This window comes from Butyrivibrio sp. M55 (assembly GCF_900116865.1).
Classification (GTDB): domain Bacteria; phylum Bacillota; class Clostridia; order Lachnospirales; family Lachnospiraceae; genus Butyrivibrio.
The window spans coordinates 1-57,671 of record NZ_FPCD01000018.1; the positions used below are offsets into that span (position 1 = coordinate 1).

Genomic DNA, 57,671 nt, shown 5'->3' on the forward strand with positions numbered 1-57,671 from the left:
GTGTTACCCACGTAACACCCGTGTAACACCCATGTATATACATTAGTACATACATTTTATAGTATTTATCTTCCTTTATCACTATTTGGTGTAGAGAATGCGGTAACACCAATGTGTTACCCACGTAACACCCGTGTAACACCCATGTATATACATTAGTACATACATTTTAATAGCATTTTTATCTTTCTTTATCACTATTTGGTGAAAAAAAATGGATGTTACCTACATAACATCCATTTACTATTTACTTCTGCTCTACCTTCTGTTGTTATCCTTCTTAAGTGTATTCAAAACTTCAGATATTGCATTATCTTTTATTCTATTTTCTTCTACTGCCCCATTACTTCCTGATGCTTTATCCGGATCAACATCTATCATGTCTGAAAGTTTTACAAGTTTTTCTTTCTTCGGTTCTTCTTCAGGTTCTACGTAATTATCTACAAGGAGTTTTTCAAGCTCTGTAAAGTCATACTTTCTTTGCTCAAAATTATTAAATGTATTTCTTACTTCAACAGGATTACTATATTTTTTCATCAACGAGATAATATATCCCACCATGTTATTTACATTGTCTCTGCCTAATGCATATTTAATACGCTGCTTTACTTGTACATCTGATATATTGTTCTTTTTTGCTTCCTTAGCAATCGAAACAATATCATCTTCGTTTATATTACTTCTACCTTTAAGCTCTTCTTTGATCGTGTAATAAATTGATGAAGCAGTAATATCATCAATTTCTTTCTTACTTTCTCTTCCTACAGCATCCCAAGTAAAGATTATATGCGAAAGAGGTTTACCTCTTTTGTTTGCATATTGAGTATCATAGGTAAGATTTTTGATAGAGCAGCCACTAAGATTTATCTCATTAACAGCCGGAGCAATACAGCTTCTCATCATTTCCTTATTAGAATAACTGTCTTTTACTCCAATCTTCTTCCTAAACTCTTCAAAAGAAGATTCCTGGCCGCCTTCACCAACAACAAATTTTCCAGTACTCTTCCATTGGCGAATAAGTCTAAACATATTCTTTGTATACTTTGATTTGAAGTTTACAAACTCTTCCAGATCCAATGACGTGTATTTATGAAACTCATTAAATAGCCACATGAAATCTTTATTTACAGCAACTTCTAATGTTTCATTATCTTCATCTATTATAAATGTAGGAAACAGATCAAAACGATATGTCCTTTTTTTCCCACTCGTCTTTTCTTCAGTGATAGTACAATTTACTGCTAAGAGCTGATTTATCATGTTATTCATGTCTTTAACGAATGTAGCTTGAACATGCTTTTGTGCACCATACCCTGATTTCTCTTTTATCTCCGAAAAAGTCATTACTACTCTTTCATCGGCCTTATTCTTGACTTTCATACATAAAGTCATAAAAATATTCATAGAGGTTTTTGATAAAGTTCCTAGGTGTAGTTTATTCATATCATTTTCAAATATTACAAGATCTCCCATTTTTATCATCTCCTCTTTTTTGGTGTAAGTTTTTCGAAAGCAAAAAAACTATATTTTGTTTTTAAATTAATCACAAATACATTATATATTATTGGTGTAAGTCAGTCAATCATTAATTACACCAAATACCGCAAAAACTACACCATAAAAAATATCCATTTTCGCATTTTCTACACCAAAGGTCGCAAAAACTACACCAAAAGACCGCATTTTCTACACCAAAAGGCCGCAAAAACTACACCTAATAAGTCTATAAACCGCATGGTTGAGCGATTTTTGATAGCCCTAAAATATTAAAACTTAAAAATATATAAAATTAATGTAACAACAAAATAAAGTAATCGTTGTTTCTCAAACAAAATATATTATTTATACAAATATATTTCTTACGTGTCCTCACCGTGAGGATAGAATAAGTTTAAATTGACTTTGTGTGTACTGTATGCTATAATAATAAATGTAGTAAAAAACTCCTTGCGGTATTTTTGAGGAGGTGAAGTACCAATGTCATTTTTAGATAACATAAAAGAAGTTCCTATTACAGATTTTGCAGAACGTATTGGTTTTACCACAGTTCGAAAAGGAAATAAGTATGTTTCTCTTAAAGAGCATGATTCGGTAATGATCGATACTTATAAGAACTGCTTCTGGAGAAATTCAAAATATACAAGAGGAAGTAAAGGAGCTGCAGGATCCATAATTGATTTTGCAATGGAGTTTAATGGAGCTGCTGATCATAAAGAAGCAATGCGTCAGATTGCTCTGATGTATGGAATCCAAGGAGAACAAGAAGCCAAAGTTTCTTTTAATAAAGTAGAAAAAAAGAAGACAACTACTCTTCCACCTCTTCCACCCAAAGAAGACGTAAAGTTAGATTTTCCTGCAAAGGATAAGGACAGCGAAGATGTCTATAATTATCTTAGTGAGGAACGCTGCATAGATAAAGCAGTTCTTAGATACTTCTTTAATAAAAGAATGCTCTACCAGGATAGACATAAGAATTGTGTCTTTGTTACACAGCACTTTTGTTGTGTTCGAAGTACTGGAGAAAAGAAATTTGTTCAGGATAAACCCGGATGTGATTACAATGAATGTTTTTACTTTCAGGGAAAGAAAGATAATGATACTTTGATCGTTGCTGAATCAGTTATTGATATCATGAGCGTTATGACAGAGCTTTGTCATAAGAAAAAGATGTTCATAAATTATGATTATCTTGCGCTCTCAGGAACCGGTAAGCTCATGAGCGTAAAATATCACACGGATAAGAATCCGATATATAAGAATGTGATTTTATGCTATGACAATGATGAAGCAGGTAGAAATGCTATCGCTTCTACTAAAGAAAGTCTTAAAGATACAAATATAAAGGTGATCGTTTGTCAGGCTCCTTCTGGGAAGGACTGGAATGATTATATTGTTTTAAAAAAGATGTCCTCACGGTGAGGACATCTTTTTTAAAAATTGATTTATTGTATGGAATATTTTGTATTAAAATATGTATAAACTTAAGAGGAGAATGCGTATTAAACATGAAAGACGAAAATATGATCAGCGCACAGCATATTATATGCTTGCGAAATAAATCAAACTTAAAACAAGATGAATTGGCGGCTATCGTTTCTGAACTGATGAAAAAAGAAAAACCTTATGCTTCTACTATTGTTGCTGATTGGGAAGCAGGAAAAGAAAAACCTTCAAAAGAAGCTGCTTTAGCAATGGCTGATTTGTTTAATACTTCAGTAGCTTATATTTTAGGCAAAACAGATACTATAGATAGGGATGACGAGAAGTGTGAAGTATAATTCCCAAAATCTTGCAGGGGTTTCAGCAGGATTATGATAAAGATTGAATTGAAAATAAGTTATAATATGTTATAATACTTTCAAAGAGTGGTAGCGATACCCCTTGATTTAAGAAGTTTAATAAAAAAACCGCTTAACTTGTGAGGTTAGGAGCGGTTTTTTTATTGTTCTTTTTCTTATTTTTTAGAATATCGAACAATAGCCTTATGATATTCAACAGAAGATTGCACAGTGCAATGATCTCTGAAACAGTCATAGGCACCACGTTCCTTTCCCTATTATTTCAAGGGAAACCGCTACCACCTGAGTAAAAGTGTAGCAAATATGCATTTTAAGGTCAATGAATAAAAGTAATTAAGGTACATGGTTGTTCATCTTATATCCTCACGGTGAGGATATAAATTTAAGTAAAAAAAATGATTATATGATATAATAAGCCAATCAAGAGGTAGTAGTACCCTTGAAGTTAAGGCTAATAAAAACCGCTTCGAACTTGTCAGGGTAGGGAGTTGTTTTTATTATTTATTCTTATTCTCTATAATTTAGATAAAAAAGTCCGCAAAACTTCGCAGGTCAACGCGGTCTTTTTTATTGTCATTTTTTATATCGTCCTCACCGTGAGGACATTTTATCAATAGGAATATGTATGTATTGTGTGCTACAATAATTTTAGTGGATTTAATAACCGAATCCGCTATGTCAGTGCAACAGATTCTCCTCCGTTGCACTGGCATCCCCATTTTCTGTTTTATGATTTAAAGAGTTTTTTATGATTAAGAAGTATGAAGAAGGCGATATTCGCGCCGAATGGAAAAACAATATTGATGGTTACAAAGTAGATTATTCGGATCTTCACGGGTTTTCTCTCTTTGCTTTTTTGCAGAGCCCTTCTGAAGAAGATATTTCTAAGATGTCAAAGGATGCTGATATTGTCATATATTTTGATGACATGGATGGAGTCGGATTCTTTACATTCAATTTTGATGGAACAGGAGGAAGTGCAGCTTTTGCTCCTTCTCTTAATCTTGACTATCCAAAGTTTAATATTCCAGATGGATTTACTGGTTTTCCTTTTAATATCTATGTGATTGATTCTACAACTGGGAAGATAAAGGCATTAAGATCTATTACACTTTCCTCAGATTTTTCTAAATGGCTTTCTGATTGGTGCAGGCAAAATGAGATTCTTAATCTTTCGCTAGATCATGTAAAGGATATCTCTAAAAAGTACTTTGATTATCTTAAAAAGCACGACAAAAAAAGATCTTTTAGAATAGCGTTTAATACAACAAAGAAATGTATTGAACATGCACACGATACCGGAGGCCGTTAGTAAAAGATTATATCTTTATAAATTTACAAAAATTTTTCCAAAACCTATTGAACTATCAATGTTCCTTCATTGACAATTAAAATATTAAAAAGAAAGTGAGGGAGCTATATGTACATTACAGATTTGGAATGGTATTCAGTTCATTGCTCACCTATCCTGCACTTTGATGGTCGAGAGGTATTTTTGGCATATGTATCTTTTATGGGCGAGGATAGAATAGGCAGGTGGTGCGGAATTCAGTTTCCGGAAAAGCACCTGACTTATTGCCGGAATTTTTCAGAAGCAGACATAGAACTAATAATTGATTATCTTTCAGCTAAGGAGGATGATCTCTGGGAAGAAGCCCATTCTTTGCCACCAAGGGAAGAATGGGAGTTAGATGATATAAAAGATGATTTAATTTAAAACTTAAGCAGTAATCTGAGTTTTCAATGGCCAGATTGCTGCTTTGTTTTTTACGCCGTCCTCACGGTGAGGACGGTTTTTATTTAGCTTTGGGTATAAGTTTTAGCCACAAAATACATTTTTCTGGGCTTTTGAAGATTTCTTTTGTACCATTCCTAACCCCAGCACCGACTCACTAAATTCGCCGAGGCTCATTAAGTGATCTGGTGCAGCCCCTTCCCCGACTCCAGGGGGCAAGCAGCTAAAGCTGCTTAATTTGTTTATGAAGGAATCTACTTTTTTGTCATAGTGGTCAATTTATAAGTCAAGAGCTGCCCGGACTGCGTCCAGCGTACTGTCTCTTGACTTATAAAACGTCCATGTTCCCATCGCTATGGCGATAGGGATAAGAAAAAGATTTTCAATCCCTATCGCTTTCGCGATTGTATCATGGACTATAAATTATCTTTGATCGGACTTTTGAATTGTTATGTCAGGGGCTTTGCGCCCCCAACACCCCCGCAGGCTCCAAGGATAAGAATGATGATGCTGGCTGAATTTTATGGTATATACTAAACCCTGTTCAAAAGTGACACCTTAACTGTCTTAGTGCCGCAAATGCTAAGAACAAACAGTTTAAGTTCTCACAAGTTTAAAGGCTTCCATGTTGGAAGTCTTTTTAAGTCTTTTTAATATAGAATTAATTGACAAAGTGTGTACAATATACTATAATATTAGAGTAGGGAATATGCTTCCCTTATCTTCTGTGGGTGAGAGTAACAGAGGATTAATTATTGAAGAGAAGACGTAAAGAAAAGAACAAGAAAACTTATGATAAGATTTTAGCTGTATTTGCAGTTTTGGAGATTGCTTTTCGAATCTTAGAACATATATCAGCTATTATCAAGAATTTGATTAAGTAATTATTTAATTCTTTGCATCACAGTGGATGTGATTATAATCGTCGATGGTTTTTGCGGAACCACAAAATACACTCGCAGGGGCGAGGAAGAGGTTGCTGAAACTGTGGTGTTCCTTTACAAAATGGCTTATTTATGCTATATTAATAGTATTCAATAAGAGATCCTCGGCTGTCTTAGTACCGCAAATGCTAAGAATAAACAGTTAGACTCTCACCAGATTAAAAGGCTTCCTTTTATGGAAGCCTTTTTGGTATTAATTCAATTATGTAGGCTCTTCATAAAATGGCTTGTTTATGCTATATTCATAGATGTGCAAAAAACAGATTCCTCGGCTGTCTTAGTACCGCAAAATGCTAAGAAAATAACAGCTTAGGTTCTCACTCAAAAGAGACTTCCTTTTATTTTCTTTTTGGGAGTCTTTTTTTGTCATCAAATAATTGACAATGTGTGTACTGAGTGCTATAATTAATAATGTAAAGAGAGCCGCTGGACCGGTAGTTATATTAGCTGAAAAGCAGGAAGCGAGGATTTTGTTTTATGGAAGAACAATTATTAACTGAAATACTTAGGGAGCTTAGAGCTTCAAATGAAGCACTTTATGAAATGAAGAGGGAGCTAAAGCAAATAAAGGAAGATACAAATTTCATTTCAGATAGTGGTCTTTCTCTTTCACAGAGAACGGCAATAGCAAGTGAAACTCTTGTAGACAAGTTTACAGCTTGATACTATAGAAGTGGTAGTCATACAACTGCCACTTCTATTTTTGTTTAGATGTTGTTTTTAGAAAAGAGAACATGATGGAGGATAAACCTAATGCATAATGAGGAGATGACGGAGAAACAACTTGTTGTCAATCTGATTGAAAATTACATGAATCTTATGAGAATTAAAAATGCTGATTCCTAAAATTTTCAGTTATGCGAACTAAAAGCGAAACTGAAAATTTTAGGAATCAGCACTGAAAATCTGACTATCGAATAATAAAAAATCGCCCTTGCTACTAAAGTAGCAAGGGTTTTCTGCCTTATGGCAGAACTCCGGCTTATGCCGGAGAATAAGAAAAACGTTGAAAATTAGAGGGTGAGCTTAAATGATCCAGGGCTCTTTATGTGAGCACAGAATATTGACGTTGTGTGTACTCTGTGCTATAGTTCTTGGTATAACCATGAAATAACAATTTAAAGGCGATTTTAGAACTTTTATCATATTGACGACTATTTGTTCAAAATGGGTGTCAAAAAGCCTTAGAACGCAAAAATATGAATCTATAAAGTAATATGACTTTGAAGTGGAGGCATATAATTGTTCTGGACGTTTTCATGGGCACAATGCTTTATACGTTTGATATTGGTGATGGCGTTATGAAAAATCAAAAGAAAAATGAAATCGATACGCTGGATTTTTTCGTAGAGCGAGATATACGTGGTGAAGAAAAACAGATACCAGATGGGAAGGAAAAAAGTAAAGCAAATAAAACTGTTCTAAGTTTATTTCTAGCAGCTGTTGCAGGAATTATTTTTGAAACAATCTATTGGGCGGTTGGAGATGTTGGACTTGGTTTTCTTGATGACTGTATGGATTATCTATGGGAATATAGTGACGTAGAATTCTATGCATGGTTTTTCCTGATTTACTACATCGTGATAGCATTAGCAGGAATAATTTTGATTAGAAGTCGCAGGAAGAAATCTGGAGGGATTGTCAACTTAGGTACAATTACGATAGCAATTTTTGCAGCTATATTTGTTCATCATCTTTTTATGGCGCATGACAGCGTAGTATATTATCAGCTTCATGGAGAATTTTATCCTGAAGTATGTGATCTTGGATATGCTTATTTTGCTCTATATTTGGGAAGTGTTTATCCCTTATGGCTTTTGACAATAATCATAACTGCATTTTTTAAAAGATATGGAAAGTCATGAATAATAAAAAAGTTTTTGGATTGATGGATGGAATTATTCAGTCGCTGATATTCCAATTGTTTTAGATAAAAGGATTGTTTTGATATCAAAGGCATGTTTTGGACCAGCGGAAATTGATGAGCTAGGGATTGATGAAAATAAAAATCCATTCGAGCTTCATAATTGGTGCGAAGATGATCTATATGAAGATGGAAACTACTGCAGGAATATTTCTGTGGAAGAACTTATTGAAAAAATTGAAGATTATATTTTAGTCTTTCAAAATCAGAATCTTGATGACGGAGTTGATTCTTGTAAAAAATTAGTAACCTGGCTAAAAGCTATATTCACGTAAATGACATTCTTACTTAGCATAAATACTTGAAATGATTGAAAGGTTTTATCAGTAATATGGGTTTTGCAGTAAAGAGCGAAGAAATAATCTACGACGAAAGAATTGACGGAAGAGTTGTTTTGACTGATTCCGGCAACAGGATAAAGTTTAGTGGCCAATATTTTTGGATAAAGTGTTGCGGTTATGTTGAAGATCTGAGCGTCTATTTCTTTGTTGACTATGATGGTGAAGAGCATGTAATAAAGTGGCAAAATTGTGATTGCGGAGAAGGATGGTTTTATCTTCACTGGAAAGAAATAGAAGATGAAAAATATTCATCGCATGATGAGTGTGTTTATAAAATGATATTTACTAAGATGCCGGAAAGAAATGGAAAGATAACAACGTCTGAGAGAATCAGTTTTGAAAAAGAAACTCCTGATAATAAGAGCTTTATAAAAAAGTTGGAAAGTATAAAATGAGTAGCGAAAGTAAAAAAGGATATCTAAAAATTCTTGCCATAATTCTTATCTTTTTTATCGTTCTTTTCTTTAGAAGTCGTGTTTGCGAAAGAGTAATCGTAAACGGACAATCAATGGAACCCAATTTTAAAGATAGTGATATTTGCTGGGCAGATAAAAGATATAAATCTATCGAAAGATATGATGTGGTTGTTGCCAGAACTGATAATGAAATGATCATAAAAAGAGTGATCGGTCTTCCGGGTGATACAATCAAGATTAAAGATGGGACTGTATATATAAACGATGGAAAAATAGATGATGAGTTTGATTTTGAAACTTATCCTGATGGAACAAAAGATTATAAAAATTATGCAGAGGACAAAAATCAAGAAGTGATTTTTGTCTGTGAAGATAATCAATATTTTTTGATGGGGGATAACAGGCAACATTCTGCTGATAGTAGAATTACTGGTCCGATAGATTTAAGTGACATTGATGGTAAAATCGTTATGAGATTTTATCCGTTCAATCGAATAAAAAAATTTTAATGTAGTCCTCACGGTGAGGACATGTAAGAGGAAAGAGTTATGTTTGATTTTTTTATTGATACGTACAAAGAGCTTGTAAAAGGGGAAGATGTAGAATCTGCTAAGAAACTTAAGAAAGAAAAGGAAAAAGCTGAAAAGATTATTTATCCTAAAGATGTAAAGATTGTAACTTATGTTCTTGCAGGATTTTATATTTTGGTGGCATTAGTATCCTCGATTCTTACTATAAAATTCTATGGTTTTGGTTTTTCAGTAGTTTCATCTATTTTGCTTTCGATAATAGCAATCTTGATTATTATTTTCCTTTCAAGAAAAACAAAAAAGGGAGAGATCATATCAATAATTTTAAGTGTAGTTTTTGCACTGGGATTATATGGTTCTTTAATGCTATCTTCGTTGTTTGCACAGATGAAATAAATTGATTTATATATTCACATGAAGAGGAAAGAGCATGAAGAAATTTTGGAAGAAAAAAGAAAAAGAACAGGAAGAACCTATAAATTGGGATGAGGAACTTAAATATCTTAATGCATTAATAAAATGGTCAAATGATCCAAACAGAACTATAGAAACACATCCTGATTATATACACAGAACACCTGAAGAGGAATATGCTATTAAGCAAAGAATGCAAAAGGATAGTGATAGAGCAAAAATTAAGTTTGCAATTGAAACAACAATTATCGAAATCATATGTACGCCTCTTAGAATTGCATTTTCGATATTGACTCTTATTTCAGGTTTAGCAATTTACGCAGGTGGGTTTTCTTTTCTATATGGGTGTTTCCAAGTGTACAGTAATATTGGAAATGACATGAGTTTTATATCTGCAGTAGTGGCAGAGTGGAAATTTTTACTATTTCCTTTTATTGCTTCTTTTTCACATGTTGTCTTTATGAAATTGGAACAAATCTGTGATGCAAACAGTATGTATATATTGTGATTATATTTATCAATTTTTAAATAGATGTTGCAGCTGTTGCAAGTTAGTATTAAGGTGCTTCATCTATTTTTTGTACATATGATTATTTTAGAATATTGCATTTGGTGCTACAAATACTGGTTTGATAATGACTGAATTGAGGCGCCAAAATATAATTAAATTCATAGAATTTAATTATATAGCAAGCAGTGGGAGGTGGATAGCCACCATCCCGCTTGTTAGTGGGCGAAGCCCCCTAAAACCCCTTTTTTAAAGACGGTACGAGTTTGAGAACTATTTTAATAGTTCCTCACGGTGAGGACGGTTATGTTGGTGATTTTTTATTATTGTTTAGTTATTTCGGTTTTATGGTTTCTTTACGTGCTTATGTGTAAAATCTGGAAAAATGGTAAGAAGATATTATGTATTCCAATTGGAATTTTGATTATGACAATTCTTTTTTTGTTTGTATAAGGATATAGATATGGCTGAGAAAAAAAGACTAAGAGATAAACAGATTGTTATAAGGCTTCTTGATGAAGAATATGAAATTTTAAAAGCAAAATGTGATGAACTTGGAATTAGTTATTCCGATTATTTTAGGCAACTTATTTTGTTTGGTTCTGTAAAGCAAAGTACAAAAAAGGATTCAATAGAAGAACATAAAAAGTTTATGTATGAGATCAATCATATAGGTGGAAATATAAATCAGATTGCTCATAGAGTGAATTCAAATCGTATAGAATCAAAAAAAGATTATGAAGATCTTATGATGGAAATGAGTCACCTATATCATTCATATTCTAAGGCAGTTAAAGGAGATATAGATACATTTAATTGTGATCTTGAATGTATAAGTGATTCTATAAAAAATATTTCTGAAAAGAAACAGATAAATGATAAAGATATAGATTTTATCAAAAGGACTATAAGAGAACTTAAGATAAAATTTAATGAGTTTATGAAGGTAGGGTTTTAAATTTGGCTTATACTGAGATACACAAAATTACAGCCACATTAAATGCAGCTCTTGATTACATTTCAGGAGATAAGGTTGAAGAAATCACGAAAGAAAAGACAGAAAGAATTCTTAGTTTAGAAGGTGCAGCTATTGGAAAAAACTTGAGTGATTCTATAAAGGATTCTCTTGATTATGCTGTGGATGATAAAGAAGGAATCGTAACTTTTAAAACATATACATCGTATAATTGTTGCTTTCCTATAGACAATCAAAGCTTTGGAAGTTACATAATTGATCATTCTGCTTATTGGAGTAAGAAGAAAGAAAAAGATAAGAATCGAAAGACAACAAAAGATAATAAAGAAGTTGTTGCCTGGCATCTGATTCAAAGTTTTGAAGAAAGCATAAGATCGGAAATTGCAAATGAGATTGGCAGAAAACTAATTGAAAAGATCATTCCGGATTATCCTTGCCAGATATCTACACATACCAATACAGAACATACTCATAATCACATTATTTTTTCTGCGTGGGATGTTGATGGAAAGAAATATAATGATGATATTAAAGCAAAAAATTTGATAAGGAAAGTATCAGATGAACTATGCCAAGAATATGGGCTTCATGTTTTAGAAGATACAAAAGAAATGAAGCTTGTTAAGTATCAGGATTCAGATGGAAATCTTAGATATTACGAGCCAACTGATAGAAAAATTGAGATGATAAGACAGCGCGAAGAGGGAACTGTAACAAGGGATGATGTGAACAGTTATCGCAATACATATCAGTATGAAGATAAAGAAGCAAAAAAGGAAACTATCAGAGTAATTGTCAAAAGAGATATCGATTATCTTCTTTCACAGGTTTCATCTTTTGAATCACTTTTACAGAGATTAAAAGAGCAGGGATATCAGATCAGGGATAAAAAGAAAAACGGTGAATGGCTCACATATATTACTTATAAACCTCCTACAGCTGAACGAGGAGTAAGAGACTATACTTTGTCAGAAGATGAGTTTTATAAAAGAGAAAATATTGAAAGAATCATCCTAGCAAAGAATAAAGAGATGACTGCTACTAAGGCTGATTCTTATAAATATTTTGATGAATATGTCGTTGGAGAATGTGATCCGTTCAATGATATTAATGAGAACTATAGAGTTGAAAAAGATGATAATAATAGGCCTTATACAAAACAAAGGAGCATTGTAGAAAAGAAAGTAATAAGTGATATCAGGAAGGATTATAGAGTTAACAGAATAAGTGATTATCGATATCTTCATAAGAGTAATAATGCTCTTACTTCCAGAGAAAAGCAGATCCTTGAAAGTATTCAGTTTAAGTATAAATGTTTAAAGTTTCTTGAGCATAAAGACATTATAACTTTCACTGCAATTCAGGAAAGAATTGATAAGACTTCAGAACAGATACAGAGAATGAATTCTGCAATTGACAGCCTTCGAATGGCCATAGAAAAAGAAAGAAAGCTATTACTACTTCCTGCAGAAATAGAAAAGCTCTCTTATAAGATTGCCGAGAAAAATAACAATGATGGATACAAGTTCACTGAATATTATGAGGACGTAAATACTATAAACAAATATAAAAAGATCCTTCAGGCAAAAGGACTTGTTACTCCGGAAAAACTAAAAGAACAGGAAAAGAAAGTAAAGGCTTCTGAAGCAAAACTTCGTAATTTTGAAGCAAGAGCAGATCTTATGAATAGTGAGATGGAGACTTATAATCTTTTCAATGCATATGTTAAAGCTATTGGTTATGATGTTGAGCGTGAAATGCAAAAAGAGGTAGAAAGAATTAATGAAAATAGATCAGATGGACGAGGACTTTTATAAAGAGTTATCAAAAGATAATGTTATTAAAATGTCCGGTGGACAATATATTATTACCGGCAAAGGTGATTCGTGGAATGAAGTAAAAGATGAAATCGAGGATATATATAAATCCTGGATCAGTTCATGCGAATTACTTGGTCAGGGAGAGGAAGAATTATTATCCCGTATTGATAAATCAAAGATTATTAAAGATGTAGAAGCAGGGAAAACTGGATATTATTTTCTAGACAAAAAAGGAATTATAGGTCAGCCAATTATTATTGCACAGGATGATGAAGAACAACGAGTAAATCTATATCTTTTATTATTGTTTATTTCATCAAAGCTAAGTGAGCATACAAAGGATTACTTACTAGAGTTTATAAAGAAAGAGCAGATAGGATAATCATTGGATAAAACACTTCTTGGAAACAGGAAGTGTTCTTTTTTTGCAAAAAATATCAGATGAAAAACTTTAATAAATTTGCTTAAAATTATTGTTTTTATTGAAAGAATGCGTATAATTAGTGTTATGGTGTACCATAACACCATAACACTAAAAATTCTACGTCCTCACGGTGAGGACAATCTTTATGAGGTAGTTTTATGGCAGATTTAGGAACCGACGCAGGACACGCAACTCTCAATCTATCAACGAAAGTCTTGGAGCTTATAGGTAAGCTCATAGATAAAATCTTTGATCTTATCGTAAAAAGTAAAGAAAGAGGTTTGGTAGCGCTTGAGTATAAGCAGGCAAAAACAAAAGCAGAACAGGACGTTATTTTAAGAAGATTAAGAAGTAAAGCAGGTCTTGTAACAAAGGATCAGATGGAAAAGACGGGAAAAGAACGTATGAATGTAGGAGTTCAAATGTCTCCGGAAGATATGAAGCTTTTCTCAGATATAGCAAAACGATATGAACTTCCTTTCTATGGATTGGAGGTTCCTGGGACCGATCAAAAAGAGCTAGGTATTTTTTGCGAAGATCTTGAAAGGTTCAACTTGGCTTATAGCAGACTTTCTGATGAAAAAATCTTAAATAAGATTCAGCAGGATATTGATAATCTTGAAAGAAAGGGAGTTGAGAATCTTTCAGATGAAGAAAAGGATATGCTGAGAAATCTTAAAGAAGCAAAGCAAGCAAAGATAGATCAGATAACAAATAACTTCAATGAAGAGATGGACGAGTCAATCATGAAGGATGCCGTTCTTGATGATTTTGGAGATCTTAGAAAGATGGATATTCAGGAAGGTCTTGATAGACTCACAGGATATAACTTGTCAAAACCGGATTCTGGAGACTTTGTTTTAGCTTCTGCAACAAAGCCGGGCGACTATATTAAAGTTCATGGTTTTGATGATTCTTTTGAGAATGAAAAAGGAAAAAAGATCAATTATGTCCGGTCTCAATATGATGTTTATAAAAACGGGGAGCTTATTAAGAAGTTCGACGACAGAAGATATGTAGGAAGACCAAAAGGATATTGGGAGTCAATCAAAAGTGAAATGAGTAATATCCTTGGCAATCCTAAGTTTTTTTATAAATTTAAGACTGAGAGCATATATAAGTCTTGGGAAGAAAATGTAACCAAGCAGAATGATCAAAGAATGAACAACAATACAATTGAATCTCTTAAAGATGAGTTACAGAAAAAGGGATTTGGTTATGAAAATGGAAATGCGACATTACTTAATGATGTGACTGCTAAAGATGGAACGATTATTCCTAAAGGTCAGGCAATTGATAAAGAGTTTTTAGTAAATGTTCTTGGAAGAAGTAACGAATATACTTCATTCGAACAAAGACAGAATTTAGTGGAAGCATTTCTTATAAAGCAGTCTATGGATTCGCTTGAAAAGTCAAATGAGCTTGAGGAGAAACTCGGACTTAAGAAAGCGGAGATTGTTGTAGAAGAAGATCCGGCAAAAGTTACGCAGCTTAAATCGGAATACGATGATCTTGATAAGAAACTTAAAGCTGAAAAAGAGAACATTGATCGCATCAATGATAGAAGAACAAGGCTTATCGCATCAAGAGAAGAAAGAAATCTCTCTAATTCCAAGGAAGACCATACTCGTGACGATAGCCGTGAAGAACATATAAATGAAAATGAACAGACTTTTGCACAGCAGACTCCGGATGATTGGAAGAGTGAAATTGAAAAGAATCGTGTGGATCAGGCTGTTAAAAACAACGATATGGCTGTAAAAGGCCAAACAATGGAACATGCTGATATTGCAAAAGATATTTCAGATAAGACTAGATGATCGTCCTCACGGTGAGGACAATATGGAGGCACTAAATGAAAGTTGGATATGGATATCGATTAATACAGAATACAGTTTTTGGAAATGATCCTATTGATAATCATATAGGTGCATATGGATTTGAAACTGAAGAAGCTGCTGTAAAGGATGCCAAAAGGAGACTTCAGGAAGAGATAAAACAGAGTGCAATCTTCGTTTGGTCAATACAGTGCTATTCCTATACAAGAAATAAAGAGGGGGACATAGATGAAACCTAAAAAGGAGACCAGTATTCAATATATTCTTTATGCTGTGCTTCTTGTCATTGTTTTATACATTGCTTTTCATCTTGCTTACTGTAAGGCATATGTTGAAGTGCTTTTATCTACGGGAACTGTTAGTCCCCAAGAAGAGCTCAGTAATATTTTTAAGACTTTGGAACAAAAACTAAAAGAAGAGCCATTTGATTTTATCTGGACAGATAAATACTCGTTTAACTATCTTATGTATGGTTTTCTTGCTTGGTTCCTTACTGTTGTAGCAATAGAAAATTCCAAGAAGAATTACATTCATGGAAAAGAATATGGTACTGCAAGATGGGGAAAGCTCTCTGATATAAAAATGCTCTTTTCTGAGAATATCGCGAAAAAAGAGATTAGAGAACTTGGCCAGAGAAGGAATGTAATCCAAAGATTTTTTCTTAGAAAAAAGATAGTTAAACATTGGACTGATGAAGGAAACAGGATTCAAAAAGTCCTTTTAAAGGATGCTGAGATTCAAGAATTCAAACTCAGAGACGACGCGTCAAAGGGAGTAGATATTTCGAATTATCCCAAGCCAAAGAGTAAGGATGAGATAAGCGCAGAAGTTGCAAGTATTGTTGACGCAAACATAAAGAGAGAATGGAAGCCAGTTCTTTATGAAGAAGAATACAAAAAGCGAATAGACGATATTAATTCAAGTCCGTTATATGACAATGATGCTGAAAGGCAAAAACAACGTGATCGAGCAAAGAAAGATTTTGATGAGAAGTGTAAGAGCTTTTATTACGACAAGGATGAAGAGTTAAGAATAAAAGCAAAATATCACAATATGGATATGCTTCTTACAAAGACTGAAAAGATCTCATTCATTAACCAGCAGTCAATAAATATGAACACTCTTATTGTCGGTGGTTCCGGTATGGGTAAGACCAGAGGATATGTTATGCCAAACCTTCTTCAGGCACATTCTTCTTATGTCTTTACCGATCCCAAGGGCGAGATATTAGAAAAAGGCGGTTATTTCCTTGAACATGTACAAGGATATAAAGTCAGAGCTCTTGATCTTGTAGATAAGTCAAAAAGTGCTTGTTTTAATCCTCTAATATATCTTCACCCTGAAAGACCGGGATATGAAGAAAGAGTAATAGCTCTTGTAGAAACCATCATGATAAATACAGATGGAGGCGAAAAGAAAGATACACCGGATCCATTCTGGCCCAAAGCTGAGAGGATGTTTTTGCAGGCTCTCATTTATGCAATACCTAAAGCCTTTACTCCAAAACATCAAACATTTCAGACATTGTTAGATCTTATTGCAATGTTAGAAATTAAAGATTCAAGTAAAGAAGACTTTAATTCTGATCTTGATATCTTCTTTAGAAAATATAAAGAGAAGATGGGAGATGAGGATTTTGCATATAAAACGTATTCAGAGTTTAGAACAAAAGCTCCGGATAAGACCGGAAATTCAGTACTTATGTCTATTCTTGCAAGAATGCAGCCATTTAGAGGCTCAGAGATAGAGAGAATTTTTAGTACGGATGATATGCAGCTTGACCGGATAGGTGAAGAAAAGACAGCGATTTTTATCATTGTTCCACCTACGGACAAAACATTTTCGTTTGTGTCAGGAATGCTCTTTACTACTTTGTTCCAAGAGATACAGTATTGTGCTTCGGTTGTGCATAGACATGAAGGCCAAAGACTTCCTGTTCCTGTCAGACTTATTTTTGATGAGTTTGCCAATACCTGTGTTGTTCCAAACTTTGTTCAGCTTCTTGCATATGCACGAAGCTTTGGCGTAGGCATGACAATCATCTTACAGTCTCTTGAGCAGATTAAAAAGATATATGAGAAAGAATGGGGAGTCATCATAGATAACTGTAGTTCTATGTTATATCTTGGCGGTATTAAGCATATAGATACATTGAACTACTTTAGGGATCTTCTTGGAAAAGGTACTTTTGACAAAAAGACCACCGGAAGGACAAGAGGGCGTCAAGGTAGTAGTTCTACAAATGAAGATGTAGTTGGAAGAGGACTATTTGAGTCTGATGAACTATATGCGGAAATGAAGATTGATGAATGCATCTTATTTGTAAATGGTAGAAGACCTTTTTATTCCAAAAAGTACAAATATGAGGAACATCCAAATTATAGATTTACTTCTGATGGTAATTCAAATTACTCATATGAACATAATGCTATAAAACATGATCGTCCTCACGGTGAGGACAATAAAAATGAGAGTAAAACAGAAAAATCAAAACAGGATGCTATAAATGAAAACACTATTACAGAAATAGAGATAAAAGATCCTGGATATGATCTGAATCAGGAAGATGCAGTTAGGAGACTAACTGATAATCTAAATAAATATGATGTGATTTCAGATGATGAACTTGTTGTAGAAGATGGAGAAACTTCTGAAAAAGATCTAAATGATGCTTATGCAGAGCTGTTCTTAAAAGATGATACAGATGAAAGCAATATTACAGAAATACAGAAAAAAGATGATGGATATAGTCTGGATCAGGAAGCAGCGGCAAGGAGACTTGCAGAAAATTTTAATAAGTATGATGTGATTTCAGATGATGAGCTCATGGTTGAAGATGGAGAAACTTCTGAAGAAGATCTGAACGATGCTTATGCAGAGCTTTTCCTAAAGGATGAAAAAGAAGATTTTCTTAAAGTGACTCCTATAGATAAATTACAGGAAAAAGAAGTTACTGCATCAAAAAGAGAGATAGACATTATAAAGTCGTTAAGCTTTATGGTCCATAACATAAAAGATTTAGATTTTATTCCGGATGATGAACTTGTTGTTGAAGATGGTGAAACATCAGAATCGGATATTAATGAAGCGTATGCGAGACTGCTTGATGAAACATCGGAAGAAGATTTTGTTATGGATGATGAGGAAGACAGTCTTGAGCAGCTTCTAAAAGATCTGGAAGAAGAACTTGATCTTAAATCTATCGATGCCATAACAGAAAATGATGAAGATGATATATAAGAGTTTTTCTTTTTTACTGCTATTAGACGCTTTTAGGCGTTTGATATAGATACATATTTTTAAAATTAAAGTTCTTTGATGAAAAAGGAGAGAAAAAACATGAAAAGAGTATCAGTTAAGGAAAGAGTTGGAGAGTTTTTAAATCGTAATGCAGCTAGAATCGCTATATGTGTATTTGGCACATTTATGATTGCAGGGCAGGTATTTGCTGCTGATGCGCTTTGGACTACAATTGCAGGCCTTATTCAGACTTGGACAACAAGACTTGGAGGTGTAGTAATGTTCGTTGGTGGTATTATGTTTGGTCTTGGTTGGAAGAATGACGATGCAGATGGAAAGAGCCGCGGTATTAGTACTATGATTGCGGGTGGAATTGTTATAGCAGTCGCTGCACTTACTTCTCAGTTCTTTGCATAAAAGCGTTTTTTCAGAAAGATAAGAGGTAATAAATGGAAATTGCAAAAGATTGGTTAAAAAGCCTTCTTTCTGATGCATTTACAAGTTTTGACACTTTAGTTCAAAATGCCATTGATGTTTTAACAGGTGGTGGAGAGTTCTTTAAGGAATTTATTGTATGGCATAGAGTTATAAGTATGTCTCAAGCATTGAAGCCATTTTGCTATATAGTGATTGGTATCTGTTTGCTTATTGAGCTTTCTCAGGTTGCATCAAAAGTAGACATCATAAAGTGGGAGCATGGACTAAAGATTGCTATAAAAATGGCACTTTCAAAAGTAATGATTGATATAGCACCCACTTTTTTGAGAGCGTGTTATAACCAAGCTTCTTTATGGATTAATAAAATTGGTAATTCGGGAGGCTCTTCTATTGGAGAAGATTTAGTAACGCCTATGATAACAGAGGTTGATCGAGTACACGATTTCTTTCAACCGTGGATTCTGCTTGTAGTTGTACTTATTCCGCTAATTGCCATAAAGGTTTGCGGTCTTCTAATTGAAGTTATAGCTTTTGGAAGAATGTTTGAGCTTTATTGTTTGCTATGTATTTCGCCTTTACCTTGTGCTTTTTTTCCATTAGGCGATGGGTCAGGTGGGGGCTATAGCAGAATCACTAGAAAGTTTTTCTTAAACTTTATAGGTGTATGTTTACATGGCGTAATGATTATTATCAGCATAAAGATATTTGGCTTAATTATGACTGGAGCTGTTGAAGCTATGTCGGCAAATGTTGGAGGAGCTGATCCGGCAACAAATGTGTCTAACTTATGTTATTCCATGCTTTTAGGTGGAATTGTTCTCGTTATGGCATGTGCAAAGAGCGGACAATGGGCTAAGTCAGTTTTAGACGCAGGCTGATCTAGGGGAAGGAGGATATTTATATGATTGCAGTAAGAATTCCCGAAGAAATAAGAAAATATAAAGAAAAGCTTGCATTTGGACTTACAGCTAGGCAGCTCATATGTACGATTTTAACATGCGCTATATGTGTTCCTTTGTACTGGAAAGGAAAAGATGTAATTCCTGAAGATATACTTGGCTGGGCAATTATGTTTATTGCACTTCCATTATTGTCTGTTGGATTTATAAGGTTCAATGGCGTTCCTATGGAAAGAATGGCAAAGATATTCTTCTTAACACAGGTTCTTTATCCTATTAAGAGGAAATATAAGTCTGAAAATGCTTTTCGTACATGGCAGGATATGGCAGATGCTGAGGATAGACCTAAATCAAGCAGAGACAGAAAGAAGTTCAAGAAATACAAAGAGGAGTTAGCGTTGGAAAAAACATTTTTACTTGCGGAAGCGGAAGCAAATGGAGAGGCTACTTATACAAGTGATGTTGACAAAGAAGCTGCTCCATATGATGTAGATAAAGAAAAAATCCTCACGGTGAGGAATCCTTTAAATAACAAAAATAATAAAAAGAATAAAGACGAAAATAATAAAAAGAAAACAGAAACAAAACTTGCAAAAAAAGCAAAGGCTATTGAGCAGAAACAGATTGATAATCCTGAGTATGTACCTAACAAGAGGGAATTTGAAATCCTAAAAAAATATAAGTCTGAACAGCTTAAGCTTCGTAAACAGGAAATAGAAAGAGGTAAAAAGCAACTTAGAAAAAAGAACAGTGTACTCAAGAAGCGTAGACATGCCACAACAATTATTCCTAAGACTGTGCAACAATCTATTCCTTTTATAGCTGATTATGATGAAGGACTATTTGAGGTAGAGCCTAATAAGTTTAGCAAGATGTATGCTATCAAGGATATTAACTATAAGACAGCTCAGCAAGATGAGCAGGTTGATATTTTTGTAAAACTTGGAGAGTTCTTTAATCATTTTTCTGATGAGATGAAATTCCAAATCTGTATTGATAACAGGACAATGTCTAAGAAAGAACAACAGAGAAGAGTTTTTAAGCAGATGAAGAATGATGGTAATGACCGTCACAGAGTTGAGTATAACAAGGTTATTGCCAGAGCCATGAGCATTGGTAAGAACGATATGAATCTACAGAAATATATAACGGTTACTATTGATGCAGATTCACCTATTGAGGCATTGCTCAGATTTCATAAGATTGATGCGGAAGTTGTTCAAAATCTTAAGAAGATAGGATCGGATGGAAGAGTTCTTTCGACAACAGAAAGGCTTTCATTCTTCCATGACAAGTTCAGAAGAGGAAGAGAAGGCGAGTTCCATATTGATTATGATTATATCAAGAAGCAGGGCATCTCTTCTAAAGATTATATTGCTCCTGAATACATGGAGTTTAGGACAAAGCATATTCAGGTTGAAGATGAGTATTACAGAGTTCTCTATCTTAATAATCTTCCAAAATCTTTGCAGGATGAATTCTTTGCGCTTTTAGTAGATCAGGATTTTCCTATTACTACAACGTTGTCGATTCAGCCTGTAGCACAGGATAAAGGACTTAGAATCGTCAAGAAGCAGCTTACAGGTATTGAAGCAAATAAGATTGATGCAGAAAAGAGAGCGATTAAATCCGGTTATTCTCCGGAAACAATTCCTCATTCTATCAAGGATGCTCATGTACAGGCGGAAGAATTATATGATGACATGCTTAATAAAAATCAGAAGATGTTCTTCGTTACTATAACATGTCTGGTACATGGTAAATCTTTAGAAGAGCTTGATGATAACTGTAATCATGTAATGAGTATAGCAAGACAGTATACATGTCAGCTACAGTGCCTTACTATCCAGCAGGAAGAAGCATGGAGAGTAACACTTCCTTTTGGTTATCATCCACATGATATGTGTGTTGATAGAGCTCTTACAACTGAGGCTTCTTCAATATTCATGCCATTTAGAAACCAGGAGCTCTTCCATAGCGGTGGATTCTATTACGGAAGAAACAGTATTTCTCAAAACCTTGTTATTGTAAATAGAACAGAGATGAAGACTCCTTCAGGATTTATTCTTGGATCTTCCGGTTCTGGTAAATCATTTGCAGTTAAGAGAGAAATGCTTAATGTATTTCTTGATGATGATAAGACCGGAATACTTGTAATAGACCCTGAGAATGAATATTCAGCAATATGTAAGTGTTTTGGTGGAACAGTAATAAAGATATCAGCTGATTCAGATTTCTATATCAATCCTATGGATATGAATGAAAACTATGGACTTGATGAAGATGATGATGTCGAGCTTACACCGCTTAGTACAAAGAAAGAGAAGGCACTTAAGAAGAAGTCAGATTACATCTTATCTATTATTGAGAGAATGATTTCAATGGGCGGATCAGATTCAGCTTCAATGATCACCCCTTCTCAGAAGACTATCGTTGATAGATGTGTAAGAAAAGCATATGCGGAATATCTTGATCATGATTTTGATCCGGAGTATCTTCCTACACTTTTAACTCTTCAGGACGCACTTGATGAGGAAGGTGAACTTAGCGTAGATGCACATTATGTTGCTGAAGGTGTTGAGTACTTTACAAGAGGATCAATGGATGTGTTCTCCCATAAGACCAACGTTGATGTAAACAACAGATTTGTTGTATTTAATGTAAGAGATCTTGGAGAACAGCTTAGGCAGATTGCGCTTATCATTGTATTTGACTTTATATGGAACAGAATGGTTGAAAATAAGAACAAGGGCATAAGAACCTATTGTTACTGTGATGAGATTCACGTTATGTTCAGAAGCTATTATTCAGCAGATTATTTAAAGCAGCTTTATAAGAGAGGACGTAAGTATGGTCTTGTTATAACCGGAATTACTCAGGATATTGAGGACCTTTTACAATCGGAACAGGCAAGAGGAATGTTATCAAACTCAGACTTTATTATGATGCTTAACCAAAAGTCAGAGAACTTAAGAGTTCTTGCAGGTATGCTTAATATTTCAGAGTCACAGATGGGATATGTTACTAACGCTGATTCAGGTAACGGTTTGTTATTTGCAGAGTCAACACTTGTTCCATTTGAAGACAAGTTCCCTGAAGACAGTTACCTCTATAAACTTCTTTCAACAAAGTTTGGTGAAGGTGAAGAATCTGATAGAGAGATGGCTGAATATGTTGAAAAGCTTATTTCAGAGAGCAACTTTACAGAGCAAAAAACTGATAAAGAGATTGAAAAAGAGCTTAAAGACAAATATGGAATACAGGCATCCTAAGTTTTTCAACGTCCTCACGGTGAGGACTTTTATGTAAGGAGTTAGAATTGGCAAAGTATAAAGAAACAAATGATGTTTCGGGTGCCGCACGAGTAAGAAATAGTTATGTTGGTACTTCAAATCATGTAAATGCTTCTTTTATTGCTTCAAAGCCATCTGTAGGGAAAACAAAAACTTCATTAAATGAAGAATCACTGCGAAATGCTCTTGGAGCAATGAATAATGAAGTTAATAGAAAAACAAGAACAGATCATGTTCAGACAGCTTCGCAGGTGCAGGCTTCGGCCGTTCTTAGAACTGTTTCATCTGTAAATTACTATAATTCAAATCATATTACTACTAGTGATAGCTCAACGCCCAAAATACTAAAGCAGAAGAGTCTTTCGAATGATTTTAAGAATGATCCTATTAAAGCTATTAGCCAGGTATCAAGGTTATCGTCAAGCGATGATCTTGGTACAGCAAGCGTAGGAGGATTAGCTACTACTACTGTTGCAGGAATAACAGGATTTAAAGCTGCGCAGGGTGTTGCAGATGTAGGAATAAAGACAGCTGCGGCTACAGGAGACTTTGCTGTTAAAAGCGTAAAAACAGTTGGAGATTTTGCTCAAACTATGAGGGCCGGAGCTAATGTCACAAGGCTGGATGGTAGTGCTTATGAGATCTTAAAGCTTCATGCTAATGAAACAGGGTTAGCTCAAACAGCGATTGCTCATAATATTTTAAATGCAAAAAAAGTCGTTGATTTTGGAGCAAACGGCGTAAAGACAGTAGCTAAGGGAACAATTAAGACAGGGAAAGCTCTTTTTTACGCAGGGAAAGTAACTAGAAATGTTTTTGCAGGTGCATATACGTCAAAGCAGATTGTGCATGCGGTGGGAAAAGGAGCGTCTGCACTTGCATATGGAGCTTCACGTTTAGGTCGTAATGGAATAAAAACAGCGTTATCAGGAGTTAGATGGACTTTTGTAAAAGCGTTTCCTAAGACTTTTAAGTTCCTTGGTAAAGGAAGTATTGGTACATGGAGATTTGGAGCTAAAGCTTTAAGATCTAGTGGAGATTTAGGATTAGAAGCAGTAGGAACAACTATGGAAGCTGCTTATCAGGCAGCAAATGTAGCTGATAAAGCAGTTAAGGTTACAGTTAAAACTGCGCAAGTTGGCGGAAAAACCATTGTTCATGTTGGCAAAGGTGCTTATAGAGCCGGAGCAGGCGTTTACAAAGGAATAAAGTTTATCAAAAACAATGGCCTTAAAGCGGCATGGAAAAAAGCACGGCAAAAAGCTGGCAAAGCTACAGCTAAGGGTGTTAAAGGTGTAGCTAATCTATTACTTGAAGCGATTAAGAAACTTGGTTCAAAGTTTGTTGTTCCACTTGTTGTGATATTAGCACTTGTAATAGGAGTCAATGTCATTATAGCGCCTATAATGGGTGTTTTTAGTGTTTTTGGTGGAATTTTCAATAAAAAAGATACAGGTGAAGAAGTAAATATTGATAAATATCTTCAGGATGCTTCTAAAGGAATTCCGGCAAAGACATCGGCATATAAAAATGTTATTGTGACTAAGCTTAAAGATGCGGAGGGGACTTATGACATAGTAAGATTTAGGGCCAATACATCTGAACAGGCAGGTGGTCTTGTGACAGATCATACGTATGAAGCAGTAAGTTCAGTATTTCCGTCGGATGACGAAGTTATTGAAATGGCAAAGCCACTCTTTCAAGCAGTTATTCTTATGAAATATGAGAATAGTCCTTCGGAGGCTGAAGCTCAGGAATTACTGGATCATATTATAGATAAGATGTTTTCAGTAGTTCAGGCAGATACCACAGAGTATTGCGGACAGGATATTAAGACCGGAGAAGGTGAGGTTGATATTTGTGGTTCTTGTGGTGCGATACATGCCCATGATGATTGTCCAAATCCCAAACCTATGGAATACCATGATTCCTACACCTGCGATAAATGTTGTTATCATTACTGCCCTGGCCACTCAGAATTTGATCAGGCTTCAGGACTAAACTATACCAGCTATTGCGATGGTTGCGAAGATGCTTGTAATGGGCATATTGATTGTGGAGAACATAAAGTTACAACATTCACTCTTAACTGTGACGGTATATATGGACTTGTTCAAGAATATTTTACTGATCCGATAGACGACCTTGAAAGTATTTCTCCTAGGTCTGTTGAAGAAGATCAACAATTATCTCTTCTTAAATCATATTATGAAATCTTTGAACAAATGGCCAAAATGACAGGAATAGGCGGTTATTCTGGTGGATTATCACTTGTAGATTTAAGTAATGTTCAGTGGGTAAACGGAAGTCGTCCCGGATGTACTGAAATAGTTGAATATGCAAAACAGTATGTTGGAAATATTGGCGGACAACCTTTCTGGTCGTATTTAGGATTTGAAGAACGAGTTGCATGGTGCGCTTGCTATGTATACTATGTAATGCAAAATTCGGGATACGGTGGAAGCTATCCTACATCATCTAATTATGCGTACTGTCAGACTATGGCAAATGCATTCTCATCAGAAGGAAGATTTGCTGATAGGAGTTTTACAGAGATTGCACCCGGTGATGTTATTTATTTTGACTGGGGATGTGATGGACATACTGATCATACAGGAATTGTTATAGGGCGTGATGATAAAAAGGTATATACAGTTGAGGGAAATTCAGGAGATAAATGTAAGATAAAATCTTATAACCTTGATTCTCGGGTTATTTACGGATATGGTCTGATGAATTACTGATTTGTATTGTATTACTTTGGCGCTGTGATAGAATTCACGCATATCATAGCACTCTATAAGAGAAGGGATTTAAAGGTATATAAAGAAATGTATGCAGATAATAAAAAGGGGAAGGATAATTCAAGGTTATCCATAGGCATACCTCAAACAGGGAATATAAGATCTTATTCCAAAGGGGTAAATCACGATCAAAGAACGAAGGGGCTTAATCATCAGACTCATCCTGATAAGCTTCAGCATAGATTTACAGATAAATTTGGTAGATAAAAAGGAGAGCAAAAATGAAAAAGATTAGTAGAAGTATTATTGGATTTTTGTTGATGTTCTCATGTGTTGTTTCATTCTTTTCGGTTAATACTTACGCATCAGAATTAAAATCAAAGTGCACAGTAAAATTTATGGTAATTGATTCTTCAGGTAGTTATGATGGGACAAGTTTCACTGTAAAGATGGACGATATCATGGGCGAAGCATCTGAAGAATTTGTAGTTGAAAAAGCTGCTAGTTGGGGAAGTACTACAGGTAATGTACCTGCAGTTTCAGTTCCGGCGCCTACAACATATAACATCACGATAAGCGGATTAAAAGAAGGCTATAAGTTGCATGATTATATGGCTGGAAGTGATATAGATACTTCTTTTGCTGCTACTAGTAAAGGAGAGGTTACTTTTTATTGGGAAATAATACCGGACGACGGTACAACAGCAACTCAGGAAGTTGAGACAACAAAGGCTAACGCTACAGCAAATATAGTAGCTGATAATGCAGATGCAGAGGGTGTATATAAAGAGTTCTTGGATAATGTCTCATTTATAAAAGATGATCCAACTTGGGAATCATTTTTGCATAAGTACGGGGTTCCCGGAACCGTAAATGTGTTTGCAAGATTATACTCCACATATGTTGATAATGGAGATAAGTCAAAAGAAGAAATGATTGCTGAATTTGAGGCAATGTCTAACTATGATAGATTTTTATGGATCACAACTTATCTTTTTATGGCAGATAAGATTTATAATGGCCTTCCTGATGAATTAAGCTATGAAGATATGGTTGCCAATACTGCATGTCCGATGGGTACATTCGAACGTCGTAAGGATATAGATCAGTGGAACAACGCAGATACAGTCATTGCAGCTTACGATAAGTTACTTCATTGGCAAGCTGATTATATTGCAGCTAATGGAAGTCCTTTTAATTTCATAAATAATCGTTCTTATTTAGATGAGGTAGGCGGTACTGCAGATAAACCAAAAACAGATGAAAATATAGAGGAGCAAAAAAAGAAAGATCAGGAAGATATTGCGAAGATTCAGAAAGAAATGGAGAAGGAAGTAAATAAGGAAGAAGATAAAGGAATATGGTCGGATACTTTAGACATATTATCTTCTAACCTCATTACAATCTTGATATTATTCATTCTTCTTGGCGGTCTTGGATATGTAATCTATCTTAAAAAGAAGAACAATTATACAGATGATATTCACGAGAAAAAATAAAAGAGAAAGGGGTTTGATAAAATGGGAAATAACTACAGTCAATTACTCGAGAAAAAGCAGGCAAAACTAGAAAAACTGTATGGTATACTAGAGGATACAAAGGGCAAGATCAAGGCTCTTGAGAGCGAAATCAATACAATAAAGCTTACTCAGGATGCTGAACAGTTCGGAGCATTTAAGAAAGATCTTGCGGCTAAAAATTACAACGTAGATGCTATCCTCAGTGCCATAAGAGATGGCAGGATTGATTTAAGCGCATATTCAACGAGACAACCAGCTCAGACACATCAGTCGTTTAGTCAGACTCCGCCACAGCAGAATTTGGGATTTATGGAAAGCATGGAAAGCTAAGGGGAGTTAATACATGTCAAATATGGATTCTAGCATTAGTAAGGTTAACAGTAATGGATCAGTCGCAAATAAGATACAAAACAATCTAGAGTTCAAAATTATCACGGGTGAGTTAGCTCCTGGGGAAAAATTTCCCTCAATCCGTGAATTGGCTGAAACATACAAAATTGGCACAGTTACTGCACAGGCAATTGTAACCAATTTGAGCAAAGATGAGATAATAACAAAAAAGCCCGGAGTTGGATTCTTTGTTATGCCTTATGTAAAAGGGAAACTTGTTCAGAAGCACACTTCTGAGTGTAAAAAGATGCTTAAACGGGTTATAGAATATGCAGTACGATTTGGACTTGATCCTGAGGCTATTGTTGCTGAGGTTTTCAAAGAAGAGAATATTAAAGGATGATAGCCTCTAAAGTATAGAGGTAGTTAATGGATAAAAATTTAATAGGTTTACTTGCCAAAGGAAGTAAATTAGTAAATCTTTATACCGGTGATGTATATAAATTTTTGGAGCAAGAAGGAGATACCCAGTTTATAAGGGCGATACTTCAAAGCGAAGAAAAATGGAATAAGTATAAGATGGTCTACGAAGATGTTCCTGAGAAGGAAATGAGAGTAGATTCAGCGGAGCTTGTTCCGGGAGATAAGATCCCTTTTATCTCAGTTAAAGGAAAGAAGCTTTTTGATGTCCGCAATATGGATATCGTGACCTACACAAGAAACAAGGAGACCATCAAGGCAAGAGTAGTATATCTTGATGGAGGAAATGAAGATAAGGATACGGTATTTACTTTTGTAGGGCAGGACGGTAAGGATATTTCCGATACCGGAAAGGGCTATACTGCAGAACAGTTTGCAAACGATTTTAACAAGAAGAAAAAGGCTGTTAAAAGGATAGTTGTTGAGGACGGTTTCTTTGCAGAAAAAGATACAAGATTTAATCTTGCTGAGATCGCAGAGAAAGCTCCTAAGATTGAAGCTACAACAAGCACTGTTGTTACAACGAAAAAGGCATATAAGCCTCTTAATATTTCAGGGCTTAGAAATAGGCTTAAGAAACTCGGATTTTACTGCAAAGATCAGACTGCATTCACAAAGCTTAGTTTTTGGGATATGAAAGTCAAAAAGAAAAAAGAGATCGCAGTAACAGAGCAGCTCCTTATCTTGTTTAACAGTTCTGATGAAAGCAAACTTGATGAACTTAGAATGAATGATCCTGCATTATATGAGCAGGTAATCGAGATCAGAAAAAACAAGCTTGAGCAGTATAAGTTTATTGAAGCTTACAACGTTGTAAAGCAGCTTCTTATCCAAGAGACAAAGCAAAATTATCAGGTAGAACTTGCAAACATAAAGCGTAAGGCTTCTATCGATGTTACTGAGGAAGAAAAAGCATATACAAGCACCAATATTGTAAGGATTGAAAAGCAGATTGAAGAATGCGATAAAAAGCTTGATGAACTCAACGGCTTCAGGAAGACAATTTTAGAAGATCACAACAAGGAGCTTGAAGCTGTTAAAGCTATTAAAGATGCCAGAAAGAAAACCGGACATAATAAAGGCGGACTTTTTTCTGCAAAAAATAAGAAAAGCGTAGCATAAAAGCTACACTGATCAGTAAATATTTTTTCCTCACGGTGAGGAGTTTATAGGTGCATGGTGGTTATCATGCACCTTATTTTTTTAGTATTTATTATGGGGTATAAATTATGAATTGTTTAAATATTGATTCTAAAAAAGAATTACAGTCAGTAGATGCTGACAATCTTATTGGATTTACTTTGTTGGGGCAGTACAACACCAAAGATGATCTAATATTCTATAAGGGGGCAAAATATCAGCCACAAATCACAATAAACATCGAAATCCCGCTATCTCAGCGCTATAAATTTGGCATTTCCTTAGATAGAAATAGTGGTTATAGAGTAGTTCAAATTACTGATGATGGTGAAACTCGAGATTATACAGAAAACATATTTCAAATAAAAAATGCCATGCTAAATCCTCTTGATGGCTCACAGCACATTATTTCAGCAATTGAAGCACAAGAATTTATATTGAATAATTACGAATGTTTTGCTAATCAAAATGATCCTATGGGGCATCGATGCTATTATGACTAATTACGATGCTGCATTTGTTTGAGTAGTTGATTTAGATTCACTTCATAAAACTGCTTTTTAATGTAAGTAGATTATTATGTTAAGTAACGGAAAGGAAAACCTCATGAAATCAATAGAAAATGACACTCACTCAATATATCATTCTACTCATTATAAGTTGTGTACGGCGGAAAAGCCCTCGGTTGCCAAAGATATCGCGAAAGTAATCGGGGCTACTACTAAGAAGAATGGTTACTATGAAGGAAATGGATATAGAGTTACTTGGGCTGTAGGTCATCTCGTAGGGCTTGAAGAGCCTGAAAGTTATGGGTACATGGAGCAAAAAGAAATCTATGAGGATGGCAACGAAGAAAAGGCATGGAGCGAACTCCCTATTATTCCCAAGGAATTTAAGCTCAAAGTACTAGAGCCAACAAGGGATCAATTTAAGATAGTAAAAGATCTTATGCTTTCTGATGAAACAGATGAGATTATTGACTGCGGCGATATGGGACCTGAAGGACATATTCTGCAATGGTTTATTAGAGAAAAAGCAGGATGTAAAAAGCCGGTAAGAAGGTTCTGTGCAACATCTATGACAAAAGAAGCTATTCTTTCTGCCATGAATAATCTAAAGCCTATAGATAATTATAAGAACATAATAAAGGGCGAATACTGCAAGAAAAAAGCAGACTGGATAATTGGCATGTCACTAAGTAGAGCCGGGTCACTAAAGTACAATACGAATTTCAGTGTTGGAAGGGTGCAGAGTCCTACACTTTTCTTTATTGTTAAAAGATACATCGATGTGACAAATTTTAAGAAGAAAGACTTCTATACCATGAGAGCAGATCTTGATGGTTTTTCTGTATTCTGGAATAAGGATGTAGATGGTATTTTTGCATCAGACGTTAAGGACAGCGAAAACAGGGTAATAACAAAATTTGTTGTAGATAATAAATGCGCTGCAATAAGGGCAAGCAAATATGGCACCGTAACGGAGCTTAAGACAGAAAAGAAAGCGACAAACAGGCCGCAGCTTTATGACATTACTGAGCTTGAAAGAGATGCCAACAGAAAGTACGGATATACTGCAGCTGAAACACTTGCTACAGCTCAGGCTTTATATGAGACTCAGAAAGTTCTTAGTTATCCAAGGACAGACAGCCGTTATATTACAAGTGATCTTGAGCCTTATATGGCTGATAGGATAAAGCAGATCTCAACACTCCCAAAGTACAGGAAATATAGTGACGGTCTACTTTCTGAAGGACTGAACATAGATAAGAGAATAGTAGATGATTCAAAAGTAACTGATCACCATGCTCTTATCTGCACTGAAAACATAGAAGGTTTTGACCTTGAAAAGCTCATCCCTACAGACGAAGAAAAAAGGAAAGGTGTTTCTGCAGAAAAGATGAGGAACATTCTTGATCTTGTTCTTACACGTATGATAGTTGCTTTTTCACAGCCGTATTTTTACCTGCAGACGTCTGTAGAAGTCACATTCCTTGATGATATAAGGTTTACTGCAAGCGGAAAGCGGACTGTTAAAGAAGGCTGGAAAGGTGTTCAGAAAGGAATCATCGGAAGTATAGATGAGGAAGATGAAGATTCATCTGAAGAACAGCTTTTTCCGGATATAAAAAAGGGAATGCAGGTAGAGATAAAAGACTGCGTGACCGTTTCCAAAAAGACTACGCCTCCAAAGCTTCATACTGAAGCTACACTTCTTACGGCTATGGAAAATGCAGGAGCGTCTATTGAAGGCGGCGAGATCTTAAAAGGACGCGGTATCGGTACTCAGGCTACAAGAGCTGAGATAATAAAAGTTCTCTTTGAAAAGAAGTACTGTGAGACCTTGAAGAAGGGGAAGACAAATTACATTATTCCTACAAAAAAAGGACTTAAGATAATAAGAGCTCTTCCGGTTGAACTTACATCACCAAAGCTCACGGCAGACTGGGAGAATAAGATAGCTCTTATAGCTGACGGAAAAGCTGATGAAAATGACTTTATGAAGGAGTTTATTCCATTCATAAAAGATAAGACACAAGAGATAAAGAACAGCACTCTTTCTATTGATTTTAGGGATTCAAGGGATCCTGTAGGAAAATGTCCGTTCTGCGGAAGGGATGTACTTAAAGGAAAGAGCAAGAAGACAGGAGCCACTCTTTTTTATTGCTCAAACAAGTTTGATAAAGATGATCCGTGCGGCTTTATGTTCTCTGTTGATTCGCCTGTATTTATCACAAGAATAGGTAAGAGCATTACAGAGAAAGAAGCGATAAAGCTTATTACGGCAAAATCTATTACTAAAACCTGCAAGAAAAAGACAGGAGAAGGAACATATAAGGCAGTCTTTAGCTTTTCTAAGACAAATAGGGACGGGATTCCCGGCACATCAATCGATGTAGAGTTTGCCAATAAGAAAAAGGCTGTTAAGAAGCACTCGTTTTAAATAAATCGGGAGAAATATAGATGAAGCGTACATTTATAAAAATATTAAAGTTTTCACCGCTCATATTCATAGCTGTTATAGTTTTGTTATTTAAGATTTCCTGTCCGATTAATGATAAAGTTTCCCGTGATGTCGTTAAAGAACTAAAGCAAATCCCTTTACCTGCAGGCACGGTTGTAGTTGAAGAAAAGGCAATAGCTGACAGACTTTGCGGAAACGGTGATGGGGTTCAGTACTTCGGAGCGCTTTTACTTAAGAGCGACTTATCTTTAGAGGAATTAGATGAGTATTATGCGCAGTATAGAGATGATAATGCTTGCTATAGAGTTGAGCATCAATATGATAGTGAAATAAAACAAGACAAGTTATCTCTTCATCAGGACAATTCTTTTGAGACTACTATTGATTCCGACAACTATTATATCTTATATGCGTGGGGAAACTACGATAGCATGTTCACATATTTAGATTGGCGTGGAATTAATTAAAATTTACAATTCAATATTACTAAATGTTCAATATAGCGATTTTATAGATATACTCTACATTAGAGCGTTTTCATGTGTTATAATTTTAGTGTGATGGCAACGCATTACACTAATTTTACTAACTCGATTTTAGCCACGTCCTCACGGTGAGGACGTGTTTTTTTTATAAAGGTACAGCTTTATGGGAGTATTTAACGACAACTACAAGAAAAATGCCTATGTAGAGCTTGAAAAGGATATTACACAGCTTGAAAGCAAGCGTGAAATGCCAAGCAAAGATGATATGGCAAGGTTTAACGCCAATGTTCAATTTGCTCAGCGACTTAGGCTTATAAGCATAGAAAAAGCAAAAGAACTTCGCAAAAGGATCCATGATCTTGAATATACAAGAAGGACTCAAACCGGACTTATTGATGATGGTTATGAAAATCCTCTTGAAAGAGAGATCCGTTTTTCCAACATGGAAGAGTTAAAAAAAGAGATTGCTGAAGATCGTGCAAGTTATCTTGCAAGTACAGAGACAAAGGATTGCACAAGACCTGCAGAAAGCATAAAGGCACCTGAAAAAAGCGAAGTAGTGCATTCACGATAAGTTAAGAGGGAACATATGGCGAGTGAAAATGAATCAAAAAATGAATTATATGAGAAGATAAAAGATGGAATAATCAATGTTTTTACAGACGAAAACTTTAAGAACTGGCTTAATACCACTTCATGTTATTATTCGCATTATTATTCCATGAATAACGCAATGCTTATTCATAAGCAGAATCCTAATGCGACTTACTTGTTTGGATATGAACAATGGAAAGACTTAGGAAGACAGGTCAACAAAGGCGAAAAGGGAATTAAGATACTTGTTCCTGTTAAAGCTTATGAAAAAAAGCAGGGTGATTTTTTGCGTTATGTAATAGACAGTCTCAATAAAAAGCTTGATGCAAATAAGTCAGAAGAGATTGTTTATCATGATCTAAATGCCAGCGGAAGTCAAAAAATAGCCTTGAACAGGAATATTCCAGGCAATTATGGTCTAGTCGTAAATGGCCAGTATAGATCAGTTCTTACAGAAGAACAGTTAGGAATGTACATAAAGCAGCGTGTTTTGAATAAGTTTGTTCAGAGGTATACACATGCAACTGTATTTGACATATCACAGTGTCATATTCCTCAGTATCTATGGCTTAAAGAAGGTAAGTTTAAAAAAGAAGATCTTGCGTTAAATGAGCATGGAAAGCCTGTCAGATCATTACGCGGAGAATACAGGGTAAAAAATACCGATGAGCGTATAAAGAAATTTACTACCGATATTGATTTAAGTATAAAGCCCATAGATGCTGACAAAGCAGAAATACTTTATCAGGCATTAAAGAATGTATGTGAAAAAAATGGTGTTCCTGTTTATGAAGTACCAAAAGTAACTGATCCTCAATTAGCGTCTGGAATTAAAGCTTATTTTGAAAGAGAAAATGATATAAGAAATCTTGGAAAAGGATACATTGTAATTCCTGCAGAATTAAGCAATAAGACACAGGTTATTCCAGATTTTATACATGAAATAGCACATGCCAATCTTCATGGAACAGAAGAAAAAGCAAATTTATATGATAGACATGTAAGAGAAATTCACGCAGAAGCTATAGCCTATTCAATTGCAAGTCAATTTGGGATAGATATAGATACTAAGAGTTTCATATATCTTGCTTCTTGGCAACAAGATCTCGATTTTAAGGAGCTTAAGAATAATCTGGAAGTCATATATAACGAATCCAGAAGGATGACTAACGAAATAACTACAGAGCTTGATAGGCTCGGGTATAATCGTGATCTTACTAAAAAAGATAATCCGATCATGCCTGACCATTTGGAAAAGCTATCTCAAGAGTATGTAGATAAAACAGTAGACGTTCAGAAAAGAGTAGATGAGATCAAGTATGAGCTTCCTAAGATGCTTATTGATAACAAGAATAATCCGGAGCTTACTGCAATCATCAAAGGACAGGCAGCTATAGTAAAATTACAGCAACAAGATCTTGAGCTTATATACAATAAAGTATCGGAACTTAAAGCTGCAACGAATCGATCTGATCAGGATTCCATACTAAAGACATTGGATAGTACTCTTATAAGGCTGAATCAGTACTCAATGAAGATTGATGAGCTATCTAATCAGTTTATTGATATAGCATCAAAAAAACAGATAAATAGGGTTGAAGAATTCAAGCTCAAGCCTATGACAGTTCTTAGAGATCTTGCAAAGAGTTATCCTGTTTTAAAGGATCTTTCAAGGATGCAGCTTGCATATATTGCAAGAAGCAAATATATATCAAATAATTATGGAAAGCTGCTTGATACAGATCCTGCAAAATTTGCAGAAATAGTAGCAAAGAGAGCTTCAAAAATTGATAGCGTGATTGCTAAATCAAACATATTTATTGAGATCAACTACTGTGAGCAATGGTTTAATAATCCGATATTTGAAGCCGGGCAGTTATTACATCCAAGGAATGCGGAGACTATATCAAGACAGGCAGAAAAACAGATCAAAGACATGCAGGAAGCAACAAGTGACTACATACCTTACACGAAATGTGATTTCACAATATTTGATGCTTCCGGTAAGAATCTATTACCGCTTACAGACAGGATGGATATAGGAGATGGCTATCAGACTTCATTTAAAGACTTTTTAAGCAAGTTTTCATCGGCTAAGGCAAGACTTATCACCGAAAAATGGGAACAGGCTATAAAAGAAACTTCTGTTAAGGATAAGATATATACAGAGCCCAAAGCAGAGGCAATAGATATACCTGCAGATAAAGAAAATATACTTAAGAATCAACAGTCTGCAGAAGAATGGAAATCAGCAATAAACAATGAAAAACAAGCATTGGAGCAAAGCTCTGATAGCTTAGAAAGAGGTAAAAGTGAGCTAGAAGCAGAAACGCGTAATGAACATAACAGATAACGGGGGAGATGTTCATTTATAAAAGGAGAGAAACCATGGGGATTTTTAAAAAAGTATTGCAAAATGAGAACGTAACGGACAACAGCACTATAGAACAGGATGAGTTCCAGATTCCTAAACTGGTTCTTTGTAGGACACCTGGCCCTGAAGAAATGGAGCGAAGAAAAAAGATATCTTCTCTTAGAAAGCAGTATGGCGTTAGGATTGAAGATACAAAAACAGCATATTAAAGGTAGTAGGCGGGATTTTCCCGTCTATTATTTTGCCTTAAAAATTTTATTTTGACGTTGTGTGTACTATGTGCTATAATAATAGAGTAAAGAATGAACCGTTTATAAGTGAAAAATAAGGATTAATTTCGAATTGCAGTACAAATCAGTCAGGCGAGAGAGAGATTATGAAAAGAATTTCAAACAACGATTTATTCAAGCGCTTACAAAAAGCAGCCTCTGAACACAATGTTACGCTCAGCTATTCAGCAAAACTATTTTATATCCGGATCCTTGATTATGCTCTTACTCACGGTGAGGAAACAGAAGATGGACTGTTAATCAATCTTCCTGTATTGAAGATGGGTGAAATGGCGGAGCTATCCGGCAGAATGGCTGAAAAAGCGCTCAAATCTTTAAGTGAAAGCGGTGTTATACTCCGTAATAAGATATCAACAAGATTAGCAACTACAGTGTTTGTGCGCTCCTTTTATGAAGCGTAAGAAAGGAAATGACTATGGATTCAGTAGAAAATTTATTTATTACGGAAGAAAGACAGATTCTTAATGACACCATCGTAACCGGAATGACAAAAAAAGAGATCTTAGATGATCTGGCCCTGCAGTATGAGGCTAATGATAGCGAAGAAGATACTCTTTCAGGCTATAGAGACCTTCTTAAAAGTGTATCTGATAAGATTGAGTCATTATCAGAAGAACAGGTGAATTATCTCATTACACTTGTTCCATTAGAAGTGGCATATTCATATGAGACCAATGTGGATGAAGTTCCTGAAGACGAAGTGGAATGATCGTAAATGCAAAGAAAGTTACTTGATAATTGATTTATTTTAATAATAGAGGATCATGATTTATGACTGTACAAGCTGCTCAAAGAATAATAGAAACTCTAAAATTGAAAAATAATAGATATGTTTTCTATCAAAATGAAGAAGACAGGCAAGAAAATAAGTTGTGTATAACCAGAGCTATAGATCATACCTTATTAACAATAAGATTAGATGATTATGCAAAATTCAACTCTTACGGTGATCTTGATATAAATGAGACAGCTGCTTACATATTAAAAATGATAAATAAGGCATTTAAAAATATGCCTTCCACTTACAAACACAATGCAGAAATGTTCATGCATATATTCGTGTTTGCAATCATTTTACGATTGCTATTTGATAAAATCTTTGAAACTATTGAATTTTTGGGGATTTTAAAATAATTATATATAAAAGAGGAACTTTGACTTCTGGTCAAAGTCCTTTTCTGATGGAGAGAAGGTTACAAGGTAGGCGGATTATTTGACGCTTACCAATCTATAGTATAATTATATTGTTTGGGAGGGATATTATGGCATACAAAATTGATGGTATGAATGTAAGTTATGATTATTCGGAACTTATTATGGAGCTAAAGTCTGATGTAGCTGAAGGTTTATTAGATACTTCCAGCATTATTAACATTGTAAGAGCGCCCGGTTCAAAGCTTATGGGAGTTAACTATATTCCTATCGTTGACTACTATTGTCCCAATGCCCTTATAGAATTAACGGAGCCTTTGGAGATTCTATATAACCGGGATGAGTATACAGATAAGGAATGGGAAGATATGGAAGAGGAAAGGAGGCAGATATTAAAGAAATATCGCCAAGACGAGCCCTTCTTTGAAAAAGCAACTGTTTTAGCCGTTCTTACAGAGATGGAGCAGTGGAATAAAATACTTTAAATAGATACTTAGGAGCTTTTCGTTATCAAATAGCGGAGAGCTTTTTTTTGATATGCAAAAAGGAAACCAAACGACTCTAAGATGCAGTATAATAGAGCATATCTAAATTAAAACAGAATTACGTTGTCTTAATTTTGCATATAAAAATATTATGAGAGGAATAATAAAAAATGGCAGAAAGCAAAGATTTATTAACCGTCCTTTGGAGCGGTGCGGATGTACTCAGAGGCAAAATGGATGCAAATGAGTACAAAACATATCTATTGGGGCTTGTATTCTACAAGTATTTATCCGATTCCTATCTTTTTAAAGTATATGATCTATTAAATGATGAGCAGCCGGAAAATCTTTTTGAAGCGCAGAAGGTCTATGAAGAAGCTATGAATAGCTCTGACAGGGATGATCTTTTGAGCGAGCTTAAAGATTCTCTTCACTATACACTTGAACCCGATATGACATATATAAGTATCTTAAAGCAAGCTAAAGATAACAGATTTAACAGAGAAAAGCTGCAGGCAGCGTTCAATCGTATTCAGGAGTCAGATGAACTGTTTAACAGCTTATTTGCTGATGTTGACCTTTATTCTAACAGGCTTGGTGCCGGAGATCAGAAGCAGAGTGCGACAATTGCTGAACTAATTAAGGTTCTTGAAGATGCTGACCTTGTAAATACTAAGGGCGATGTGCTTGGAAATGCATATGAATACCTTATCGGTCAGTTTGCTTCAGAAACAGGAAAGAAAGCAGGAGAGTTCTACACACCTCACGGACCTGCACAGATTCTTTGTAGGATCGCGATGATAGGACAGGAAGAAAAGAAAGGCTTACAGGTATACGATCCATGCATGGGATCGGGTTCACTTATGCTTAGCTGCATGCATTATTCAAAAGAGCCTGACTATATAAAATATTATGGACAGGAGCTCATGCCCTCAACATATAACCTTGCAAGGATGAATATGTTTCTTCACGGAGTAATGCCGGAAAACCAGCACCTTAGAAATGCAGATACTCTTGATGCCGACTGGCCTACAGATGAAGAGACTGAATTTGATGTAGTTACCATGAATCCGCCCTACTCTGCAAAGTGGTCTGCAGCCGATGGCTTTAAGCAGGATGAAAGATTCATGGACTATGGAGGCGCTCTTGCACCTAAATCTAAGGCAGATTATGCCTTTCTTTTACATGGCTTTTACCATTTAAAGCCTAATGGCACTATGGCTATCGTACTTCCTCACGGGGTTCTCTTTAGAGGCGCTTCAGAAGGAACAATAAGAAAGATTCTTCTTGAAAATGGTTCTATCTATGCAGTTATAGGACTTCCTGCAAATATGTTCTACAACACTTCGATCCCTACGTGCATCATTGTTCTTAAAAAGCACAGAGAAGGAAGAGATGTTCTCTTTATTGATGCTTCTAATCAGTTTGAGAAAGAAAAGAAGCAGAATGTAATGAATGAAGAGCATATAGATCATGTTCTTGAGCTTTATAGGAACAGGCAGAGTGTTGAAAAAGAAGCTTTTCTTGCTTCTTATGACGATATAAAAAACAATGACTTCAATCTTAATATCCCAAGATATGTTGATACCAGCGAAGAAGAAGAGGAGATTGACCTTAAGGCTCTTACATTAGAGCTAAATAGTACAAACGAAGAGATAAAAGAAGCAAATATGTCTTTACTTAATATGATGGGTGAGCTGACATTTGCAAATGATGAGACAAAAAATGCCATGACTGAGCTTATGAATGTACTTAAGGAGGGTTTATAGTGGCACAAAAACCTGATATTAGATTCGCAGGATTTAATGACGATTGGGAACAGCGTAAGTTAGAAGATGTAGTAGGAGTATATGACGGCACACATCAAACTCCAAACTATCAAGACCACGGAGTAATGTTTGTTTCTGTGGAAGATATTCAGACTCTCACATCTGAGAAATATATATCGGAAGAGGACTATGAAAAGAACTATTCTGTTGTGCCTGAGCAGGGTGATATTTTGATGACAAGAATAGGTGATATAGGGACAGCTAGTATTGTTAAAAGTGCAGAACCACTGGCATATTATGTGAGTTTAGCATTGTTAAAGAACAAGGGCATGAATTCGGAATTTTTAAAGGCAAATATATCTGCTCCAGCTTTTCAAAATGAATTATGGCTACGAACTCTTCATACTGCTTACCCAAAGAAAATAAACAAAGATGAGATTGGAAAATGTATGATTTCCATTGCTCCAAGTATCGAGGAACAGGAGGCGATAGGTAGGTATTTTGAAAGCCTCGACAACCTTATCACCCTTCATCAACGTAAGTGCGATGAGATGAAAGAAATAAAAAAATCCATGCTACAAAAAATGTTTCCCAAGAATAGAGAAAAAGAACCCGAAATACGTTTTAAAGGATTTTCGGATACCTGGACGAAATACAAATTGGGAGATCTTTATACTGAAAGAAATGAGCGTGGAAATAATTCTCTTCAAATTTTGTCTGTATCAATCCATTCCGGAGTCTCTGATGGTGAATTAAATGAAGAAGAATTGGGAAAAACGGTAAAGAGAAGTGAAGATAAGTCCACATATAAACATGTATATACCGGAGATCTTATTTTTAATATGATGCGTGCATGGCAAGGTGCTATTGGTGTAGCAAAATGTGAAGGAATGATTAGCCCTGCGTACATTTCCGCAGTTCCAAACGAGAAAGTGTATCCTTTATTTATGGACTATGCTCTACGCAGAAGTGAAGCTATTGCAGAAATAAATAACCTGTCCTATGGAATAAGGGATTTCAGAAAGCGATTATATTGGAACTCATTTATTCATGTAAATTGTATGTTGCCTTCAGTAGAAGAGCAAAAAAAGATATATAAATTTTTAAGATGCATTGATGAATACATCAGTGTTCTTCAAAGAAAATGTATTGAATTAAAAACATTAAAGAAATATCTATTACAAAATATGTTCTGTGAACATGAATGAATAGAGGATTATTATGGGGAAATTACCTAATATAAGATTTAAATACTATACCAACAATTGGGAACAGCGTAAGTTATATGAAGTAGCTGAAAAAATATGCGTCGGTTTTGTGGGAACCTGTGAAAAATATTATACCGATGAATCAGGTATCCCAATGTATCGCACTGGAAACTTGAACGGATTAAAATTGAATCAGGATGATTTAAAATATGTTACCAAAGAGTTTCATGAACAAAATAAAAAGTCGCAGCTGAGAAAAGGTGACATTCTCATAGCACGACATGGAGATAGTGGAAAAGCTGTAAATTATGAGCTTTCAGAAGAAGCAAACTGCCTAAATATTGTTATCATTAGACCGGATTTGGATAAATGTAACTATCAATTTCTCACTGATAGTATCAACAGCCCTACGGTTTCTCAACACATAAAATCTTTGTCTGCAGGAAGTACACAGGCAGTCATAAATACGTCAGAAATTGAGAAATTGGATGTCATCATACCTGCTAACATAGCAGAACAGAACAAGATTGCAGAATTTTTGAATGTTCTCGATAACCTTATCACCCTTCATCAGCGTAAGTGTGACGAGACAAAAGAACTCAAAAAATATATGCTTCAAAAAATGTTTCCTAAAAATGGCGAGAAAATTCCGGAAATTAGATTTGATGGATTTACTGACGATTGGGAACAGCGTAAGGTTTCTGAAGTTGCTGAAATTGTGGCCGGAGGTACTCCAAGCACAAAGATAAGCAATTACTGGGAACCGAAGGAAGTTCCATGGTTATCTTCAGGGGAAGTTCATAAGAAATATATTACATTTACAGACAACATGATTTCTCAAGAAGGGATGAATAATTCAAGTGCAAAAATGATAAAAGAAAACTCTGTTCTAATCGCACTTGCAGGACAAGGAAAAACTCGTGGAACTGTAGCAATTAACCGTATTCCGCTTACGACAAACCAATCAATCGCAGCCATGACATTTAATGATGATATTGTTCCGGAATTTATTTTTTGTAATTTAGAAAATCGTTACGACGAGATAAGAAAAATGTCATCTGGTGATGGTGCAAGAGGTGGACTTAATAAACAATTAGTTGGTGATATTGAAATTCCGTATACTTCATATGAAGAGCAGAAGAAAATAGGGACATATTTTGAACAGCTCGACAACCTTATCACCCTTCATCAGCGTAAGTGTGACGAGACAAAAGAACTCAAAAAATATATGCTTCAGAATATGTTTCCTACGAAAGGATAACTAAAAATGGCTGAATTAGAATCTGCATTAGAAAAAAGGCTTATAGATCAGCTTTGTTGTGATGAATCACAGTGGACTTACAGACCTGACCTTAACACAGAAGAAAAGTTATGGGCAAATTTTAAGAAGATTTTGGAGCAGAATAATAAAGCAAAACTAAACGATACTCCTTTATCGGAATCCGAGTTTGCCAAGATAAAGAACGACATTTCGCATGCTTCATTTTACGATGCAGGGAAATGGCTTGTTGGCGAAAACGGAAAAGTATATGTCCATGTCCAGAGAGGAAATGAGACTCTTCATCTTGTTGTTATGAACAACGAGCATATCGCCGGTGGATCTAGCGTATATGAAGTAATAAATCAGTATATTTCATTTAAGGATGAATCAGAAGAAGGAGACAGAGACAGAAGATTTGATGTTTCCCTTCTCATAAATGGCATCCCTCTTATCCATATTGAACTTAAGAATAAAGAACACTCATATATTGAGGGCTACAGACAGATAAAGAAATATATCCAGGAAGGTAAATTCCATGGGATTTTTTCTAATATTCAAATGTTTGTTGTAAGTAATGCAGTTGATACAAAGTATTTTGCTGCAGCAAGAGATTCCGAACTTAATTCAAAATTCTTATCGGGATGGCTTGATCATGGTAATCACCCTGTAAGTGACTATATCGAATTTACTAAACAAGTCCTGCGTATTCCGCAGGCGCATGAGATGGTATCAAAGTATGTGGTCTTGGATAATGACAAGAAAAAGCTCCTTATATTAAGGCCATATCAGATACATGCGATAGAATCCATGAGAGAAGCTTCTAAACACGGTGAATCAGGCTTTATCTGGCATACAACAGGCTCAGGTAAGACAATGACATCTTATAAGGCTACCAGAAATCTTCTTATGGATATCCCTTCCATAGAAAAGACAATATTCCTTATTGATAGAAAAGACCTTGACCTGCAGACAAAGCTTGCTTTCCAGTCTTATGCAGAAAATGACACGATTGACGTAGATGATACAGAAAATGTCTCCATGCTCATAAAAAGGCTTACAGACGGGCAGAGACAGATGATAGTAACAACACGTCAGAAGCTTCAGATTGTGATAAATAAGCGTCTTGAAGAAGGTACCCCTAAATATAACAAGATAAGAGCTCTTAAAGTGGCATTTGTAGTAGATGAGTGCCACAGGGCAGTAACGCCATCTACAAAGAGAGAACTTGAGAAGTTCTTTAATAATTCTTTATGGTATGGCTTTACCGGAACACCTATATTTGAAGAAAACAAATACGAGCTTAAAGGCGATCTTCCACAGACTACGGAGCAACTTTACGGAAAGTGTCTTCACAGCTATACGATAAAAGAAGCCATACATGATGAAGCTGTACTTGGATTCATGACAGAGCATTTTGGAGCCAAAGGACTGTCTGAAGAAGATGCTGCTAGATATTATTCATCTGAAGGACATATGCGAAAAGTCCTTGATATCATCCTTAATCAGTCCTATACAAAGCTAGGAATGGAAAAAGGTAAAGGTCAGACGTATGAAGCCATGCTCACAGTTGATTCTATTGCTATGGCTCAGAGATATTATGAACTGCTTCGCAAGGTAAAGAACGGAGAGGATGAGCTTAAGATCAGTGAAGATGTAAAGAAAGCACTTCCGGACTTCCCGAAGTTTGCAATAACATATTCTGTTACTGAGAATGACGAGAGCTCAACCGTTAATCAGAATAAAATGAAAGCATCTTTAAAAGACTACAATGAGATGTTTGGCACCAAGTATGATATTGAAAATATCGGAGCTTATAACAGCAATCTTAATGACCGTCTTGCAAGGAAGGAAAAGAAGTACCTTAACAGAGATCAGCAGCTTGACCTTATCATTGTTGTAGATAGACTCCTTACAGGTTTTGATGCGCCGTGCCTTTCAACTCTTTTCATGGACAGACCTCCTATGAGCCCGCAGGGACTAATACAGGCTTTTTCAAGAACAAACAGGATCTTTGATAAGAAGAAAAAGTTCGGGCAGATTGTAACGATGCAAAGGCCTGAAGAATATAAGAAAGCCATAAATGATGCGCTTGTCCTTTACTCAAGAGGTGGTGAGGGAGTCCCGATTTCTGAAGACTATGATACTATCAGGGAATTATTTGTCCTGTCAGTGAAGACTCTTCGCGTATTGGCTCCTTTGCCGGACGATGTTACAAGTCTTTCAAAGAAAGAAAAAAAGCGCTTCATATACGCATTTAGAGATGTAGACAGAAGCTTATCCCATCTAAGAGCTTTTTCTACTTATGATCCGGAAATACTCTCTCAGGTAGGCTTTACTGAAGCAGATTATGAAAATTACTACGGACATTATAAGAATATATTGGAAGAATTTAAGCAAGATAAGCCGGATAATAATGATTCCGACAGCACTCCTGTAAATGATGATTATGATTTTGTCGCATTTTCAAAGCTTCGAATTGATTTTGAGTATATTGTTGAGCTTTTGCAGGGCTTTGTCGATTCGCTGGATCAGTCTGAAGATGATTTTGACGAAGTTGATTTTGAAAGAAAACTTGCATTTATCAGGGAAATGGTAAAAGAGTATGCTCAGACCAATCCAAGGCTTGGCGATATCATAGTTCAGGTTCTTGATGAGATTGAAAACGAGAAGGATATATATGTTGGAAAAGATATCTCCGTGATAATAAATGAGATGAGGTATTCTGCTGTTGATAAGGAGATAAAGGCATTCTCAGACAAATGGCTCATACCTTTTGAAGATGTGAAATACGAAGCATACAACTTCAAGAACGGTGAAATGTCCAATGAGAACAACTTCAAGGAAAAAGCTGACTATACAGCCTATAAAGAATCAACTGATGGTGCCCTTCCAAAGTTTAAGTTTAGAACGGCTTTAATCGATGATTTTAAGAATAATCTGATGCCGGAGATAGAGGAACTACTATAACAACACATTTATTGAGGGAAGTGTGATGATTAATCTAGAAACATTAAAAAAAGATTCCAGTAATTATTATTTATTAGATAATAATTACAAGAAAGATGCAGCGTATTATTCTTTAATAATTGGTCTAACAGAATACTTTGATACTTATCATCCTGATAAACTAAACAATAATGATGATGCTCAAAATATAACTGAAATAAATAATAAATACGAGAATGGTTCGGATTATACAAAAAACGTCATAAACATTTTTATACATTTACAGCATTTTCTTGAATTGCAAGTCAAAAAGGAATTAGATAGCATTAATTTACTAATGTCTTCTCGAATTAATGATCCTATTATTTTAGAGAAGGTTTTGAATAATAAAAATTTGTCAGATGAAGAAATTTCGAAATGTTATTCTGTAGAGATGTCAGATGCAATAAAAAGGCTATGCGATTTGGTAAAAGAAGGAGTTTTAACAACTCCTTCGTCAAAAGTGCTTAGTGCTAATCGTCCAACAATAGACTTTGTAACATACATGAGAAATAAAATCATGCATCGTGGAAAATATATATTGAAGTATTGCGAGCTTGATTTAGTAATGAGCCAACATGTCCTGGTCTTATTTAAAGAACTGTTATCTTTGCCTAATTATTCAAAATATAACAAATTGCTAAATGGACAATGTATTACCGCTTTAATTGCCCCTATAATACAGGCGGGTGCTAAATCAAGTGTAGACTATTCTGAAATAGCTTTATATAAGGCATTTGCGAAAGCTAAATCAAATGATAAATATGAAGAACGTTACTATTTTAGTACTGATGAGCTGGCTAAGTGGACAAAAAAAATACAAACGGATTATAGTCATGAGAATATTGGTGTAGAACAATACGTAAAATGTCCATGCTGTAATAAAGATACTTTAGCTGTCATCTTTGATTATTCAGATATCGAAGAAGTATTTGATGAAATTGGGGATGAGCAAGAAGGTGTTACCGTTATACATGGATTCTATCCGACGGATTATGAACAAAAGCTTGTCTCTTGTGCAAATTGCGGGTTTACTTTATCAAAATTTATTACTGAATTGGTGCATTATGATAATAAGTATGCTTCATATAAGATTTGGCAATAATCAATCAAATTGCAAGGAATAAAGCTAATCATAAGAATTAATAATTTGGTTTGGCAGTAATAAAATGGAGTTTTAAATGGCAAGACCTTTTTCCAAAAAAGATGCTTCACGCTTAAAAAGTGAACACAAGAAGTTATTAAACAGATTATATAAAGTAATAGATGAATCGAAAAGATATGCTAATGATATAAAAGATGCAGCGGATGGGTTGGTTGCACAGGAAGTCTTAAATATATTAAGGGATGTTCCGGTTGAAGAACTTAATCGCGACAAAGGTGGACTGCGTATAAAAAACCTAAGAGATGCGGGGTATAACAGTATCGCTGATGTATCTACTGCTAATGTATATTCCCTTGCTTCAATAAATGGTATTAGTCAGGATGCAGCCTATACGATAAAAAAAATAGCTCAGGATTTTACGAATAAAGCGCGCAAAGATACTAAAATTAGACTGAGTGTTGATTCAAAGACTGCCAAAAACACAAAATTGGTCTCAGCTATTTTTAGGTATAAAGCATTTTTATCATTATCTGATAAGTCTGATGATTTATTACATGATTATGAGCAGAAAATACAATATTTGCTTGAGGATCTTGAACCTTCTACAGGCACATTTAGATGGCTTTTTACATCCTCTACAAATAAACAGAAAGCAGAAGAAGCATATCCCGCGCTGATAAATCTGCTTAATAATGAGTATGGCACTCAAGCTAAGGTGCTAACTGACCAAGCGAGTGAGGTGGAAAAGTCAGAAGACAGTGATGCATGGGAAGATTTTAAACAAAAATCAATCGATTATTTTACCACGCTGGAAAATGTTTATCCAGGGATTTTAGGTAATTCTGATGAAGTGTATGGCTTACCGGAAGATCTAGCAAGAGAAATCCAAGATGAATGTTTCTTTCCTGACGGATTGCTTTGTACCTTAAGAAGATATCAGGAATGGGGAGTAAAATATACACTTCATCAAGAAAAAGTCCTCCTTGGAGACGAGATGGGACTTGGTAAAACAGTCCAGGCTATTGCTGCAATGGTTTCACTGAAGAACACGGGAGCAACTCACTTTGTTGTTGTTTGTCCTGCAAGTGTAATTACTAACTGGTGCCGAGAAATTAGAAAGCATAGTAAACTAACCGTAACGAAAGTTCACGGACAGGGAAGAAAATATGCACTGAATTCTTGGATTCGTTCTGGCGGAGTTGCTGTAACTACATATGAAACTACGGGATATTTTAAGTTAGACGATGATTACAAATTTTCTATGCTTGTTGTGGATGAAGCACATTATATAAAGAACCCTAATGCGGCTAGAAGCAAAAATGTTAAAAGAATTTCTGAACATGCAGAGAGAATGCTGTTCATGACAGGTACTGCATTGGAAAATAAGGTTGATGAAATGATTGCCCTTATTGATATATTGCGTCCTGAAATAGCGAGCTCTGTTCGAAGCCGGGCTTTTATGGCAACAGCACCTCAGTTTAGAGAACGTGTAGCTCCTGTTTATTATCGAAGAAAAAGAGAACAAGTATTAACTGAGTTACCAGAACTTATTGAGAATAAGGAATGGTGTACCATGACTCCACAGGAAGAAGAAGTTTACGAAAAGACGGTTTTTTCTAAAAACTTTATGGCTATTCGTAGGGTGTCATGGAATGTTGAGGATTTGAAGTATTCATCAAAAGCGAAGCGATTGTTAGAGATTGTTGAAGATGCAAGAGATGATGACCGAAAGGTTATTGTTTTCTCATATTTCCTTGATACTATTGGGGCGGTATACGAATTATTAGGTCCTTCATGTATGAATCCTATTAATGGTTCACTTTCCCCACAAAGAAGACAGGAAATAATAGATGAATTTGACGAAGCGCCTGCTGGAACTGTCTTGCCTGCACAGATTCAATCTGGAGGAACTGGCTTGAATATCCAATCCGCAAGCGTAATTATAATATGCGAACCGCAGTATAAACCATCTATTGAGAACCAAGCTATTTCAAGAGCATATAGAATGGGGCAGGCACGAAATGTTCTTGTATATAGATTGCTTTGTGAGAATTCAGTTGACGAGAAAATACTGACAATCCTAGAGAAAAAGCAAGCTGAATTTGATGCTTTTGCTGATAAATCAGTTGCGGCCAAGGAAAGCATTGAACTTGACGATAAGAGCTTTGGAGATATTATAAAAGAGGAAATCGATAGAATTAATGCAAAGCATGAAAGTATACATTTATCAGATAATTAAAAGTACATGATCAGATAAATAAGTCCTCACGGTGAGGACGTGATGAGAGAGAAGCCCAAAAGCAGCTTCTCTCTTTTAGCTTTAGATTATATGTGATGTAATATACTTACAAAATTCCACAAGAACTTCCTCATCTATTTCTTGGTATGAGACAGCATCTTGCCCATCTAACCTTCTGAGCGGGAGAGATTTCTCAAATCCTCCCGTTCTTACTAAATCGTTATTCATTATCAGACAAAACTTGGTTAAAAAATCGATATAGTACATCTGGATATGCATACTTATTTTCTAAATAGCTTTCTACAGCAAGTCGTAACTTTCGCAGTGCCATCTGCTGATCATCCCCATATCTTGACAGTAATTCAACAGGCAATGCATTATTAATCTTTACCATAAGAGCAACTGTGTCCATTTCAGGTGACGTAACTTCCGGATCGCCATGATAAACCTCACACAAAAAAACAAACCCTTCCCCAGATTGAAGATAATAAGAATTCTGCATTCGAACAGAATTCATGTTTTCAAAATCAATTGGAAAATCTTCTTTTCTTAATTCAAGATCTATATCATCCCACCTTGGAAATAATGATAAGTTTTTCCAGTCTAATTTAGCTGACATCGTTTTTTCTATTAGATCTTCAATAAAATGTTCTATCATATCAGCAATCATAAGTCATACTCCCCCTTCTGCAAAATACCGATTAAATTAGTTGTTTTTTCTATAAATTCAATTACATCTTTATGTTTATAATTGCCATCTAAATATGCAAGCGTTTTAATTTCATCATGTATGTTTTCGATAGATTTTAGATCTTCTGGATTCAATACATCTTTGTGCTTTAATATATTGGTACATATGTAAAACATTCTTGTACACGTATTACGAGATAACTTGCCAATTTCTTTAACATTTGAGCACTCAACTTCTAAAGCAGTTATAGCAATTGGTCTATACTCTTTAAAATGCATTTTATCGATTGCATGTACTTGGGCTTCTGGTAATTTCTTCTCAATCTTCTTGGTCATAAAATATGTAATAACAGTCCCTATTAAACCAAGAACTCCAACCAAAAGTGAAATAAGACCAATTACATTTCCTGCAAAAGGAGAATTAATAATGTTCAATAAGTTAGATTTAGTCATAAACGTAGTAATCAAAACTATTTCCTCTTAATCTTAGCATTAACCATCAATACAATCTAATAACTATTTTAGAAATAAATTTGATAATAAGCAATCGGATTATTGTAAATCATCCTCACCGTGAGGACGTAATGATGAGAGAAGCCAAACCCAGCTTCTCTTTTTTATTGCTAAAATCCTTGAAAATAACCCTGAATAGAACTTCGAATAAGAACTTTGAATAAAAATATGAAATAAAATCCGGAAAGGTTTCTCAGGCATTTTATGAGTCAAGAGCTGCCCGGCCTGCGGCCAGCGTACTGTCTCTTGACTCATAAACCGTCCGTGTCCTCTTCGCAGTGGCGATGAGGATAAGAAAATGGTTTTTCCTACCCTCATCGCCCCTTCGATCGTACCACGGACTATGCCAATCTACGAATTGATACTCTGAATGACCTTTTGTCAGGGGCTTTGCGCCCCCAACACCCCCGCAGGCTCCAAGGATAATCCCGACGCCTCCGGCTGTAAAGCCCTATTTTACGCGATTTTTTAGAATAATTTAGTTTTAGTAATTGACATTGTGTGTACCGTGTACTATAATAATAAATGTAAAGAGAACCGCCACGGCGGTAAAAAAATTAGAGCCATACACGGCAGAAAGCGAGGTTCTTCGATATGGAAAGAACAGAATTTTTTAACGGAGTAGAAAAGGAATTAAACGAGCGTGGTTACACCACAAGACAAGTAAAAGTATTCAAGAATGGTGTTGCTCGTGACGGATTGTGCATTGGAGAAGGCGAAATTCGACCTAACATCTATTTTGATGATTTTTACAATGCAGGATTATCTATCAGCGAAACAGCAGATAAAATCATTGAGTTTGTCGATATGAACACTCTCAGCGATGAAACTAAAGATAAGGCATTATCATTCATAAAAGACAAGGATTTTTGCCTTGAAAGAGTAAGAATAGATTGCTCAAAAGCAAATACTTACACTGATTGCATTAACCGCCAAGAAAACGGCATTACTTTATCAATAGTAATTGATTTAACAGGCATCATCGACTATGCGACTTGCAGAGTAAAGCCTGAGATGCTTGAAAACTGGAATATCAGTGAAGAAGAGCTTTGGGAAAGAGCAAAGGCAAATTCCGAAAAAGACGTTGTTATCAAGAGTATGTTTGAAACATTAACAGTACTAATGGACGGAGAAGAGCCGCCATTTGATGATAGCAATAATCCCCCTGTACTTGTTGTTACAAACAAGAGTATGAGCCACGGAGCATATGCTGTATTTACAGAAACTGCAAAGGCAGAGATTAAAAGAAGAATGAAAACAGATGAAGTAATTATCCTTCCAAGTTCAATCCACGAAACTATCGTTGTTCCTTACAAGGACGAGAACGGAATGGAAGAAGTAACCAACATGGTAAGAGAAGTAAATGCAACACAGGTTGCGGATGAAGATGTTTTATCAGATACACCGTTTAGAATGGCTATCTAATAATAAATCTCTTTATAGGGCTGGGAGAGTGGCAGAAATGCCACTTTCCCATGAAAAAGCCGCAAATCTGAGGATTTGCAAAAACGCTGAAAGAAGGCTGCCAAAATGCAGCCAAAGAGAATCGAAGGGCTGTTGAAATAGCAGAAGTTTTATTAGAACTTGCTCCTTATGAAATAGAAAAATATAAAAAGGAATTAAAAACCTTGTCCCTTCTCTTGTTTCAAAATCTATCTTAAGAGAAGTCATATCCATGTATCCTGCAGAAGTAAGTAAAAAAGCAATACAAGGAGGAATTTTATGCCTTTCTTCACAAAGATCCTGATAGGTTTATTGTCTAATTAGTAGAGCACATAATGAACAATCATTGACGCTAGTACCCTATGGGTGCTATAATATGTATGCAACTATTTAAAAAATAGCAGGTATAAAAATGACTATTAAAGAAATTAGGAAAATGACAGGGCTTTCCCAAGTTGACTTCGGAAAATACTATAATATCCCTGTTCCGACCATAAAGAAATGGGAATCACATCCAGATAATCAAAACTATCGAGAATGTCCAGTGTATGTGAATCAGTTATTAGAAAAAGCAGTAAGAATAGACTTTGCTAGGAGGAAATAACAATGGCTATGTTTTTAGAAAACACGAAAGAAAATAGAGAAATAAGAAATGTTGTGACAACTATGGCTCTTGAAGGGATGTATCTTGACGAGGAATTTATCAATGAACTGATAAAGGTCTCCAAAGGCGAAAAAACATCCGAGGAATTAAGGCAGGAGATAATAAAAAAGTATGTCAGACACTAAATATTGCTATCCAAATTCTGATGTCTTGAAGAATAAGTTCGATATCAGAGATAAAGATGAGTTGTTTAATGCAGAGGTTAGGCTTACATCTCTGCGTGTCAAAGAACTTCAAAAAAAACCAATAAAAGGAAACTTTGATTTTAATCACTTAAAATCAATACATAAATATATTTTTCAAGATATTTATGACTGGGCAGGTAAAGAGAGAACGGTTGATATTGGAAAAGGAAATCTGTTCTGTACAGTTGTTTGCATACATGATTTTGCGGAGTCTGTATTTGGAAAGTACTTTTCACAATGTTTTGCAAATAAGGACAATAAAGAAAATTTTGTCAGAGCATTAGCTGAAAACTATGGAGATTTAAACGCACTACATCCATTCCGAGAAGGTAATGGAAGAGCACAGCGAGAATTTGCCAGAATTGTTTGTCTTGAATGCGGATATGACTTTGATTTATCCTGTTCAACACAAAAAGAAATGCTTATGGCAAGTAAACTATCATTTGATAAAGCAGACAACACTGGCTTTATAAACATTTTTTCAAGGGCGCTGACACCGATAAATCATGATATGGTTATAAATTGTGATTATATGAAGATTCTCACTTCAGATGACCTTAACATAGACTCTGAAGGATATGAATACTATGGATATGAGGAATATCAAGAATCTGAGACCTATAATAAATTGTATGAAGCTAAAATTGAAAAGATGAATGCACAAAACTATGGTGAACCGGTATCAGAAGATAATAAAATGTACCAAAAATACGCCGATGCTTTGACACAGTTATATGAAAAAGCAGAAAAAATCTCTGCACTTCCTTCAAATGATGCTTCATTAGATGATGTATTCTTAGGACTTAAAGAACGTCGACCAAAGCTTGACTCACTAAAAGCAGAAATAAATCAAGTCATTCAAGATATGAAAAATAACGACATTGATCCTGCACAAATCTACCCTTTACTACCTGAAAAACTCATACAGCCGGTTTCTAAGAATTTTCAGTCTTCAATAAGCGAAAAAACACGATAAATTTTTTCCGCAAATCTGAGGATTTGCGGGATTTTTACTTCGAAAACAAATTTTAATATAACGTTGAATATGCACAGCTGTGATCTTAGAACACAGCTGATATAAATTAATAAGAACTTTGAATAGTACTTTGAATAAAAAAGTCACATAATAAGCTTATTTTTCTTATTGTATCAATCTTGTTCGCAAGCAACATATAAACTCTTATCCCCACCACTCATCAAGCCTGAGTTTTCTTCTCATGTATATATTTACCCCCACTGCTGTCACTGTATTAAGAATAGAAAATAAGATGTCTTTAATAAATAGCTTAGTAAAAAAGAACGCTGGAACAGCCAAAAGGATAGATGTTATCACTATCATTGTGTTTTTTATAATCTCATTATGTCTATAATGATGAAAACAAATAGAAGCTAATAATGCAATTATCAAAGCAATTGCCGGGTTTCCTATAAGTACAGAAACAACAATCCCAGATACTAAAAAAACAAATATCACATCAAAACAATATGATGTTCCTAGCAAAAAAGAAAATAAAACTGTTATCCCAAGATACACTGCTTCTATAAAAAACATAAGCACGCTAAAAACTTTCATAATCAAGTTCTCCCATATAATGTATAAGTGATGCATTTATTTATGCATAATTTTCAAACATCTCTCTGACACGCGCTTCAGAAAACAACCATTTTTCAGGAATTATATCTTCTGTTCCAGCCGCAATACCTTTATCTGTCCATTTTTTATATTCTCTTAACACAGTTTCACCATTACCTGCTCTAGATTTGTGCATCTCCTCAGCAATCTCAGCAGGAGATGCAAGATATACCCTTGGCATTTTGTTAAGCTCTACACCTTTAAATTGTACTAAACAAAAAATAGTTTTTTTCCCATGTGCCTCCAGCCACGCATCTATTGCTTCATGGTAAGTTCTGCCTTTTTTATACGATTGAGTAAGTCCCCATCCACCATCCTTACTACCTTTAACAGATATCTTAAGTAAAAGATCTCCTTCAACAGCTACTAGATCATATTCTGGTTGATCCGCGCCATACTGAACTGACACCGCAACACCACATCTAGCAAATTGTGCAGCTACTATGGCTTCAGCTGCAACTCCGACATGCCAAGAAGTAAATGTATCTATGGACATTCCTGAACCTCCATGTATTCATAAACTACACAATACTACAACAATGACCTATTTCTTATATATCTATTTTACAACTATTACTTGTAGTTCTAAAAATCACTACCCATATTATTATCCCTAAAATAGAAACTTTTTCAAATGTACGTTGGCATCATATACTATATATATATATTGATATTATTATTTTCTTTTGTTAGTTTGAAAAAACAGTAACATATTGAACGTTGTATTAGATTGTACTAAATAAGAGTCCTTTATGATATAATTATATAGAAAAAGAAGTAACATATTCAAGGAACGTTAAATATGTGAGGATTCATATATGAGATATAGCGATGAAGAAGCAAAAAAAGCGCTAATACAGCTTTCAAAAATTTACGGATATTGTCGTATATCAAGAGCGCAGCAATCTATAGATCGTCAGATCCGTAATATCAAGGGTCAATATCCAAATGCTATTATTGTTCAGGAAGCATATACCGGCACAAAAATGGATCGCCCGGAATGGATGAAGCTACTTAAAACGCTTTCTTCTGGAGATACTATTGTTTTTGATTCCGTTTCACGAATGAGCAGAAATGCAGATGAAGGAATAGAAACATATTTTGAATTATACGAAAAAGGTATTCATCTGATATTTCTAAAAGAGCATTACATTGATACTTCTGTATATGCCGAAAACTTGAAAGACAAGATTGAGCTCCAAGGTACCGATGAAGATGAAATCTTCAAAGGCTTAAATAATTATTTCAGGCGACTAGCTGCAAGACAGATTCGAATTGCCTTTGAGATGGCTCAGAAGGAAGTAGATGACCTACATATAAGGACCAAGGAAGGACTCGAGACAGCAAGGCTTAATGGGAAGCAGATTGGCGGAGTAAAAGGGAAGCCAAGGATTCCAAAGATGAAAGCTCATGCAAAAGAAGAGATTGTTCGTTTAAGTAAGAATTTCGAAGGAACTCTTTCCGATGGAGAGTGTATCAAGCTCATAGGAATACATCGAAATACGTACTATAAATATAAGAAGGAACTCAGATTGTCCTCACCGTGAGGACGCCATTAAGCAAAAGGAAGACTAATATGTGTACACGTTACGTACTTGAAAAAGATTCCGTTGACTTAAAAGAAATAGTAGAAAAAGTCTCCAAATCCTCACTTACCAAGAAGTTTTTAATTACACACGGACGACCACTTGTTACTTATGGAGAAGTGCGCCCCACGGATATTGTTCCTGTAATCGCCCCGAACTCCAATGGGATACGAAGCGTATTTCCTATGCAGTGGGGATTCCTTGCGAAAAACAATAAGAGATCCCTTTTTAATGCTAGGTTAGAAACAGCAAGCAAAAAAACAACGTTTAAAGAAGCCTGGAAAACTCACAGATGCATTATTCCAGCCTCTTATTACCATGAATGGCAACATTATAAAAGTCCAGATGGAAAAGAAAAGACAGGCGATAAATATACCATCCAGCCAGCCGGACGCACTATAACATGGCTTTGCGGTCTTTATCGTATAGAAAATGGATTCCCAGTCTTTGTGATTCTTACAAAAGAACCAACTAAGGAGCTTTCTACCATCCATGACAGGATGCCGCTTATTCTTCCTGAAGATAAAATCAATGATTGGATTAATATTTCCTTGGCTCCTGAAGAAGTTGTCCCATATGTTTTAACCGATATGATTATTGAAAAAAGGAGAATCAATCATGTATGAAAAAAAACAAGGTGTGAAAAGATTATTAAACTCAATCTATCAGAATGTTGATGCTGGAAATATTAAAGTATTCGCTCAGATTCTGAATTATGAAGAATCACAGTTAATGCAAGATATTGAAGCGATAAAATCTGTAGATATCGTAAACAAAGAAGATTGATGATATTACAGGTTTCTTTTCGCCTTTAGGTGTAATAGCCCTTGAAATCTTCCTTATGATAATTTATAATTAACAATGTAATCGAAAGTAACTTTCTTTTGCAACTTTCGGTTGCCATATAGATACATAATTTGACTAAACCCTCGGTTTTCACATTCACCGAGGGTTCTTCATTTTATTAAAATGATTAATTATAGCTCCCCATAAGAGCCATAATATAATAAACAATTATGAGAGGTTTTTACTAAGCCGCAAATTATTTAATTCTCTTTCAAATTTGGAAGACTTTGCACCCACTCGTACAAAACCTTGAATACGCTTAGCTTCTTTTCGAAATATTCATAAGGTTTATCTTGCATATATTTCTCATTACATTCTATGTTTTCAGGAAACAATACTGATTCTAAGGTGTTTCCTTTTAAACTAAACCCTTCCGGTGGCGTAGGTAAAACGGATGCATCCTCAAATAGGATGTATAAGTCATAGTGTACTTGTTGTCTAAATGCAACTGAAACCTTCCCATCTTTTGCGTTATCTATACTAAGAACACCTGGAACACCTTTATAGATCTCATCGATATTGTCTATTTTAAATACTGCAGCGTTAATAGAATCATATAAATGTCCCTGACAGCAGTATTTTGTTAGATAGCCTTTTTTGTTTAACAGGCAGATGATAGGTGCTATTTCCTCGTCACATTCAAAGTAATCATCCGGATTGATATCCATTTCACACTTAAATTCTTGAAGTGCCTCAAAATTTATTGATTCTAATATATCAAACGTTTCCTTGTTAATCAGTGTCATATTTTTCCTACCTTCACTACAAATCATTCAAAGAAAAGAATCTTCTCAACAACCTTCACTTAAGCAGCGAAGGCCTATACATCAATCTTATTTAGAGGGAGTATAGCATATCAGAAAACGTAATGTCAATTTAATAATAACATTTTATAGTACACCTTTTGTATGCCTGTTATTTACAGGATTATATGTTAATAAAAATTGCTTTTGTGTGTACCCCGTGCTACAATAAAGCAAACAAAAAATATGTAGGAGCATATATAATTTAATGAAAAAGAAAATCGCTGTATTACTTAGCGGACTTATGATTTTATCAATAACTGGATGTGGTTTTTCAAACTTTTCTGGTACTGAAGGAACAGGAAAAGTTACTGAACAGATAATTGTTCCTAGTGACGCAATTCTTGCGCAAGAAAACAATGTTATCTCGCTTGATATTGGAGATATCAAAGTTCCCGATGGATATACAATTGGATCAGGTAAGTTTACAGATCCTACTACAAAAAAAGACTTTTCAGTTATAGGAGTCTGGAAAACTGAGAAAAAAGAAGATGCTGCTTCAACAGATTTAAGTGGAACCGAGCAGGCTGCATTCGTTAATTATAAGACTATTACTGACGAAGATATTCTATTTTATGTAATGTATGGTGATGATAACTTATCTCCAGATGCAGAGCTTGGAATAAGTGAAGTAAGAACCTCACTTTCAACATACAATAATTACTTTAAAACATTACTTTCCCTTAATTTTCCGGTAATAGATGATATAACCAAGAATGATACAAATGGAAATCCAGTAGTCGACGAAAGCGGAAATCTTTCTGCAAGGATATCTATAGATAAAAAATGGTACTATACAACTTTTACTGCCACAAGCGGACAGAGCCTTACAACAACATATAGTACTATCTGTTATCCAAAATCATACTACGGCGTAATGATGCTAGAAGCTCAGCAAAGTCCTGAACACTCAAGAAAATACTATACTTTTGTTTTTTCCAATAATAGTAAGGGTGAGATATTCAATAAAGAAGATTATTACTCACTCTTTTCTCAGGTAAAGAAGCTTTATGACTTATATGGATTTTATACAGCTCCTCAATTATCTGCAGAAAAGGATCAGTCAATAAATTACTATAATGGAAGATCTTTTGAACAGCTTAATGATCTATTCAAAGACACATTTAATTATTACATCATAGAA

The 57,671-nt window shown here is 35.1% G+C and carries 55 protein-coding genes (1 of these 55 running past the window's edge); 49 read left to right on the forward strand and 6 right to left on the reverse strand.

Annotated elements, in window-relative coordinates; genetic code table 11:
• Positions 1-258: 258 nt before the first annotated feature.
• Positions 259-1,473 (reverse strand): replication initiation protein, encoded by a 1,215-nt coding sequence (locus BM398_RS14475; RefSeq protein WP_175531969.1) that lies wholly within the window; start codon positions 1,471-1,473, stop codon positions 259-261.
• Positions 1,474-1,977: 504 nt separating this feature from the next.
• Between BM398_RS14475 and BM398_RS14480 the strand changes: the two genes are divergently transcribed.
• The 41 genes from BM398_RS14480 to BM398_RS14685 all read left to right on the forward strand — a co-directional run bounded on the left by BM398_RS14480 (position 1,978) and on the right by BM398_RS14685 (position 48,164).
• Positions 1,978-2,919, forward strand: coding sequence for a toprim domain-containing protein (locus BM398_RS14480; protein WP_092338605.1), 942 nt, complete (start codon positions 1,978-1,980; stop codon positions 2,917-2,919).
• Positions 2,920-3,005: 86 nt separating this feature from the next.
• Entirely contained in the window at positions 3,006-3,278 is a 273-nt protein-coding gene (locus tag BM398_RS14485; RefSeq protein WP_092338607.1) for a helix-turn-helix transcriptional regulator, read from the forward strand.
• Positions 3,279-4,047: 769 nt separating this feature from the next.
• Complete coding sequence (locus BM398_RS14490; RefSeq protein WP_092338609.1) at positions 4,048-4,611, forward strand: hypothetical protein; 564 nt, start codon at positions 4,048-4,050, stop codon at positions 4,609-4,611.
• Between the two features lie 108 nt (positions 4,612-4,719).
• The gene (locus tag BM398_RS14495; protein WP_092338611.1) at positions 4,720-5,016 is read left to right on the forward strand and encodes a hypothetical protein; all 297 of its coding nucleotides are present in this window, start codon (positions 4,720-4,722) and stop codon (positions 5,014-5,016) included.
• 1,439 nt (positions 5,017-6,455) lie between these two features.
• On the forward strand, positions 6,456-6,641 hold the full coding sequence (locus tag BM398_RS14500; RefSeq protein WP_092338613.1) for a hypothetical protein: 186 nt from the start codon (positions 6,456-6,458) through the stop codon (positions 6,639-6,641).
• Positions 6,642-7,237: 596 nt separating this feature from the next.
• On the forward strand, positions 7,238-7,843 hold the full coding sequence (locus BM398_RS14505; protein ID WP_092338616.1) for a hypothetical protein: 606 nt from the start codon (positions 7,238-7,240) through the stop codon (positions 7,841-7,843).
• 79 nt (positions 7,844-7,922) lie between these two features.
• On the forward strand, positions 7,923-8,177 hold the full coding sequence (locus BM398_RS14510) for a hypothetical protein (RefSeq protein WP_092338618.1): 255 nt from the start codon (positions 7,923-7,925) through the stop codon (positions 8,175-8,177).
• Between the two features lie 56 nt (positions 8,178-8,233).
• Entirely contained in the window at positions 8,234-8,638 is a 405-nt protein-coding gene (locus BM398_RS14515; protein ID WP_092338620.1) for a hypothetical protein, read from the forward strand.
• Positions 8,635-9,168 carry a signal peptidase I gene (gene lepB / locus BM398_RS14520; protein ID WP_092338622.1) on the forward strand — a complete coding sequence of 178 codons (534 nt, stop codon included), beginning with the start codon at positions 8,635-8,637 and terminating at the stop codon, positions 9,166-9,168. The genes BM398_RS14515 and lepB overlap by 4 nt, the downstream gene beginning before the upstream one ends.
• 39 nt (positions 9,169-9,207) lie before the next feature.
• Entirely contained in the window at positions 9,208-9,585 is a 378-nt protein-coding gene (locus tag BM398_RS14525) for a hypothetical protein (RefSeq protein ID WP_092338624.1), read from the forward strand.
• A 34-nt stretch (positions 9,586-9,619) separates the two neighbouring features.
• Positions 9,620-10,111 (forward strand): hypothetical protein, encoded by a 492-nt coding sequence (locus BM398_RS14530; protein WP_092338626.1) that lies wholly within the window; start codon positions 9,620-9,622, stop codon positions 10,109-10,111.
• A gap of 463 nt (positions 10,112-10,574) precedes the next feature.
• Positions 10,575-11,069, forward strand: a complete 495-nt coding sequence (locus tag BM398_RS14535) for a plasmid mobilization protein (protein WP_092338628.1) — start codon at positions 10,575-10,577, stop codon at positions 11,067-11,069.
• Positions 11,070-11,071: 2 nt separating this feature from the next.
• Positions 11,072-12,904 carry a relaxase/mobilization nuclease domain-containing protein gene (locus BM398_RS14540; protein ID WP_092338630.1) on the forward strand — a complete coding sequence of 611 codons (1,833 nt, stop codon included), beginning with the start codon at positions 11,072-11,074 and terminating at the stop codon, positions 12,902-12,904.
• On the forward strand, positions 12,870-13,289 hold the full coding sequence (locus tag BM398_RS14545; protein ID WP_092338632.1) for a hypothetical protein: 420 nt from the start codon (positions 12,870-12,872) through the stop codon (positions 13,287-13,289). Before BM398_RS14540 ends, BM398_RS14545 begins: the two co-directional genes overlap by 35 nt.
• 200 nt (positions 13,290-13,489) lie before the next feature.
• Positions 13,490-15,151, forward strand: a complete 1,662-nt coding sequence (locus BM398_RS14550; protein ID WP_092338634.1) for a ring-infected erythrocyte surface antigen domain-containing protein — start codon at positions 13,490-13,492, stop codon at positions 15,149-15,151.
• A 35-nt stretch (positions 15,152-15,186) separates the two neighbouring features.
• The gene (locus BM398_RS14555) at positions 15,187-15,408 is read left to right on the forward strand and encodes a hypothetical protein (RefSeq protein WP_092338636.1); all 222 of its coding nucleotides are present in this window, start codon (positions 15,187-15,189) and stop codon (positions 15,406-15,408) included.
• Positions 15,398-18,409: a VirD4-like conjugal transfer protein, CD1115 family gene (locus BM398_RS14560; protein ID WP_092338638.1), complete on the forward strand. Its 3,012-nt coding sequence runs from the start codon at positions 15,398-15,400 to the stop codon at positions 18,407-18,409. Before BM398_RS14555 ends, BM398_RS14560 begins: the two co-directional genes overlap by 11 nt.
• 99 nt (positions 18,410-18,508) lie before the next feature.
• Positions 18,509-18,826 (forward strand): hypothetical protein, encoded by a 318-nt coding sequence (locus tag BM398_RS14565; RefSeq protein ID WP_092338640.1) that lies wholly within the window; start codon positions 18,509-18,511, stop codon positions 18,824-18,826.
• A gap of 32 nt (positions 18,827-18,858) precedes the next feature.
• Positions 18,859-19,725, forward strand: coding sequence for a VirB6/TrbL-like conjugal transfer protein, CD1112 family (locus BM398_RS14570; protein ID WP_092338642.1), 867 nt, complete (start codon positions 18,859-18,861; stop codon positions 19,723-19,725).
• A 23-nt stretch (positions 19,726-19,748) separates the two neighbouring features.
• Entirely contained in the window at positions 19,749-23,018 is a 3,270-nt protein-coding gene (locus BM398_RS14575) for a VirB4-like conjugal transfer ATPase, CD1110 family (protein ID WP_092338644.1), read from the forward strand.
• Positions 23,019-23,065: 47 nt separating this feature from the next.
• Entirely contained in the window at positions 23,066-25,783 is a 2,718-nt protein-coding gene (locus BM398_RS14580; protein ID WP_092338646.1) for a CHAP domain-containing protein, read from the forward strand.
• Positions 25,784-26,064: 281 nt separating this feature from the next.
• Positions 26,065-27,282 (forward strand): hypothetical protein, encoded by a 1,218-nt coding sequence (locus BM398_RS14590; protein WP_092338651.1) that lies wholly within the window; start codon positions 26,065-26,067, stop codon positions 27,280-27,282.
• Between the two features lie 21 nt (positions 27,283-27,303).
• A complete protein-coding gene (locus BM398_RS14595; RefSeq protein WP_092338653.1) occupies positions 27,304-27,633 on the forward strand; it encodes a hypothetical protein in 330 nt (109 codons plus the stop codon).
• A gap of 13 nt (positions 27,634-27,646) precedes the next feature.
• A complete protein-coding gene (locus BM398_RS14600) occupies positions 27,647-28,036 on the forward strand; it encodes a GntR family transcriptional regulator (RefSeq protein ID WP_092338655.1) in 390 nt (129 codons plus the stop codon).
• A gap of 26 nt (positions 28,037-28,062) precedes the next feature.
• A complete protein-coding gene (locus BM398_RS14605) occupies positions 28,063-29,235 on the forward strand; it encodes a hypothetical protein (RefSeq protein WP_092338657.1) in 1,173 nt (390 codons plus the stop codon).
• Between the two features lie 107 nt (positions 29,236-29,342).
• Entirely contained in the window at positions 29,343-29,756 is a 414-nt protein-coding gene (locus BM398_RS14610) for a hypothetical protein (RefSeq protein WP_092338659.1), read from the forward strand.
• Positions 29,757-29,859: 103 nt separating this feature from the next.
• Positions 29,860-32,196 (forward strand): DNA topoisomerase, encoded by a 2,337-nt coding sequence (locus BM398_RS14615; RefSeq protein WP_175531970.1) that lies wholly within the window; start codon positions 29,860-29,862, stop codon positions 32,194-32,196.
• A 20-nt stretch (positions 32,197-32,216) separates the two neighbouring features.
• On the forward strand, positions 32,217-32,684 hold the full coding sequence (locus BM398_RS14620) for a hypothetical protein (protein WP_092338663.1): 468 nt from the start codon (positions 32,217-32,219) through the stop codon (positions 32,682-32,684).
• A gap of 181 nt (positions 32,685-32,865) precedes the next feature.
• Positions 32,866-33,276, forward strand: a complete 411-nt coding sequence (locus tag BM398_RS14625) for a hypothetical protein (RefSeq protein WP_092338665.1) — start codon at positions 32,866-32,868, stop codon at positions 33,274-33,276.
• Between the two features lie 15 nt (positions 33,277-33,291).
• A complete protein-coding gene (locus BM398_RS14630; RefSeq protein WP_092338667.1) occupies positions 33,292-35,649 on the forward strand; it encodes an LPD25 domain-containing protein in 2,358 nt (785 codons plus the stop codon).
• A gap of 35 nt (positions 35,650-35,684) precedes the next feature.
• Complete coding sequence (locus tag BM398_RS14635; RefSeq protein WP_092338669.1) at positions 35,685-35,879, forward strand: hypothetical protein; 195 nt, start codon at positions 35,685-35,687, stop codon at positions 35,877-35,879.
• Positions 35,880-36,046: 167 nt separating this feature from the next.
• Positions 36,047-36,361 carry a hypothetical protein gene (locus tag BM398_RS14640; protein WP_092338671.1) on the forward strand — a complete coding sequence of 105 codons (315 nt, stop codon included), beginning with the start codon at positions 36,047-36,049 and terminating at the stop codon, positions 36,359-36,361.
• Between the two features lie 14 nt (positions 36,362-36,375).
• The gene (locus BM398_RS14645) at positions 36,376-36,669 is read left to right on the forward strand and encodes a hypothetical protein (protein ID WP_092338673.1); all 294 of its coding nucleotides are present in this window, start codon (positions 36,376-36,378) and stop codon (positions 36,667-36,669) included.
• A gap of 62 nt (positions 36,670-36,731) precedes the next feature.
• Positions 36,732-37,094 carry a hypothetical protein gene (locus BM398_RS14650; RefSeq protein WP_092338675.1) on the forward strand — a complete coding sequence of 121 codons (363 nt, stop codon included), beginning with the start codon at positions 36,732-36,734 and terminating at the stop codon, positions 37,092-37,094.
• A 128-nt stretch (positions 37,095-37,222) separates the two neighbouring features.
• Positions 37,223-37,597: a hypothetical protein gene (locus tag BM398_RS14655; RefSeq protein WP_092338677.1), complete on the forward strand. Its 375-nt coding sequence runs from the start codon at positions 37,223-37,225 to the stop codon at positions 37,595-37,597.
• 170 nt (positions 37,598-37,767) lie between these two features.
• The gene (locus BM398_RS14660; protein ID WP_092338679.1) at positions 37,768-39,366 is read left to right on the forward strand and encodes a type I restriction-modification system subunit M; all 1,599 of its coding nucleotides are present in this window, start codon (positions 37,768-37,770) and stop codon (positions 39,364-39,366) included.
• On the forward strand, positions 39,366-40,574 hold the full coding sequence (locus BM398_RS14665; RefSeq protein ID WP_242949826.1) for a restriction endonuclease subunit S: 1,209 nt from the start codon (positions 39,366-39,368) through the stop codon (positions 40,572-40,574). The genes BM398_RS14660 and BM398_RS14665 overlap by 1 nt, the downstream gene beginning before the upstream one ends.
• Positions 40,575-40,587: 13 nt before the next feature.
• Entirely contained in the window at positions 40,588-41,835 is a 1,248-nt protein-coding gene (locus BM398_RS14670) for a restriction endonuclease subunit S (RefSeq protein WP_092338683.1), read from the forward strand.
• Positions 41,836-41,841: 6 nt separating this feature from the next.
• Positions 41,842-44,802, forward strand: a complete 2,961-nt coding sequence (locus BM398_RS14675) for a type I restriction endonuclease subunit R, EcoR124 family (protein WP_092338685.1) — start codon at positions 41,842-41,844, stop codon at positions 44,800-44,802.
• Between the two features lie 25 nt (positions 44,803-44,827).
• Positions 44,828-45,925 (forward strand): hypothetical protein, encoded by a 1,098-nt coding sequence (locus tag BM398_RS14680; protein WP_092338687.1) that lies wholly within the window; start codon positions 44,828-44,830, stop codon positions 45,923-45,925.
• A gap of 76 nt (positions 45,926-46,001) precedes the next feature.
• On the forward strand, positions 46,002-48,164 hold the full coding sequence (locus BM398_RS14685) for a DEAD/DEAH box helicase (protein WP_092338689.1): 2,163 nt from the start codon (positions 46,002-46,004) through the stop codon (positions 48,162-48,164).
• 220 nt (positions 48,165-48,384) lie between these two features.
• Here the strand turns inward: BM398_RS14685 and BM398_RS14690 are convergent, their stop codons facing one another.
• On the reverse strand, positions 48,385-48,834 hold the full coding sequence (locus tag BM398_RS14690; protein ID WP_092338691.1) for a hypothetical protein: 450 nt from the start codon (positions 48,832-48,834) through the stop codon (positions 48,385-48,387).
• Entirely contained in the window at positions 48,831-49,322 is a 492-nt protein-coding gene (locus BM398_RS14695; protein ID WP_092338693.1) for a hypothetical protein, read from the reverse strand. Before BM398_RS14695 ends, BM398_RS14690 begins: the two co-directional genes overlap by 4 nt.
• Positions 49,323-49,961: 639 nt before the next feature.
• Here BM398_RS14695 and BM398_RS14700 point away from each other — a divergent pair.
• The 4 genes from BM398_RS14700 (at position 49,962) to BM398_RS14720 (ending at position 52,635) form a co-directional block, all read left to right on the forward strand.
• On the forward strand, positions 49,962-50,792 hold the full coding sequence (locus BM398_RS14700) for a DUF5688 family protein (protein ID WP_092338695.1): 831 nt from the start codon (positions 49,962-49,964) through the stop codon (positions 50,790-50,792).
• A gap of 430 nt (positions 50,793-51,222) precedes the next feature.
• Positions 51,223-51,414, forward strand: coding sequence for a helix-turn-helix domain-containing protein (locus BM398_RS14710; RefSeq protein WP_092338699.1), 192 nt, complete (start codon positions 51,223-51,225; stop codon positions 51,412-51,414).
• A 2-nt stretch (positions 51,415-51,416) separates the two neighbouring features.
• Positions 51,417-51,599, forward strand: a complete 183-nt coding sequence (locus tag BM398_RS14715) for an antitoxin VbhA family protein (RefSeq protein ID WP_092338702.1) — start codon at positions 51,417-51,419, stop codon at positions 51,597-51,599.
• Positions 51,586-52,635 carry a Fic/DOC family protein gene (locus tag BM398_RS14720; protein WP_092338705.1) on the forward strand — a complete coding sequence of 350 codons (1,050 nt, stop codon included), beginning with the start codon at positions 51,586-51,588 and terminating at the stop codon, positions 52,633-52,635. The genes BM398_RS14715 and BM398_RS14720 overlap by 14 nt, the downstream gene beginning before the upstream one ends.
• 204 nt (positions 52,636-52,839) lie before the next feature.
• Here BM398_RS14720 and BM398_RS14725 read toward each other — a convergent pair whose 3' ends face one another.
• Together BM398_RS14725 and BM398_RS14730 are read right to left on the reverse strand one after the other, a co-directional pair.
• Positions 52,840-53,232: a hypothetical protein gene (locus BM398_RS14725; RefSeq protein WP_092338707.1), complete on the reverse strand. Its 393-nt coding sequence runs from the start codon at positions 53,230-53,232 to the stop codon at positions 52,840-52,842.
• 40 nt (positions 53,233-53,272) lie between these two features.
• Complete coding sequence (locus BM398_RS14730; RefSeq protein WP_092338709.1) at positions 53,273-53,788, reverse strand: hypothetical protein; 516 nt, start codon at positions 53,786-53,788, stop codon at positions 53,273-53,275.
• A gap of 322 nt (positions 53,789-54,110) precedes the next feature.
• Here BM398_RS14730 and BM398_RS14735 point away from each other — a divergent pair, with 322 nt between their 5' ends.
• The 3 genes from BM398_RS14735 to BM398_RS17240 are packed head-to-tail and all read left to right on the forward strand — an operon-like array spanning position 54,111 to position 55,664.
• On the forward strand, positions 54,111-54,839 hold the full coding sequence (locus BM398_RS14735; protein WP_092338711.1) for a recombinase family protein: 729 nt from the start codon (positions 54,111-54,113) through the stop codon (positions 54,837-54,839).
• 29 nt (positions 54,840-54,868) lie between these two features.
• Complete coding sequence (locus BM398_RS14740) at positions 54,869-55,504, forward strand: SOS response-associated peptidase (protein ID WP_092338713.1); 636 nt, start codon at positions 54,869-54,871, stop codon at positions 55,502-55,504.
• Entirely contained in the window at positions 55,497-55,664 is a 168-nt protein-coding gene (locus tag BM398_RS17240) for a hypothetical protein (protein WP_175531971.1), read from the forward strand. Before BM398_RS14740 ends, BM398_RS17240 begins: the two co-directional genes overlap by 8 nt.
• 260 nt (positions 55,665-55,924) lie before the next feature.
• On the opposite strand, the gene BM398_RS14745 is transcribed toward BM398_RS17240, so the two are convergent.
• Positions 55,925-56,470, reverse strand: coding sequence for a hypothetical protein (locus BM398_RS14745; protein ID WP_092338715.1), 546 nt, complete (start codon positions 56,468-56,470; stop codon positions 55,925-55,927).
• Between the two features lie 265 nt (positions 56,471-56,735).
• On the opposite strand from BM398_RS14745, the gene BM398_RS14750 reads away from it, so the two are divergent.
• On the forward strand, positions 56,736-57,671 hold the 5' portion of the coding sequence (locus BM398_RS14750; protein ID WP_092338717.1) for a hypothetical protein. It continues 60 nt past the right edge of the window; only the first 936 of its 996 coding nucleotides appear in the window; the start codon lies at positions 56,736-56,738; its stop codon lies beyond the right edge, outside the window.

Excerpts from the sequence above, each read along its gene's own strand:
- BM398_RS14475 (WP_175531969.1), bottom strand. The coding sequence starts at position 1,473 with ATGGGAGATCTTGTAATATTTGAAAATGATATGAATAAACTACACCTA.
- BM398_RS14480 (WP_092338605.1), top strand. The coding sequence starts at position 1,978 with ATGTCATTTTTAGATAACATAAAAGAAGTTCCTATTACAGATTTTGCA.
- BM398_RS14485 (WP_092338607.1), top strand. The coding sequence starts at position 3,006 with ATGAAAGACGAAAATATGATCAGCGCACAGCATATTATATGCTTGCGA.
- BM398_RS14490 (WP_092338609.1), top strand. The coding sequence starts at position 4,048 with ATGATTAAGAAGTATGAAGAAGGCGATATTCGCGCCGAATGGAAAAAC.
- BM398_RS14495 (WP_092338611.1), top strand. The coding sequence starts at position 4,720 with ATGTACATTACAGATTTGGAATGGTATTCAGTTCATTGCTCACCTATC.
- BM398_RS14500 (WP_092338613.1), top strand. The coding sequence starts at position 6,456 with ATGGAAGAACAATTATTAACTGAAATACTTAGGGAGCTTAGAGCTTCA.
- BM398_RS14505 (WP_092338616.1), top strand. The coding sequence starts at position 7,238 with ATGGGCACAATGCTTTATACGTTTGATATTGGTGATGGCGTTATGAAA.
- BM398_RS14515 (WP_092338620.1), top strand. The coding sequence starts at position 8,234 with ATGGGTTTTGCAGTAAAGAGCGAAGAAATAATCTACGACGAAAGAATT.
- lepB (WP_092338622.1), top strand. The coding sequence starts at position 8,635 with ATGAGTAGCGAAAGTAAAAAAGGATATCTAAAAATTCTTGCCATAATT.
- BM398_RS14525 (WP_092338624.1), top strand. The coding sequence starts at position 9,208 with ATGTTTGATTTTTTTATTGATACGTACAAAGAGCTTGTAAAAGGGGAA.
- BM398_RS14530 (WP_092338626.1), top strand. The coding sequence starts at position 9,620 with ATGAAGAAATTTTGGAAGAAAAAAGAAAAAGAACAGGAAGAACCTATA.
- BM398_RS14535 (WP_092338628.1), top strand. The coding sequence starts at position 10,575 with ATGGCTGAGAAAAAAAGACTAAGAGATAAACAGATTGTTATAAGGCTT.
- BM398_RS14545 (WP_092338632.1), top strand. The coding sequence starts at position 12,870 with ATGAAAATAGATCAGATGGACGAGGACTTTTATAAAGAGTTATCAAAA.
- BM398_RS14550 (WP_092338634.1), top strand. The coding sequence starts at position 13,490 with ATGGCAGATTTAGGAACCGACGCAGGACACGCAACTCTCAATCTATCA.
- BM398_RS14555 (WP_092338636.1), top strand. The coding sequence starts at position 15,187 with ATGAAAGTTGGATATGGATATCGATTAATACAGAATACAGTTTTTGGA.
- BM398_RS14560 (WP_092338638.1), top strand. The coding sequence starts at position 15,398 with ATGAAACCTAAAAAGGAGACCAGTATTCAATATATTCTTTATGCTGTG.
- BM398_RS14565 (WP_092338640.1), top strand. The coding sequence starts at position 18,509 with ATGAAAAGAGTATCAGTTAAGGAAAGAGTTGGAGAGTTTTTAAATCGT.
- BM398_RS14570 (WP_092338642.1), top strand. The coding sequence starts at position 18,859 with ATGGAAATTGCAAAAGATTGGTTAAAAAGCCTTCTTTCTGATGCATTT.
- BM398_RS14575 (WP_092338644.1), top strand. The coding sequence starts at position 19,749 with ATGATTGCAGTAAGAATTCCCGAAGAAATAAGAAAATATAAAGAAAAG.
- BM398_RS14590 (WP_092338651.1), top strand. The coding sequence starts at position 26,065 with ATGAAAAAGATTAGTAGAAGTATTATTGGATTTTTGTTGATGTTCTCA.
- BM398_RS14595 (WP_092338653.1), top strand. The coding sequence starts at position 27,304 with ATGGGAAATAACTACAGTCAATTACTCGAGAAAAAGCAGGCAAAACTA.
- BM398_RS14600 (WP_092338655.1), top strand. The coding sequence starts at position 27,647 with ATGTCAAATATGGATTCTAGCATTAGTAAGGTTAACAGTAATGGATCA.
- BM398_RS14605 (WP_092338657.1), top strand. The coding sequence starts at position 28,063 with ATGGATAAAAATTTAATAGGTTTACTTGCCAAAGGAAGTAAATTAGTA.
- BM398_RS14610 (WP_092338659.1), top strand. The coding sequence starts at position 29,343 with ATGAATTGTTTAAATATTGATTCTAAAAAAGAATTACAGTCAGTAGAT.
- BM398_RS14615 (WP_175531970.1), top strand. The coding sequence starts at position 29,860 with ATGAAATCAATAGAAAATGACACTCACTCAATATATCATTCTACTCAT.
- BM398_RS14620 (WP_092338663.1), top strand. The coding sequence starts at position 32,217 with ATGAAGCGTACATTTATAAAAATATTAAAGTTTTCACCGCTCATATTC.
- BM398_RS14625 (WP_092338665.1), top strand. The coding sequence starts at position 32,866 with ATGGGAGTATTTAACGACAACTACAAGAAAAATGCCTATGTAGAGCTT.
- BM398_RS14630 (WP_092338667.1), top strand. The coding sequence starts at position 33,292 with ATGGCGAGTGAAAATGAATCAAAAAATGAATTATATGAGAAGATAAAA.
- BM398_RS14635 (WP_092338669.1), top strand. The coding sequence starts at position 35,685 with ATGGGGATTTTTAAAAAAGTATTGCAAAATGAGAACGTAACGGACAAC.
- BM398_RS14640 (WP_092338671.1), top strand. The coding sequence starts at position 36,047 with ATGAAAAGAATTTCAAACAACGATTTATTCAAGCGCTTACAAAAAGCA.
- BM398_RS14645 (WP_092338673.1), top strand. The coding sequence starts at position 36,376 with ATGGATTCAGTAGAAAATTTATTTATTACGGAAGAAAGACAGATTCTT.
- BM398_RS14650 (WP_092338675.1), top strand. The coding sequence starts at position 36,732 with ATGACTGTACAAGCTGCTCAAAGAATAATAGAAACTCTAAAATTGAAA.
- BM398_RS14655 (WP_092338677.1), top strand. The coding sequence starts at position 37,223 with ATGGCATACAAAATTGATGGTATGAATGTAAGTTATGATTATTCGGAA.
- BM398_RS14660 (WP_092338679.1), top strand. The coding sequence starts at position 37,768 with ATGGCAGAAAGCAAAGATTTATTAACCGTCCTTTGGAGCGGTGCGGAT.
- BM398_RS14670 (WP_092338683.1), top strand. The coding sequence starts at position 40,588 with ATGGGGAAATTACCTAATATAAGATTTAAATACTATACCAACAATTGG.
- BM398_RS14675 (WP_092338685.1), top strand. The coding sequence starts at position 41,842 with ATGGCTGAATTAGAATCTGCATTAGAAAAAAGGCTTATAGATCAGCTT.
- BM398_RS14680 (WP_092338687.1), top strand. The coding sequence starts at position 44,828 with ATGATTAATCTAGAAACATTAAAAAAAGATTCCAGTAATTATTATTTA.
- BM398_RS14685 (WP_092338689.1), top strand. The coding sequence starts at position 46,002 with ATGGCAAGACCTTTTTCCAAAAAAGATGCTTCACGCTTAAAAAGTGAA.
- BM398_RS14690 (WP_092338691.1), bottom strand. The coding sequence starts at position 48,834 with ATGATTGCTGATATGATAGAACATTTTATTGAAGATCTAATAGAAAAA.
- BM398_RS14700 (WP_092338695.1), top strand. The coding sequence starts at position 49,962 with ATGGAAAGAACAGAATTTTTTAACGGAGTAGAAAAGGAATTAAACGAG.
- BM398_RS14710 (WP_092338699.1), top strand. The coding sequence starts at position 51,223 with ATGACTATTAAAGAAATTAGGAAAATGACAGGGCTTTCCCAAGTTGAC.
- BM398_RS14715 (WP_092338702.1), top strand. The coding sequence starts at position 51,417 with ATGGCTATGTTTTTAGAAAACACGAAAGAAAATAGAGAAATAAGAAAT.
- BM398_RS14720 (WP_092338705.1), top strand. The coding sequence starts at position 51,586 with ATGTCAGACACTAAATATTGCTATCCAAATTCTGATGTCTTGAAGAAT.
- BM398_RS14725 (WP_092338707.1), bottom strand. The coding sequence starts at position 53,232 with ATGAAAGTTTTTAGCGTGCTTATGTTTTTTATAGAAGCAGTGTATCTT.
- BM398_RS14730 (WP_092338709.1), bottom strand. The coding sequence starts at position 53,788 with ATGTCCATAGATACATTTACTTCTTGGCATGTCGGAGTTGCAGCTGAA.
- BM398_RS14735 (WP_092338711.1), top strand. The coding sequence starts at position 54,111 with ATGAGATATAGCGATGAAGAAGCAAAAAAAGCGCTAATACAGCTTTCA.
- BM398_RS14740 (WP_092338713.1), top strand. The coding sequence starts at position 54,869 with ATGTGTACACGTTACGTACTTGAAAAAGATTCCGTTGACTTAAAAGAA.
- BM398_RS17240 (WP_175531971.1), top strand. The coding sequence starts at position 55,497 with ATGTATGAAAAAAAACAAGGTGTGAAAAGATTATTAAACTCAATCTAT.
- BM398_RS14745 (WP_092338715.1), bottom strand. The coding sequence starts at position 56,470 with ATGACACTGATTAACAAGGAAACGTTTGATATATTAGAATCAATAAAT.